General features: G+C 72.2%; 51 protein-coding genes and 1 pseudogene (1 of these 52 running past the window's edge). 24 read left to right on the forward strand and 28 right to left on the reverse strand.

The window, feature by feature from the left end; all coding sequences use genetic code 11:
* Window positions 1-553 carry the 5' portion of an excinuclease ABC subunit UvrC gene (gene uvrC, locus AB0J12_RS26985; protein ID WP_363267010.1) on the reverse strand. The gene continues 1,538 nt to the left of window position 1, outside the view, so only the first 553 of its 2,091 coding nucleotides appear in the window; it begins with the start codon at window positions 551-553; its stop codon lies off the left edge, out of view.
* A 111-nt stretch (window positions 554-664) separates the two neighbouring features.
* Window positions 665-1,072: a Rieske (2Fe-2S) protein gene (locus tag AB0J12_RS26990; protein WP_363267011.1), complete on the reverse strand. Its 408-nt coding sequence runs from the start codon at window positions 1,070-1,072 to the stop codon at window positions 665-667.
* Between the two features lie 208 nt (window positions 1,073-1,280).
* On the opposite strand from AB0J12_RS26990, the gene AB0J12_RS26995 reads away from it, so the two are divergent.
* On the forward strand, window positions 1,281-2,309 hold the full coding sequence (locus tag AB0J12_RS26995; RefSeq protein WP_363267012.1) for a LacI family DNA-binding transcriptional regulator: 1,029 nt from the start codon (window positions 1,281-1,283) through the stop codon (window positions 2,307-2,309).
* 38 nt (window positions 2,310-2,347) lie between these two features.
* Complete coding sequence (locus AB0J12_RS27000) at window positions 2,348-3,256, forward strand: carbohydrate kinase (RefSeq protein ID WP_363267013.1); 909 nt, start codon at window positions 2,348-2,350, stop codon at window positions 3,254-3,256.
* 145 nt (window positions 3,257-3,401) lie between these two features.
* Here AB0J12_RS27000 and uvrA read toward each other — a convergent pair whose 3' ends face one another.
* Complete coding sequence (gene uvrA, locus AB0J12_RS27005) at window positions 3,402-6,422, reverse strand: excinuclease ABC subunit UvrA (RefSeq protein ID WP_363267014.1); 3,021 nt, start codon at window positions 6,420-6,422, stop codon at window positions 3,402-3,404.
* A gap of 222 nt (window positions 6,423-6,644) precedes the next feature.
* Here uvrA and AB0J12_RS27010 point away from each other — a divergent pair, with 222 nt between their 5' ends.
* The 5 genes from AB0J12_RS27010 (at window position 6,645) to AB0J12_RS27030 (ending at window position 10,785) form a co-directional block, all read left to right on the forward strand.
* Window positions 6,645-7,370 (forward strand): maleylpyruvate isomerase family mycothiol-dependent enzyme, encoded by a 726-nt coding sequence (locus AB0J12_RS27010; RefSeq protein WP_363267015.1) that lies wholly within the window; start codon window positions 6,645-6,647, stop codon window positions 7,368-7,370.
* A gap of 50 nt (window positions 7,371-7,420) precedes the next feature.
* Complete coding sequence (locus AB0J12_RS27015) at window positions 7,421-8,077, forward strand: MBL fold metallo-hydrolase (RefSeq protein ID WP_363267016.1); 657 nt, start codon at window positions 7,421-7,423, stop codon at window positions 8,075-8,077.
* A gap of 149 nt (window positions 8,078-8,226) precedes the next feature.
* Window positions 8,227-9,114: an ABC transporter substrate-binding protein gene (locus AB0J12_RS27020; RefSeq protein ID WP_363267017.1), complete on the forward strand. Its 888-nt coding sequence runs from the start codon at window positions 8,227-8,229 to the stop codon at window positions 9,112-9,114.
* 10 nt (window positions 9,115-9,124) lie between these two features.
* On the forward strand, window positions 9,125-10,036 hold the full coding sequence (locus AB0J12_RS27025) for an amino acid ABC transporter permease (RefSeq protein WP_363267019.1): 912 nt from the start codon (window positions 9,125-9,127) through the stop codon (window positions 10,034-10,036).
* Between the two features lie 20 nt (window positions 10,037-10,056).
* Entirely contained in the window at window positions 10,057-10,785 is a 729-nt protein-coding gene (locus AB0J12_RS27030; RefSeq protein ID WP_363267095.1) for an amino acid ABC transporter ATP-binding protein, read from the forward strand.
* A gap of 66 nt (window positions 10,786-10,851) precedes the next feature.
* Here the strand turns inward: AB0J12_RS27030 and aroQ are convergent, their stop codons facing one another.
* Entirely contained in the window at window positions 10,852-11,325 is a 474-nt protein-coding gene (gene aroQ / locus AB0J12_RS27035) for a type II 3-dehydroquinate dehydratase (RefSeq protein ID WP_363267020.1), read from the reverse strand.
* Window positions 11,326-11,553: 228 nt separating this feature from the next.
* On the opposite strand from aroQ, the gene AB0J12_RS27040 reads away from it, so the two are divergent.
* Window positions 11,554-12,837, forward strand: coding sequence for an MFS transporter (locus AB0J12_RS27040; protein WP_363267021.1), 1,284 nt, complete (start codon window positions 11,554-11,556; stop codon window positions 12,835-12,837).
* On the opposite strand, the gene AB0J12_RS27045 is transcribed toward AB0J12_RS27040, so the two are convergent.
* From AB0J12_RS27045 to AB0J12_RS27070, 6 genes are all read right to left on the reverse strand, one after another.
* A complete protein-coding gene (locus AB0J12_RS27045) occupies window positions 12,827-13,927 on the reverse strand; it encodes an ionic transporter y4hA (protein WP_363267022.1) in 1,101 nt (366 codons plus the stop codon). The genes AB0J12_RS27040 and AB0J12_RS27045 overlap by 11 nt on opposite strands.
* Before the next feature lie 275 nt (window positions 13,928-14,202).
* Window positions 14,203-15,192 carry a TerC family protein gene (locus tag AB0J12_RS27050; RefSeq protein WP_363267023.1) on the reverse strand — a complete coding sequence of 330 codons (990 nt, stop codon included), beginning with the start codon at window positions 15,190-15,192 and terminating at the stop codon, window positions 14,203-14,205.
* 235 nt (window positions 15,193-15,427) lie between these two features.
* Window positions 15,428-17,473, reverse strand: coding sequence for a TerD family protein (locus tag AB0J12_RS27055; protein ID WP_363267024.1), 2,046 nt, complete (start codon window positions 17,471-17,473; stop codon window positions 15,428-15,430).
* A gap of 66 nt (window positions 17,474-17,539) precedes the next feature.
* Window positions 17,540-18,118: a TerD family protein gene (locus tag AB0J12_RS27060; RefSeq protein WP_363267026.1), complete on the reverse strand. Its 579-nt coding sequence runs from the start codon at window positions 18,116-18,118 to the stop codon at window positions 17,540-17,542.
* Window positions 18,119-18,284: 166 nt separating this feature from the next.
* Window positions 18,285-20,432 carry an excinuclease ABC subunit UvrB gene (gene uvrB / locus AB0J12_RS27065; protein WP_363267027.1) on the reverse strand — a complete coding sequence of 716 codons (2,148 nt, stop codon included), beginning with the start codon at window positions 20,430-20,432 and terminating at the stop codon, window positions 18,285-18,287.
* A gap of 40 nt (window positions 20,433-20,472) precedes the next feature.
* The gene (locus AB0J12_RS27070) at window positions 20,473-21,339 is read right to left on the reverse strand and encodes an MHYT domain-containing protein (protein ID WP_363267028.1); all 867 of its coding nucleotides are present in this window, start codon (window positions 21,337-21,339) and stop codon (window positions 20,473-20,475) included.
* A gap of 291 nt (window positions 21,340-21,630) precedes the next feature.
* Between AB0J12_RS27070 and AB0J12_RS27075 the strand changes: the two genes are divergently transcribed.
* Both AB0J12_RS27075 and AB0J12_RS27080 read left to right on the forward strand, forming a co-directional pair.
* Complete coding sequence (locus tag AB0J12_RS27075) at window positions 21,631-22,500, forward strand: glycerophosphodiester phosphodiesterase family protein (RefSeq protein ID WP_363267029.1); 870 nt, start codon at window positions 21,631-21,633, stop codon at window positions 22,498-22,500.
* Between the two features lie 64 nt (window positions 22,501-22,564).
* Window positions 22,565-23,119, forward strand: a complete 555-nt coding sequence (locus AB0J12_RS27080) for a methylated-DNA--[protein]-cysteine S-methyltransferase (RefSeq protein ID WP_363267030.1) — start codon at window positions 22,565-22,567, stop codon at window positions 23,117-23,119.
* 46 nt (window positions 23,120-23,165) lie between these two features.
* Here the strand turns inward: AB0J12_RS27080 and AB0J12_RS27085 are convergent, their stop codons facing one another.
* Window positions 23,166-23,594, reverse strand: coding sequence for a VOC family protein (locus AB0J12_RS27085; protein ID WP_363267031.1), 429 nt, complete (start codon window positions 23,592-23,594; stop codon window positions 23,166-23,168).
* A gap of 99 nt (window positions 23,595-23,693) precedes the next feature.
* Between AB0J12_RS27085 and AB0J12_RS27090 the strand changes: the two genes are divergently transcribed.
* Window positions 23,694-24,602 carry a pseudouridine-5'-phosphate glycosidase gene (locus AB0J12_RS27090; protein WP_363267032.1) on the forward strand — a complete coding sequence of 303 codons (909 nt, stop codon included), beginning with the start codon at window positions 23,694-23,696 and terminating at the stop codon, window positions 24,600-24,602.
* Window positions 24,599-25,561: a sugar kinase gene (locus AB0J12_RS27095; protein ID WP_363267033.1), complete on the forward strand. Its 963-nt coding sequence runs from the start codon at window positions 24,599-24,601 to the stop codon at window positions 25,559-25,561. The genes AB0J12_RS27090 and AB0J12_RS27095 overlap by 4 nt, the downstream gene beginning before the upstream one ends.
* Window positions 25,562-25,597: 36 nt before the next feature.
* On the opposite strand, the gene AB0J12_RS27100 is transcribed toward AB0J12_RS27095, so the two are convergent.
* Window positions 25,598-26,398, reverse strand: coding sequence for a methyltransferase domain-containing protein (locus tag AB0J12_RS27100; RefSeq protein WP_363267034.1), 801 nt, complete (start codon window positions 26,396-26,398; stop codon window positions 25,598-25,600).
* Between the two features lie 230 nt (window positions 26,399-26,628).
* On the opposite strand from AB0J12_RS27100, the gene AB0J12_RS27105 reads away from it, so the two are divergent.
* Entirely contained in the window at window positions 26,629-27,756 is a 1,128-nt protein-coding gene (locus tag AB0J12_RS27105; RefSeq protein WP_363267035.1) for a magnesium and cobalt transport protein CorA, read from the forward strand.
* A gap of 67 nt (window positions 27,757-27,823) precedes the next feature.
* Here the strand turns inward: AB0J12_RS27105 and AB0J12_RS27110 are convergent, their stop codons facing one another.
* Together AB0J12_RS27110 and AB0J12_RS27115 are read right to left on the reverse strand one after the other, a co-directional pair.
* On the reverse strand, window positions 27,824-28,243 hold the full coding sequence (locus AB0J12_RS27110) for a CBS domain-containing protein (protein WP_363267037.1): 420 nt from the start codon (window positions 28,241-28,243) through the stop codon (window positions 27,824-27,826).
* A 145-nt stretch (window positions 28,244-28,388) separates the two neighbouring features.
* Entirely contained in the window at window positions 28,389-29,021 is a 633-nt protein-coding gene (locus tag AB0J12_RS27115; protein ID WP_363267038.1) for a uridine kinase, read from the reverse strand.
* A 174-nt stretch (window positions 29,022-29,195) separates the two neighbouring features.
* Here AB0J12_RS27115 and AB0J12_RS27120 point away from each other — a divergent pair, with 174 nt between their 5' ends.
* The 3 genes from AB0J12_RS27120 (at window position 29,196) to AB0J12_RS27130 (ending at window position 32,209) form a co-directional block, all read left to right on the forward strand.
* Window positions 29,196-29,891 carry a DUF2293 domain-containing protein gene (locus tag AB0J12_RS27120; protein WP_363267039.1) on the forward strand — a complete coding sequence of 232 codons (696 nt, stop codon included), beginning with the start codon at window positions 29,196-29,198 and terminating at the stop codon, window positions 29,889-29,891.
* 206 nt (window positions 29,892-30,097) lie between these two features.
* On the forward strand, window positions 30,098-30,577 hold the full coding sequence (locus tag AB0J12_RS27125) for an anthrone oxygenase family protein (protein ID WP_363267041.1): 480 nt from the start codon (window positions 30,098-30,100) through the stop codon (window positions 30,575-30,577).
* 144 nt (window positions 30,578-30,721) lie between these two features.
* Window positions 30,722-32,209, forward strand: a complete 1,488-nt coding sequence (locus AB0J12_RS27130; RefSeq protein ID WP_363267042.1) for a glutamate synthase subunit beta — start codon at window positions 30,722-30,724, stop codon at window positions 32,207-32,209.
* A 26-nt stretch (window positions 32,210-32,235) separates the two neighbouring features.
* Here the strand turns inward: AB0J12_RS27130 and AB0J12_RS27135 are convergent.
* The 3 genes and pseudogenes from AB0J12_RS27135 to AB0J12_RS27145 form a co-directional block, all read right to left on the reverse strand.
* Window positions 32,236-33,043 (reverse strand): annotated as a pseudogene (locus AB0J12_RS27135) (SAM-dependent methyltransferase).
* Between the two features lie 109 nt (window positions 33,044-33,152).
* The gene (locus AB0J12_RS27140; RefSeq protein WP_363267043.1) at window positions 33,153-33,419 is read right to left on the reverse strand and encodes a DUF397 domain-containing protein; all 267 of its coding nucleotides are present in this window, start codon (window positions 33,417-33,419) and stop codon (window positions 33,153-33,155) included.
* Window positions 33,420-34,280: a helix-turn-helix transcriptional regulator gene (locus AB0J12_RS27145; RefSeq protein ID WP_363267044.1), complete on the reverse strand. Its 861-nt coding sequence runs from the start codon at window positions 34,278-34,280 to the stop codon at window positions 33,420-33,422.
* Window positions 34,281-34,496: 216 nt separating this feature from the next.
* Between AB0J12_RS27145 and AB0J12_RS27150 the strand changes: the two genes are divergently transcribed.
* The 3 genes from AB0J12_RS27150 (at window position 34,497) to AB0J12_RS27160 (ending at window position 37,990) form a co-directional block, all read left to right on the forward strand.
* On the forward strand, window positions 34,497-35,183 hold the full coding sequence (locus AB0J12_RS27150; RefSeq protein ID WP_363267045.1) for an ATP-binding protein: 687 nt from the start codon (window positions 34,497-34,499) through the stop codon (window positions 35,181-35,183).
* 32 nt (window positions 35,184-35,215) lie between these two features.
* Window positions 35,216-35,623, forward strand: coding sequence for a hypothetical protein (locus tag AB0J12_RS27155; RefSeq protein WP_363267096.1), 408 nt, complete (start codon window positions 35,216-35,218; stop codon window positions 35,621-35,623).
* Between the two features lie 366 nt (window positions 35,624-35,989).
* The gene (locus AB0J12_RS27160; protein WP_363267046.1) at window positions 35,990-37,990 is read left to right on the forward strand and encodes an ABC transporter ATP-binding protein; all 2,001 of its coding nucleotides are present in this window, start codon (window positions 35,990-35,992) and stop codon (window positions 37,988-37,990) included.
* A gap of 402 nt (window positions 37,991-38,392) precedes the next feature.
* Here the strand turns inward: AB0J12_RS27160 and AB0J12_RS27165 are convergent, their stop codons facing one another.
* From AB0J12_RS27165 to AB0J12_RS27180, 4 genes are all read right to left on the reverse strand, one after another.
* Window positions 38,393-39,037: a DUF899 domain-containing protein gene (locus tag AB0J12_RS27165; protein ID WP_363267047.1), complete on the reverse strand. Its 645-nt coding sequence runs from the start codon at window positions 39,035-39,037 to the stop codon at window positions 38,393-38,395.
* A gap of 56 nt (window positions 39,038-39,093) precedes the next feature.
* On the reverse strand, window positions 39,094-41,010 hold the full coding sequence (locus AB0J12_RS27170) for an FUSC family protein (RefSeq protein ID WP_363267048.1): 1,917 nt from the start codon (window positions 41,008-41,010) through the stop codon (window positions 39,094-39,096).
* 222 nt (window positions 41,011-41,232) lie between these two features.
* Window positions 41,233-41,997, reverse strand: coding sequence for a nucleotidyltransferase domain-containing protein (locus AB0J12_RS27175; RefSeq protein ID WP_363267049.1), 765 nt, complete (start codon window positions 41,995-41,997; stop codon window positions 41,233-41,235).
* 403 nt (window positions 41,998-42,400) lie between these two features.
* Entirely contained in the window at window positions 42,401-43,183 is a 783-nt protein-coding gene (locus AB0J12_RS27180) for a uracil-DNA glycosylase (RefSeq protein ID WP_363267052.1), read from the reverse strand.
* Window positions 43,184-43,252: 69 nt separating this feature from the next.
* On the opposite strand from AB0J12_RS27180, the gene AB0J12_RS27185 reads away from it, so the two are divergent.
* Complete coding sequence (locus AB0J12_RS27185) at window positions 43,253-43,882, forward strand: RNA-binding S4 domain-containing protein (RefSeq protein ID WP_363267054.1); 630 nt, start codon at window positions 43,253-43,255, stop codon at window positions 43,880-43,882.
* Between the two features lie 43 nt (window positions 43,883-43,925).
* Here AB0J12_RS27185 and AB0J12_RS27190 read toward each other — a convergent pair whose 3' ends face one another.
* On the reverse strand, window positions 43,926-44,399 hold the full coding sequence (locus tag AB0J12_RS27190) for a DoxX family protein (RefSeq protein WP_363267055.1): 474 nt from the start codon (window positions 44,397-44,399) through the stop codon (window positions 43,926-43,928).
* A gap of 290 nt (window positions 44,400-44,689) precedes the next feature.
* On the opposite strand from AB0J12_RS27190, the gene AB0J12_RS27195 reads away from it, so the two are divergent.
* On the forward strand, window positions 44,690-44,956 hold the full coding sequence (locus tag AB0J12_RS27195) for a DUF6343 family protein (RefSeq protein WP_363267056.1): 267 nt from the start codon (window positions 44,690-44,692) through the stop codon (window positions 44,954-44,956).
* A gap of 12 nt (window positions 44,957-44,968) precedes the next feature.
* Here the strand turns inward: AB0J12_RS27195 and AB0J12_RS27200 are convergent, their stop codons facing one another.
* The 4 genes from AB0J12_RS27200 to rpsA form a co-directional block, all read right to left on the reverse strand.
* Window positions 44,969-45,349: a tetratricopeptide repeat protein gene (locus AB0J12_RS27200; protein ID WP_363267057.1), complete on the reverse strand. Its 381-nt coding sequence runs from the start codon at window positions 45,347-45,349 to the stop codon at window positions 44,969-44,971.
* 193 nt (window positions 45,350-45,542) lie between these two features.
* On the reverse strand, window positions 45,543-46,148 hold the full coding sequence (gene coaE, locus AB0J12_RS27205; RefSeq protein ID WP_363267058.1) for a dephospho-CoA kinase: 606 nt from the start codon (window positions 46,146-46,148) through the stop codon (window positions 45,543-45,545).
* A 45-nt stretch (window positions 46,149-46,193) separates the two neighbouring features.
* A complete protein-coding gene (locus AB0J12_RS27210; protein WP_363267059.1) occupies window positions 46,194-47,132 on the reverse strand; it encodes a PAC2 family protein in 939 nt (312 codons plus the stop codon).
* A gap of 240 nt (window positions 47,133-47,372) precedes the next feature.
* Window positions 47,373-48,866 (reverse strand): 30S ribosomal protein S1, encoded by a 1,494-nt coding sequence (rpsA, locus tag AB0J12_RS27215; RefSeq protein WP_363267060.1) that lies wholly within the window; start codon window positions 48,864-48,866, stop codon window positions 47,373-47,375.
* Window positions 48,867-49,191: 325 nt separating this feature from the next.
* On the opposite strand from rpsA, the gene AB0J12_RS27220 reads away from it, so the two are divergent.
* Together AB0J12_RS27220 and hrpB are read left to right on the forward strand one after the other, a co-directional pair.
* A complete protein-coding gene (locus AB0J12_RS27220) occupies window positions 49,192-50,079 on the forward strand; it encodes a class I SAM-dependent methyltransferase (RefSeq protein ID WP_363267061.1) in 888 nt (295 codons plus the stop codon).
* Window positions 50,080-50,164: 85 nt separating this feature from the next.
* The gene (hrpB, locus tag AB0J12_RS27225) at window positions 50,165-52,675 is read left to right on the forward strand and encodes an ATP-dependent helicase HrpB (RefSeq protein ID WP_363267062.1); all 2,511 of its coding nucleotides are present in this window, start codon (window positions 50,165-50,167) and stop codon (window positions 52,673-52,675) included.
* Window positions 52,676-52,723: 48 nt separating this feature from the next.
* Here hrpB and AB0J12_RS27230 read toward each other — a convergent pair whose 3' ends face one another.
* On the reverse strand, window positions 52,724-54,511 hold the full coding sequence (locus AB0J12_RS27230; protein ID WP_363267063.1) for a lytic murein transglycosylase: 1,788 nt from the start codon (window positions 54,509-54,511) through the stop codon (window positions 52,724-52,726).
* A 315-nt stretch (window positions 54,512-54,826) separates the two neighbouring features.
* Here AB0J12_RS27230 and AB0J12_RS27235 point away from each other — a divergent pair, with 315 nt between their 5' ends.
* Window positions 54,827-55,672 carry a DUF4184 family protein gene (locus tag AB0J12_RS27235; protein WP_363267064.1) on the forward strand — a complete coding sequence of 282 codons (846 nt, stop codon included), beginning with the start codon at window positions 54,827-54,829 and terminating at the stop codon, window positions 55,670-55,672.
* On the opposite strand, the gene AB0J12_RS27240 is transcribed toward AB0J12_RS27235, so the two are convergent.
* Complete coding sequence (locus tag AB0J12_RS27240; RefSeq protein WP_363267065.1) at window positions 55,635-56,066, reverse strand: hypothetical protein; 432 nt, start codon at window positions 56,064-56,066, stop codon at window positions 55,635-55,637. The genes AB0J12_RS27235 and AB0J12_RS27240 overlap by 38 nt on opposite strands.
* Window positions 56,067-56,235: the final 169 nt, after the last annotated feature.

Genomic DNA, 56,235 nt, shown 5'->3' on the forward strand with positions numbered 1-56,235 from the left:
CGACGCAGGGGGCGGAGCACTTGCCGATGTAGCCGAGCAGGCAGGGACGGCCGGTGCGGGAGGCGTTCTTGAAGACGCCGGCCGAGCAGGTGCGCACCGGGAAGACGCGCAGCAGCAGGTCGACGGTGTCGCGGATGGCCCACGCGTGTGCGTACGGGCCGAAGTAGCGCACGCCCTTCTTCTTGTGACCGCGCATCACCTGCACCCGCGGGAACTGCTCGTTCATCGTCACCGCGAGGTAGGGGTAGCTCTTGTCGTCGCGGTACTTCACGTTGAAGCGCGGGTCGTACTCCTTGATCCAGGAGTACTCCAGCTGCAGCGCCTCGACCTCCGTGGACACCACCGTCCACTCCACGGACGCGGCCGTGGTCACCATCGAGCGGGTGCGGGGGTGCAGGTTCGCCAGGTCCTGGAAGTAGTTCGCCAGGCGCTGGCGCAGGCTTTTCGCCTTCCCGACGTAGATCACCCGGCGGTGCTCGTCACGGAACCGGTACACCCCCGGGGAGTCCGGGATCTCACCCGGCCTGGGGCGGTAGCTGGAGGGGTCGGCCATGTCTCACACCCTACTGGCGTGCAGTGACAGCGCGGCGCGGCTGTGGACAACGCCGGCCGGGTGCCCGGGGGCGTCGGACGCGGCGGCGTTCCGACGCGGCCGTCCGGGGTCTCAGGCCGACGGGTTCGCCACGATCCGGCCGTTCTTGACCTGGACCGGCAGCTCCTTGAGCGGCTCGGTGGCCGGGGAGTGCAGCACCTTGCCGGTGGTGGCGTCGAACTGGCTGCCGTGGCAGGTGCAGGTCAGCGTCGTGCCGTCCAGCTTGGCGATGGGGCACTGCGCGTGTGTGCAGATCGTGCTGAACGCCTTGAGCGTGCCGGCGGAGTCGCGTCCGACCACCACGTTGTGCTTGCGGTCCAGCTTCGCGCCGCCCTTGGGGACCTCGGTCTCGGGGCCGACGTCCACGGGTCCCTCGGACTCGGACGGTCCGGAGCAGGCCGCGAGGCCCAGGCCGGCGGCGGGGACGGCGGCGGCACCCTTCAGCAGGGTGCGGCGGCTGGGGACCGGGCTGCCGGACATGAGGCTCTCCACAGGGTCGGACGGTGCTGCGTGCTGCACGATACCGCCCTTGATCGGGGCCCAGGTCCGTGGGCTCCCTGGCCGTGGGACGTCGGAACGCGGCCCGGAAGGGTGACGTAAACGCTTGCGTAAACGTTTACGTCTGGGGCTGGGATCGGATAGCTTCCCTCCCAGGTCCGTACCGAGAGCCGGGAAGGGAACCCCTCGCATGCCCACCATGGCCGATGTCGCGCGCTCGGCCGGCGTCTCCGTCGCGACCGTCTCGCACGTCCTGAACGGCACCCGGCCGGTGCTTCCGCAGACCCGCCAGGCGGTGCTGGACGCCATCGACGAGCTCGGGTACACCCCGAACACCCTGGCCCGCTCGCTGGTGACCTCCCGTACCCGCTCCATCGGCCTCGCGGTCTCCGCGATCAGCAACCCGTACTTCACCGAGATCCTCCAGGGCGTCGAGGCGGCCGCGCTGGAGGAGGGCTACAGCCTGCTGATCGCCGATCCGCACGACGACCCCGGGCACGAGCGCCGCGTGGTGCAACTGCTGCACGAGCGCCGCGTCGACGGTGTGATCGTCGCGCCGTCGGCCCGCCCCGACGGCCTGGTCGGCTACCTCGCCCGCCACGCCGTTCCCGCCGTCTTCCTCGACCGGGCCGTCGACGCCCCGACGGACCCGGCCTTCCGCTTCGACCAGGTGTACGCCGAGAACACGGCGCCGACCGCCCGGCTCGTCGCCCATCTCGCCGAGCTCGGGCACCGCCGTATCGGCCTGGTCGCCGGGCTGCCCGGGCTCAGCACCACCCGGGAGCGGATGAGCGGCTACCGGCACGGTCTCGCGGCCGCCGCTCTGCCCTACGACGAGCGGCTCGTCGTCCACGGCGACTCCGCGGCCGGCGGTGCCGAGCGGGCCACCGCCGAGCTGCTGGCGCTCGCCGTGCCGCCCACCGCTCTGGTCAGCGCCAACAACGCGATGACCATCGGCGCCCTGCGTGCCCTGCGCGCCCGGGGCCTGACCGTGCCCGACGACATCGCACTGGGCTGCTTCGACGACTTCGCCTGGGCGGACGTGTTCTCCCCCCGCCTGACCGCGATCGCCCAGCCCAGCAGGGAGCTGGGCGCCACCGCCGTCCGCGTGCTGCTGGAGCGGCTCGCGCAGCCGGAGCGGCCCGCGCGGACCGTGCGGCTGCCCTGTTCCTTCGTCCACCGCACCTCGTGCGGCTGCCCTGAACAGCCGTGCGCATGAAAGTCCTGCACCGAAGAGCCCAGAGAGGAACCCGTCGCATGATCGTCGTCGCCGGTGAGGCCCTGATCGACCTGGTACCGCAGGGCACGGGTGCCCTCGCCGCCCTCCGGCCGGCGCTGGGCGGCGGGCCGTACAACACGGCGGTCGCCCTGGGGCGGCTGGGCTCCCCCACCGCCTTCTGCTCGCGGGTGTCGCGGGACGCCTTCGGCGAGGCCCTGCTCGACGGGCTGCGCGCGGCCGGGGTCGACGTCTCCGCCGTACAGCGCGGCTCCGAGCCGACGACCCTGGCCGTCGCCACGATCGACCCGGGCGGTTCGGCCGCCTACTCCTTCTACGTCGAGGGCACCGCCGACCGGCTCTTCTCGACGCCGCCCGCGCTGCCGGCCGGGACCCGGGCGGTGTCCTTCGGGACGTGCTCGCTGGTGCTGGAGCCGGGGGCGAGCGCGTACGAGGAGCTGATGCGGACCGCGGCAGCGCAGGGCGTGTTCACCGCCCTCGACCCGAACATCCGGCCGGGGCTGATCCCCGACGCGGACGCCTACCGGGCCCGGTTCAAGAGCTGGCTGCCTTCCGTGACACTGCTCAAGCTCTCCGAGGAGGACGCCCTGTGGCTGGGCGGCACCCCCCGGGAGTGGTTGGCGGCCGGTCCGTCGGCCGTGGTGATCACACAGGGCGGCGACGGTCTGACCGCGTTCACCGCGGACGGCGCGGTGCACACCGTGCCCGGTGAGACGGTGGACGTGGTGGACACGATCGGCGCGGGCGACACGGTGAACGCGGCCCTGCTGCACGGTCTGGCCGCCCGCGACGCCCTCTCCCCCAGCGCCCTGGCGACCCTGGGCCCCGACGGCTGGCAGCAGCTGCTCCGGTACGCGGCCCGCGCGGCGGCGGTCACCTGCTCCCGGGCGGGCGCGGAGCCGCCGTACGCCCGGGAGCTGGAGGACTGACCGGCCCCACGCCTGAGAACCGGCGCCCGCCGCCCCGGTGTGTGGCCCCGCGAGAGCCCGGCAGCGTTCAAGGCGGCCGGAACGGCAACGGGCGGCGCCCCTGCGGAGGAGCTCCGCTGAGGCACCGCCCGTCGGTGGGCGAGCGTCAGGCCTTGCGCGAGCGCGTCGTCTTCGCCGCGGCCGTCTTCCTGGCCGTGGCCGCCGTCTTCTTGGCGGCCGCGCTGCCGACCGCCTTGGTGGCGGTCTTGCGGGTCCCCGCTGCCGCCGCCAGCGTCTTCGCCGGGGTCTTCCGGCGTGCCGCGGGCACGGTGGCGTCGCTGATCCGGTCCGCGTCGAGGATCTCCCGCAGGAACTTGCCGGTGTGGCTGGCCGGGACCGCGGCGACCTCCTCGGGCGTGCCCTCGGCGACCACCAGACCGCCGCCGGCGCCGCCCTCGGGGCCCATGTCGACGAGCCAGTCGGCGGTCTTGATCACGTCGAGGTTGTGCTCGATGACGATGACCGTGTTGCCCTTCTCCACCAGGCCGGAGAGCACCTTCAGCAGCTTGCTGATGTCCTCGAAGTGCAGACCGGTGGTCGGCTCGTCCAGGACGTAGACCGTACGGCCGGTGGAGCGCTTCTGCAGCTCGCTGGCGAGCTTGACGCGCTGCGCCTCACCGCCGGACAGGGTGGTCGCGGACTGGCCGAGGCGGACGTAGCCGAGGCCGACGTCGTTCAGCGTCTTGAGGTGGCGGTTGATCGCCGGGACGGCCTCGAAGAAGTTCATGGCTTCCTCGATCGGCATGTTCAGGACCTCGGCGATGGACTTGCCCTTGTAGTGGACCTCCAGGGTCTCCCGGTTGTACCGGGCGCCGTGGCAGACCTCGCACGGGACGTAGACGTCCGGGAGGAAGTTCATCTCGATCTTGATCGTGCCGTCGCCCGCGCAGTTCTCGCAGCGGCCGCCCTTGACGTTGAAGGAGAAGCGGCCCGGCATGTAGCCGCGGACCTTCGCCTCGGTGGTCTCGGCGAACAGCTTGCGGATGTGGTCGAAGACGCCGGTGTAGGTCGCGGGGTTCGAGCGCGGGGTGCGGCCGATCGGCGACTGGTCGACGTGCACGACCTTGTCGACGAGGTCGTCGCCCTCCACGCGTGTGTGCCGCCCGGGAACGCCTCGCGCGCCGTTCAGCTCGCGCGCCAGGTGGGTGTAGAGGATGTCGTTGACCAGGGTGGACTTGCCGGACCCGGACACGCCGGTGACCGCCGTGAACAGGCCCAGCGGGAAGGACACGTCGATGTCCTTGAGGTTGTTCTCGCGGGCGCCGTGCACGGTGAGCTGCCGGGACGGGTCGCGCGGGCGGCGCACGTCGGGCAGCGGGATGGCCTTGCGGCCGGAGAGGTACTGGCCGGTCTGCGACTCCTTGTTGGCGAGGAGTTCCTTCAGGGAGCCGCTGTGCACGACCTTGCCGCCGTGCTCACCGGCGCCGGGGCCGATGTCGACGATCCAGTCGGCGACCTTGATGGTGTCCTCGTCGTGCTCGACGACGATGAGCGTGTTGCCCATGTCGCGCAGCCGGACCAGGGTCTCGATCAGCCGGTGGTTGTCGCGCTGGTGCAGGCCGATGGACGGCTCGTCGAGGACGTACAGGACGCCGACGAGGCCGGAGCCGATCTGGGTGGCCAGCCGGATGCGCTGGGCCTCGCCGCCGGAGAGGGTGCCGGCCGCGCGGTTGAGCGAGAGGTAGTCCAGGCCGACGTCGACGAGGAACCGCAGCCGCTCGTTGACCTCCTTCAGGACCCGCTCGGCGATCTTCTTGTCGCGGGCGGTCAGCTTGAGCCGTCCGAGAAAGTCCGCGCAGTCGCTGATCGACATCGCGGAGACCTCGGCGATCGACTTCTCCATGATCGTGACCGCGAGGACGACCGGCTTCAGGCGCGTGCCCTCACAGGAGGGACAGGGCACCTCGCGCATGTAGCCCTCGAAGCGCTCACGGCTCGCGTCGGACTCGGCCTCGCTGTGCCGGCGCTTGACGAAGGGCACCGCGCCCTCGAAGGGCGTGGTGTACACGCGCTCGCGCCCGTAGCGGTTGCGGTAGCGGACCTCGATCTGCGTCTTGTGGCCGTGGAGCAGGGCCTTCTTCGCGCGCTGCGGCAGGCCCGCGAAGGGGATGTCGGTGCGGAAGCCGAGGGCGTCGGCGAGCGCGCCGACCAGACGGTCGAAGTAGTCCCTGGTGTGACCGTGCGACCAGGGGTGGATGGCGCCCTCGTCGAGGCTCTTGTCGGGGTCCGGGACGATCAGCTCCGGGTCGACCTCCATGCGCGTGCCGATGCCGGTGCACTCGGGGCAGGCGCCGAAGGGCGAGTTGAAGGAGAAGGAGCGCGGCTCCAGCTCCTCGAAGGACAGGTCGTCGTACGGGCAGTACAGGTGCTCGGAGTACATCCGCTCGCGCTCGGGGTCGTCCTCGGGGAGGTCGACGAAGTCGAGCACGATCATGCCGCCGGACAGCCCGAGGGCGGTCTCCACGGAGTCGGTGAGGCGGCGCTTGGCGGAGTCCTTCACCGTGAGGCGGTCGACGACCACCTCGATGGTGTGCTTCTCCTGCTTCTTCAGCGTGGGCGGGCTGGAGAGCTGGATCGTCTCGCCGTCGACGCGCGCGCGGGAGTAGCCCTTGGCCTGGAGGTCGGAGAAGAGGTCGACGAACTCGCCCTTGCGCTCGCGCACCAGCGGCGAGAGCACCTGGAAGCGGCTCCCCTCCGGCAGCTCCAGCACCCTGTCGACGATGGCCTGCGGCGACTGGCGCGTGATGGGACGGCCGCACTCGGGGCAGTGCGGCTTGCCGATGCGCGCGAACAGCAGACGCAGGTAGTCGTAGACCTCGGTGATGGTGCCGACCGTGGAGCGCGGGTTGCGCGAGGTCGACTTCTGGTCGATGGAGACGGCCGGGGACAGTCCCTCGATGAAGTCGACGTCCGGCTTGTCCATCTGGCCGAGGAACTGGCGCGCGTACGAGGAGAGCGACTCCACGTAGCGCCGCTGGCCCTCCGCGAAGATCGTGTCGAAGGCCAGGGAGGACTTGCCCGACCCGGACAGGCCCGTGAAGACGATGAGCGAGTCACGGGGCAGGTCGAGCGAGACGTTCTTCAGGTTGTGCTCGCGCGCGCCACGGACGATGAGACGGTCGGCCACGCCGGTCCGCACCTTTCTTGAGAGAAGTGACAGGGGCGGGGCCCCCGTCTTTCCCAGACTAGGGGGAGCCACTGACAACGCCGGTCGGATTCATGTGTTGCCAACAAACCCCGGCTCTCCAGCATGCCCGACGCCACGACCGACCATATAGCACGTGCATTCGAATTACAGCACTGCTTCGCCGACTTCACCCGAAGGTGTGGCGCGGCTAATGTCAGCACCATGATTGATCACGCGCATGACCTGGCGTCTGTACGTGGCGCCACCGACCGACTGCTCAGCGCAGTCGCCGAACTGGACAACGCATCGGTGGCCGAGCCGTCACGGCTGCCCGGCTGGAGTCGCGGACATGTCCTGGCTCACATCGCCCGCAACGCCGACGCCCTCGTGAACGTCCTCGAGGGCCGGCCCATGTACGTCTCCGCCGAGGCCCGGGACGCCGACATCCAGCGGGACGCGCCGCGTGCCCTGGACGCCCAGCTCGCCGATCTGCGCGAGAGCGGCGCGCGCTTCCAGGCGGCCGGTGCGGCGCCCCAGGACTGGTCGCGGACGGTCGAACTGCGCAACGGCGTGACCGACGCCGCCGCCCGGGTGCCGTTCCGGCGCTGGGCCGAGGTGGAGCTGCACCACGTGGACCTGGGGATCGGCTACGAGCTGGAGGACCTGCCGGCCGACTTCACCGAGCGGGAGATCGACTTCCTCGCGGCCCGGTTCAGCGGCCACCCCGAGGTGCCGGCGACCCGGATCACGGACGGCACGCGCGTGTGGCGCACCGGACGGGGTGATCGGGAAGGCGCCGGCACCCAGGCCACGGGCACCGAGGGCGCGGACGCCGAGGTCACCGTCTCCGGCGAGCCGGCCGACCTGCTGGGCTGGCTGGCCGGGCGTCGCGACGGGGCCGCGCTCAGCGTGGACGGCGGCGCGCTGCCGGGCCTGCCGCCCCTGTAGGGAGCGGCTCCGGCGTTCTCCTGCGGCGTCCCGGCGATAGGCTGACGGTCATGACGTACAGCGGACAGGTGACGGTCGGCGGCCCGGCGGACGTGCACGAGCTGAAGGACCTGATGATCACCAAGATCGCGGTCGGCCCCATGGACAACAACGCCTATCTGCTGCGCTGCCGGGCCACGGACGAACAGCTCCTGATCGACGCGGCCGCCGACGCCCACACGCTGCTCGGCACGATCGGTGACGACGGCATCGCGTCCGTCGTCACCACCCATCGCCACCCCGACCACTGGCAGGCGCTCGCCCAGGTCGTGGCGGCCACCGGCGCCCGGACCTACGCGGGCCGCGACGACGCGGAGGGCATCCCCGTGGCCACCGACGTCCTGATGGACGACGGCGACACCGTCCGGGTCGGGCAGGTGGAGCTGACCGCCCGCCACCTCGTGGGCCACACGCCCGGCTCGATCGCGCTCGTCTACGACGACCCCCATGGGCATCCGCACGTCTTCACCGGCGACTGCCTCTTCCCCGGCGGCGTGGGCAACACCCGCAAGGACCCGAAGGCGTTCGCCAGCCTGATCCACGACGTCGAGACCAAGATCTTCGATGTCCTGCCCGACGAGACCTGGGTCTACCCGGGCCACGGCGACGACACCACGCTGGGCTCGGAACGGCCGCATCTGCCGGAGTGGCACGCGCGCGGCTGGTGACGGGCGGAGGGTTGCGCCGAAGGTCCGCGCGCCCCGCGTGAACGCCGTGCACGCGGGGCCGTTCACGAGACTGCAACACCCGTTCCCACCATGCGGACAGGTGTGGGCGTGACCTCGACAAACGCGGTGATCGCTGCCACTCTCCCGCCATGCACCCTGCCCTCCGCGCCGTGCGCGGCGCCGTCGCCGCCGCCTCCGTAGCCCTCCTCGCCACCGCCGTCGGCTGCGCGCCGCAGCCGGAAGGGGACGCCACGGCCAAGCCGTCGGGGTCGGCCGGCGGATCGTCCTGCGCCCCCGGGAAGTTGGCCACGAAGACGCCGGGCAAGGTCACCGTCGCCACCGACGACCCCGCCTACGAGCCGTGGTTCAAGGACGGCAAGCCCGCGAACGGCAAGGGCTTCGAGTCGGCGGTCGCCTACGCCGTGGCGCAGCGGCTCGGCTACGGCACGCACGCCGTGGTGTGGCAGAGCGTGCCGTTCAACAAGGCGTTCGCGCCCGGCGAGAAGACCTTCGACTTCGACATCAACCAGGTCTCCATCAGCGACGAGCGCAAGAGGGCCGTGGACTTCTCGTCCGGCTACTACGACGTTCGCCAGGCGGTCATCGCGCTCAAGGAAGGCAAGGCCGCGAAGGCGAAGAGCATCGCCGACCTGAAGGGCCTCAAGCTGGGCGCCCAGGTCGGCACCACGAGCCTGAACTACATCGACGACGTGGTGCGGCCCACCCGGCCGGCGGCCGCGTACGCCAAGAACGACCAGGCCAAGTCCGCGCTGAAGAACGGTCAGGTGGACGCCATCGTCGTCGACCTGCCCACCGCCTTCTACATCACCTCCGCCGAGGTGACGGACGCGGAGATCGTCGGCCAGTTCGAGAACCAGGGCGCCGCGCCGGAGCAGTTCGGCCTCGTGCTCGACAAGGGCAGCGCGCTCACCCCGTGCGTGACCACCGCGGTGGACGCCCTGCGCAAGGACGGCACGCTGGCGAAGCTCGAGCAGCAGTGGCTTTCCGACGCGGTCGACGCGCCGGTGCTGAAGTGACGGAGCCGCGATGACCGTCATGAAGGAGGAGTCGGGAGAGGACTCCGGCAGCGGTTCCGGCGACGGCCTGCCCGACGGGTACACCCCGTCGCGGCGCCGGCTGGAGCGGGAGCGTTTCCGGCGCATCCGCGCCCGGCGCGCCACCGCCGTCGCGGCGCTCTCCACGCTCGTCACGGGCGTCCTGCTCTACATGGTCGTCGATAGCGCGCCCGGCTGGCCGCGCACCAAGGAGACGTTCTTCAGCGCGCGGTACGCGCGTGAGGCGCTGCCCAAGGTGCTCGACGGGCTGTGGCTGAACGTGCGCCTGCTGCTGGTCTGCGGGGCCGCGGTGCTCGTCCTCGGCATGCTGATCGCCATCGCCCGCACACTGCGTGGCCCGGTGTTCTTCCCGCTGCGGGTGCTCGCGGCGGCGTACACGGACTTCTTCCGCGGGCTGCCGCTCATCATCAACCTGATGATCGTGGTCCTGGGTGTGCCGGCCCTGCGGCTGCAGGGCGTCAGTGTCGATCCGGTCCTCCTCGGCGGTACGGCGCTGACGCTGACGTACTCCGCGTACGTCGCCGAGGTGTTCCGCGCCGGCATCGAGTCCGTCCATCCCTCCCAGCGCGCCGCCGCCCGCTCCCTGGGCCTGAGCAACCGTCAGGCGCTGCGGTACGTGGTGCTGCCACAGGCCGTGCGCCGCCAGGTGCCGCCCCTGCTGAACGACCTGGTGTCCCTGCAGAAGGACACCGGCCTGGTGTCGATCGGCGGCGCCGTGGACGCCGTACGCGCCGCGGACATCATCGTCGGCCGCAGCCTCAACTACACGCCGTACATCGTCGCGGGGCTGGTCTTCGTGGCCCTGACCATCCCGATGACCCGCCTCACGGACTGGGTGACGGCCCGGATGGACCGTCAGCGGGCACAAGGAGGTTCCCTGTGAGCGACGCGCCCGTGCTGCGCATGGAGGCCGTCCGCAAGACCTTCGGCGGCTCGGTGGTCCTGCGGGACGTCGACCTCGAGGTCGCACCGCATACGGTGACCGCGCTGATCGGCGCCTCCGGCTCCGGGAAGTCGACCCTGCTGCGGTGCGTGAACCTGCTGGAGGAGATCGACGACGGCGCGATCTGGCTGGACGGCGAGGAGATCACCGACCCTCGGGTGGACCAGGACGCGGTGCGGCGCCGGATCGGCGTCGTCTTCCAGGCGTACAACCTCTTCCCGCACATGACCGTGCTGGACAACATCACCCTCGCCCCGCGCCGCGTCCACGGCGTCTCCCGCGCCGGCGCCGAGGCACACGCGCGTGAGCTGCTTGAGCGACTCGGGCTCGGCGACAAGGCACGCGCCTACCCGGACCGGCTGAGCGGCGGCCAGCAGCAGCGCGTGGCGATCGCGCGCGCCCTGGCCGTACGGCCCCGGCTGCTCCTGCTCGACGAGATCACCGCAGCCCTCGACCCGGAACTGGTCGGCGAGGTGCTCGACGTGGTGCGCGGACTGAAGGACGAGGGCATGACCATGGTCCTCGCCACCCACGAGATGGGGTTCGCCCGCGACGTCGCCGACCAGGTGTGCTTCCTGGACGGCGGGGTCGTCCTGGAACGCGGCACAGCGCAGGAGGTCTTCGGCGACCCGCAGCAGGAGCGCACCCGGCGTTTCCTGCGGCGGATCGTGGAGGCGGGGCGGCTGTAGGAACCGCCGGACGCCGATGGCCGGCCGGGCATCCGGTAAGGGGCGCCCCGCCATGGCCGGCGGGGCTTACGCGTCGGCCTGTGCCGCGCCCACCAGAGCGGCGACCCGTTCCACGCCGAAGACGTACCCCTGCACGCCGCACCCGGCGATGACGCCGTCGGCGCGCACCGAGATGTAGGAGTGGTGCCGGAAGGACTCCCGCTGGTGGATGTTGGAGATGTGCACCTCGATCACCGGCAGGCCGTCGCAGGTGTTGAGGGCGTCGAGGATCGCGACCGAGGTGTGCGAGTAGGCGGCCGGGTTGATGACGATCCCGCAGTGGTTCAGCCGTGCCTCCTGGATCCAGTCGACCAGCTCGCCCTCGTGGTTGGACTGCCGGAAGTCGATCGTGCCGCCGTGCGCGGCAGCCGCCTTGGCGCACAGCGCCTCGACGTCGGCGAGCGTGTCGGAGCCGTAGATCTCCGGCTGGCGCTGCCCGAGCAGGTTCAGGTTGGGGCCGTTCAGGATCATGATCGGGGCGTTGGCCAGGGTGCGGGGCACGGTTCCTCCGGTCCGTTCGGGGTCGGCGGCCCGGCGGGGCCGCTGCTCGCTCCTCGGTCTATCACGGTGCCCCGGCCCGCCGACGGGCCCTCCCCCGCACTCACTCCCTCTCCCGGCGCATCACCGTCGCCCGCCGAGAGCCCCGTGCCCCCACGCGCCCCGTAACCGTGGGTGAGCGCGGGTGGTTGACGCGGCATGCACGACGTACGCAGCGCGAGGACACCGTCCATGCCACGGCTCGCGGTCGCCTCGCTCGCGGGCATGGCCATCGAGTTCTACGACTTCTTCGTCTACGGGACCGCGGCCGCTCTGGTCCTCGGCCCGCTGTTCTTCCCGGCCTTCTCACCGCTGGCGGGGACCATGGCCGCCTTCGCGACGTTCGGCGTGGGATTCGTCGCCCGCCCGCTGGGCTCGGTGCTCTTCGGGCACATCGGGGACCGACACGGACGGCGTCCGGTGCTGATGGCCTCCCTGCTGCTGACGGGCGTGGCGACGGTGGGGGTCGGCTGTGTGCCGACATACGGCACGATCGGCGCCGTCGCCCCGCTGCTGCTGGTCGCCCTGCGGTTCCTGCAGGGGCTCGGGCTCGGCGGCGAGTGGGGCGGTGCGGTGCTGCTCACCGCGGAGCACGCCCCGCCGGCGCGCCGCGCACTGTGGTCGAGCTTCCCGCAGGTGGGGCCGGCGGTGGGGTTCCTGCTCGCCAACGCGATGGTACTGGCGCTCTCCGCGGTGCTCACGGACGCCGAGTTCGCCACCTGGGGATGGCGGGTGCCGTTCTGGGCGGCGGGTGTGCCGGCGCTAGCAGGGCTGTGGCTGCGGTCGTCGCTCGCCGAGAGCCCCCGGTTCCTGGAGATCGACGACCACGCGCGCGTGCCGCTCGCCGAGCTGGTGCGCCATCACGGGCGGCTGGTGCTGCTCACGGCCGGTGCGCTCGCCGCCGGATACGCGATCTTCTACGCCGTGACGACCTGGTCGCTGGCCTACGCGACGGAGCGGCTCGGGGTGGGCCGCCCCGTGATGCTGGGCTGCATCATGGCGGCCGTGGTGCTCAAGGGCGCGCTGACGCCGCTGGCGGCGATGCTCGGCGATCGTTTCGGGCGGCGGCCACTGTGTCTGACGGGGTGCGCGGCCTCCGCCCTGTGGATGTTCCCGATGGTCGCGCTGCTCGCCACGGGCGAGCCGCTGGCGATGTTCCTCGGCATCGCGGGCGCTCTGATCGCGTTCGTGACCATGTTCGCCGTCATCGCCGCCTACCTGCCCGAGCTGTACGAGCCGCGGGTTCGCTGCACCGGCGCGGCGGTCGGCTACAACCTCGGCGGGGTCCTCGGGGGCGCGCTGACCCCGATCGTGGCGACCGCTCTGGCCGGGCAGGACGGCCGGGTGCCGTGGGGCGTCGGCGCGTATCTGACCGGGATCGCCCTGCTCAGCCTCGGCTGTTTCGCCCTGCTGCCGGAGACCCGCCCCGTACCGGTGCCGCCGGTCGTCAGCCCGGCCGCCGGCACTATGGATTGATCGCCAACTCCAGATATGCCGCGAAGAGCACCAGGTGCACGCCTCCCTGGAGCGGTGTGGCCCGGCCCGGCACGACGGTCAGCGAGGCGACCACCACGGTCAGGGCCAGCAACACCATGTGGAGGGAGTTGAGGCCGAGGACCAGCGGCCCGGACAGCCAGACGGACGCCAGGGCGACCGCGGGAATGGTCAGGCCGATGCTGGCCATGGAGGAACCGAGGGCCAGGTTCAGGCTGGTCTGCACCCGGTCGCGGCGCGCGGAGCGCAGCGCGGCGATGGTCTCGGGCAGCAGTACCAGCAGCGCGATGATCACGCCGACGACAGCGTGATGGAGCCCGGCGGCGGCCACGCCCTTCTCGATCGTCGGCGACACCCCCTTGGCGAGACCCACCACTCCGATCAGGGCGAGGCCCAGCAGGCTCAGGCTGATCTTCGCGGTCCGGGCGGTGGGAACCTGCGCATGGTCGTCCTCGGTGATGACCTGGCCGTCCCGGGTGAGCGGGAGGAAGTAGTCGCGATGTCGCATGGTCTGCGTCGCCACGAACAGCCCGTACAGGATCAGGGAGGACAGCGCGGCGAAGGTGAGCTGTGCCGTGGAGAACTCCGGTCCCGGCTTGCTCGTGGTGAACGTCGGGAGCACCAGGCTGAGCGTGGCCAGGGTCGCCACCGTGGCGAGGGCGGCGCCGGTGCCTTCCGGGTTGAAGATCGCGGTGCCGTGGCGCAGCGAGCCGACGAGCAGGCTGAGTCCGACGACGCCGTTGCAGGTGATCATCACGGCGGCGAACACCGTGTCCCGGGCGAGGGTGGCGGACTTGTCGCCACCGTCGACCATCAACGTGACGATCAGCGCGACCTCGATGATCGTGACGGCGACGGCGAGGACGAGCGATCCGAAGGGTTCGCCGACCCGGTGGGCGACCACCTCCGCGTGGTGTACGGCGGCCAGAACGGATCCGGCGAGGACGACCGTCATCAGAGCGACGACCGCGCCGGGCATGTCGCGTCCCCAGGTGAAGACCAGCAGCACGACCGCGAGGACGGGCACGAGGGACGTCCACTGGGCGGTGAGCGACCTGAGCCGAGCGATCATGGGCCGATCGTCACAGAGGGGGCCGGGCTTCGCATTCCGGTGATCCGGTGCGTGCACCGGTCCGGCGCCTTCCGGGGTCGGAGTCGGGATGGTGGGGTTCTTGCTACGCCGGATAGGGCGTCTCCTCTCGGTCGCCGTCGGTGAGGTACGGAGGGGCGCACCCGACGGGCGGGGCGGGCCGCGGTCGTCATGCGGGACCGGCCGCGGTGGTCCGACGCGGCCGGCCGGCGTTGTCAGGCGTGGCCGGCCGTGTCGGAAGCGACCGGCCGCCGCTGTCAGGCCTGGACGTTGTCCTTCGGGGCCTCGGCGCTGTGCTGCTCCGCCGCCTCGACGGCCGCCTGCTTGCGGGAGGCCCGCAGGCTGGTGAGCGTCGTGACGAACAGGACGGCGACGATGACCCCGAGGGAGACCGGGATGCTGATCTCCGGCACATGGACGCCCGACTCGTGCAGCGCGTGCAGCACCAGCTTGACGCCGATGAAGCCCAGGATGATCGACAGGCCGTAGCTCAGGTGCACCAGCTTCCTCAGCAGGCCGCCGATGAGGAAGTACAGCTGCCGGAGGCCCATCAGCGCGAAGGCGTTGGCCGTGAAGACGATGTACGGGTCCTGGGTCAGACCGAAGATCGCGGGGATGGAGTCCAGGGCGAACAGCACGTCGGTGGTGCCGATCGCGAGCATGACCACGAGCATCGGGGTCATGACCCGCTTGCCGTTCTGCCGGAGCCACAGCTTGGTGCCGTGATAGCGGTCCGCGACACCGAACCTGCGCTCGACGGCCTTCAGGAGCTTGTTCTCCTCGTACTCCTCGTCCTCCTCGTCGGCTCGGGCCTCCTGGATGAGCTTCCAGGCGGTCCAGATCAGGAAGGCCCCGAAGAGGTAGAAGACCCACGAGAAGCTGGCGAGGATCGCGGCACCCGCGGCGATGAAGACGGCCCGCAGGACCAGGGCTATGAGCACACCGACGAGGAGCACCCGCTGCTGGTACTGCGACGGGACCGCGAACTTCCCCATGATCAGGACGAACACGAAGAGGTTGTCGACGCTCAGCGACTTCTCGGTGATGAAACCGGCGAAGAACTCGCCGGCGGGCTGTCCGCCGCCGAAGACGAACAGGCCGAGTCCGAAGAGCGCCGCGAGGGCGATCCAGACGACCGTCCAGATCCCGGCTTCCTTGACGGACACGTCGTGCGGCTTGCGGCCGATGAAGAAATCGACCGTGATCAGGGCGGCGAGGCCCACGATGGTCAGGACCCACAGGGTCATCGAAACGTCCACTGCACCTCCGGCAGTCATCACGGCACGTAGCCGGCGTCTTCGCTACCGGAGGTCTCTTCCACCCGCGAACGGGCCGGCGCCCCGGGATCAGTGGTGATCCGTATTGACGGGAACGCCGCAGCGACAGGGAGTACTCCCCTCCGTGCCGTCAACAGTACCGAATCACCAAGGAAAGGTAAAGCGATAGGCAAAGGAAAGGCCAAAATCACTGGTGGGAGGCGCTTTACGCGTACTTGGTGCGTTCGGCGGACACGTGGGTCAGGACCTGACGGAGCACCTGACTGCCGGGCGGCACGAGCGCGGGCTCGTACGTCCAGGCGTGCCCGACCCACGGGTCGGCCAGGTGGTCGTCGGGCACCGGAGTCAGCCGCAGCAGGGCCCGCCACAGCGGATCCAGCAACGGACCGTAACCGGCGGCGTCCTCACGGTCGGCGACCATCATCAGATGCACCCCGACGGAGGGCCCCTCGTCGGCGAGGTAGCGCAGCTGGGTCACGGCGCGGTCGTCGAAGCCGTGCGGGAAGTCGTTGACCACCAGCAGCTGCTGGGCGGTGTCGAAGCCGGGCGGCAGGGAGTCGGCCGCGCCTCCGCGCACCGCCATCTGCACCAGGTCCACGCGCTGCGTCAGCCGGCCCAGCACGTCCGCCACACCGGCGGCGCCCACGGCCGGCGGCCCGGCGAGCACGCCGGTGTCCGTCAGCGGCGCCAGGGCGGATGCCGCCGCACCGGCCGGGTCGATCACGTGCACGGTGAACTCCCCCGCAGGATGCGCGGCGAGCAGCCGCGCGGCATGCGCGACCGCCGCCTCCATGGCCAGCCGTCGCCTGTCGTGGTCGTCGGTGAAGACCCCCGCCGGCGACGCCACGCGCCCGCTGTCGATCCACAGGCCGCGCTCCAGCGGCAGCCGCACGAGCATCGGGATGCGCAGCCGGTCGCTCTCGGGCAGGGTCAGATCGCCCAGACGCAACGCCATCGGCATCTCCATCGGCATCCGGTAGCCGTGCCAGACCGGGCTGTCCCAGCGGGCGTACGCGGGCGGCAGGGCGGGCTCCACGACCTCGGCCTCGGCCATCAGCTGGGCCACGTCCCGGTCGAACGCCTGCCGGGCCTGCTCGACGAGCGCGCCGTAGCGGACACGCGCCTCCTCACGGGCCGCGTCCCCCTGGCCGCCGATCCGGCTGCGGGGGTCGGACAGGATCCGGTCGAGCTCCTGCTCCTGCCGGGTCTCCGCGAAATCGACGGCGCTGCGACAGGCGGCGGCCGTGCGGGCGAAGTCCTCGAACATGCCCCACACCTGGTTGTAGAGCCGCTCGTCCATCGTCCAGCCGGTCGCGTCACCGGCGACGGGCTGGGCGGGCTGCCCGGGCGGCGGGGCCGGTGCGCTCGGCGGGGGCGGGGGCGGGGCGGTGTGCCGCCGCCCGGGGTGGGTGTAGTCGATCGGGCCACCCGTGGCGGCCGACGGCCGCTCCGATACGGCGGGCGCCGGCCGGTCCGTCACGGCGGCCGGTTCCCCCGCGACTCCGGGCGTCTGCGGGGGAACGCCGGCAGGCTGCGGAGGTACGGCCCCCGGCGTGCCCTGCGGGGCGGGGCCGCCCTGCGGAGCCGAGCCGCCGGCGGTGGCCGGGTCCGCCTGAGCGGCGAGGCCGCCCTGTATCGGGGCCGCCGTCTGACGGGTGGGCGCGCCGTCCGGGAGGCGCGGCGCCTGGACGGAGCGGGTGAGCCCTTGTGCCACCGCCTCGTTGATGCCGTTCGCCAGCTGCCGGGCCTCGGCCAGGCCCTGGTCGGCGAGGAGTTCCGCGAGCCCTCCGGCGTATCCCTGGCCGACCGCGCGGACCTTCCAGGCGCCCTGTCTGCGGTACAGCTCCAGGGCGATGACCGCGGACTCGGCGTCCAGGCCGGTGAGGGTGAAGGTGGCGACCTCCCCGCCGTCGAGGCCGGTGACCGCGACGAACGGGGCGGCGACCGCGCCGAAGCGGTCCGGGCCGCCGGTGCCCGTGGGCAGGGCGATCACTACGTTGACGCGGTGCACGGCGTCCGGGACGGCGTCCAGGTCCACCGCGAGACGGTGGGCGGCGGCGGCCTGCCGCGGGACTTCGAGGCCGGGCAGGGCGGGGGCGCCGGGGTGGACCACGCACTGCGGTCCGCGCACTGTGCCGGACTCGTCGACGAGCGTCGCGGCGGCCACGACCGGGGCCGCGGCCGAGACCCGGATCTCCAGGCGCACCTGATCCAGCGGATGGTTCTGCCCCCGCACCAGCTCCGCGGTCATCGCTCAAGTCCCCCTCGGTGTCACCGTGTCGTGTGGCGCGCCGCCCGCGCCCGCCCCGTTATGCGCCTACAGCAGCGGCCAGATGGTCGGCATCAGGTCCTGGAAGGTGCGGCCGTTGGCCGGGGATCCCAGGGCCGTCATCGTCCAGCCGCTGCCCGCCCGGTGCACCTTCGCCATGATCTGGGCCGTGTAGGCGCCGCCGCCCGCGAGCGTGTAGCGGGCCAGCTCCTGGCCGTTGGTCTCGTCGACCAGGCGGCAGAACGCGTTCTGCACCTCCTGGAAGGTCTGCCCGGTGAAGGAGTTCACCGTGAAGACGATCTGGTCGATGTGGACCGGGACGCGCTGCAGGTCGACGAGGATGGCCTCGTCGTCACCGCCCTGGCCGACGCCGCCGACGAGGTTGTCTCCGGTGTGGCGCACGGAGCCGTCGTCGCTCACCAGATGACGGAAGAAGACGACGTCGACCGGCTGCTTGTCCGCGAAGAGGACGGCGGAGGCGTCGAGGTCGATCTCGCGGGTGCGGGAGCCGAACAGGCCGCGGCGGGGGGCCGCCTGCCAGCCGAGGCCCATGCGCACCGCGGTCAGGCTGCCACCGTCGTCCTTCTGCAGACTGATGGCCTGACCCTTGGTCAAGTTGACGGTCACGCGCTGATTCCCCTCTCGAGCAGTCCCCTGTTGCCGCAAAGTCCGCGGTTGATCAGAACCCTACGCAGCCGCACTGACAGTGCCGAACCCCGGCGCGTGCTTTGTGTCGGTCTTGCAACACAGTGCGTGCGCACCGGGGTCCGGGTGGGAGGGGTGACTCCGGCCGTCAGGCCAGGCCCGCCTCCTTCATCTGGCGCAGCTCCTTCTTCATCTCGGAGACCTCGTCGCGCAGCCGGGCGGCGATCTCGAACTGCAGGTCCGCGGCGGCGGCCCGCATCCGCTCGGTGAGCTCCTCGATCTGCCCGGCGAGCTCGGTGGCCGGCTGGTCGGTCGGCACGGTCTCCTTGGCCTTGCCCTTGGCCGCCTTGGTGCTCTTGGCTACCTTGGTGGTGTGCGCGCCGAGGGAGGGCACGGGTGCCTTGGTGCCGCGGCCGTCCTTCTTCGCCCGGTAGCCGGTGCCGAGCAGCTGCTCGGTGTCGACGTCCTCGCGGGCGATCTGGGCGACGATGTCGTTGATCTTCTTGCGCAGCGGCTGCGGGTCGATGCCCTTGGCCTTGTTGTAGGCGACCTGCTTCTCCCGGCGGCGGTTGGTCTCCTCGATGGCCTTCTCCATCGCCGGGGTGATCTTGTCGGCGTACATGTGGACCTCGCCGGAGACATTGCGCGCGGCGCGGCCGATCGTCTGGATCAGCGAGGTGCCCGAGCGCAGGAAGCCCTCCTTGTCGGCGTCGAGGATCGCCACCAGCGAGACCTCGGGCAGGTCCAGTCCCTCACGCAGCAGGTTGATGCCGACCAGGACGTCGAACTCGCCGGAGCGCAGCTCGCGCAGCAGCTCGACGCGGCGCAGGGTGTCGACGTCGCTGTGCAGATAGCGCACCTGGATGCCGAGCTCCAGGAAGTAGTCCGTGAGGTCCTCGGCCATCTTCTTCGTGAGCGTGGTGACCAGGACGCGCTCGTCCTTGTCGACCCGCTTGCGGATCTCGTGCACCAGGTCGTCGATCTGCCCCTCGGTGGGCTTGACGACGACCTCGGGGTCGACCAGGCCGGTGGGGCGGATGATCTGCTCGACCACGCCCTTGGAGCGCGACAGCTCGTAGGTGCCGGGGGTGGCCGACAGGTAGACCGTCTGCCCGATGCGCTGCTGGAACTCCTCCCACTTCAGCGGCCGGTTGTCCAGGGCGGAGGGCAGCCGGAACCCGTGCTCGACGAGGGTGCGCTTGCGGGAGGCGTCGCCCTCGTACATGGCGCCGATCTGCGGGACCGTGACATGTGACTCGTCGATGACCAGGAGGAAGTCCTCGGGGAAGTAGTCGAGCAGCGTGTTCGGCGGGGTGCCCGGGGCGCGGCCGTCGAAGTGCATCGAGTAGTTCTCCACGCCGGAGCAGGTGCCGATCTGGCGGAGCATCTCCAGGTCGTAGGTGGTGCGCATCCGCAGCCGCTGCTCCTCCAGGAGCTTGCCCTGCTTGCGCAGCTCGGCCAGGCGCTCCTCGAGCTCGCTCTCGATCCCCTTGATGGCGCGCTCCATGCGCTCGGGGCCGGCGACGTAGTGGGAGGCGGGGAAGACGTACAGCTGCTGCTCGTCGCTGATGATCTCGCCGGTGATCGGGTGCAGCGTGGTGAGCGCCTCGATCTCGTCGCCGAACATCTCGATGCGGACGGCCAGCTCCTCGTAGACCGGGAAGATCTCGATGGTGTCGCCGCGGACCCGGAAGGTGCCGCGGCTGAAGGCCATGTCGTTGCGCGCGTACTGGATGTCGACGAAGCGGCGCAGCAGCTCGTCGCGGTCGATCTCCGCGCCGACCTTCAGCGGGACCATGCGGTCCACGTACTCCTGGGGGGTGCCGAGGCCGTAGATGCAGGACACGGAGGCGACCACGACGACGTCGCGGCGGGTGAGCAGCGAGTTGGTCGCGGAGTGGCGCAGCCGCTCGACCTCCTCGTTGATCGAGGAGTCCTTCTCGATGTAGGTGTCCGACTGCGGGACGTACGCCTCGGGCTGGTAATAGTCGTAGTACGAGACGAAGTACTCGACCGCGTTGTTCGGCAGGAGCTCGCGGAACTCGTTCGCCAGCTGGGCGGCCAGCGTCTTGTTCGGCGCCATCACCAGGGTGGGGCGCTGGAGCTTCTCGATCATCCACGCGGTGGTGGCGGACTTGCCGGTGCCGGTCGCGCCCAGCAGGACGACGTCCTTCTCACCGGCCTGGATGCGCCGGGCCAGGTCGGCGATGGCCGCCGGCTGGTCGCCGTTGGGCTGGTAGGGGCTGACGACCTCGATGGGCGCCACCGTGCGTTCGATGTGGGAAACGGGCCGCATGACATCAACCGTACGACCCGCCACTGACAACGGGGTCCGCTCAGCGGTTCTGCGGGGCCCGCGAGCGGTCTCGGACCAGGTCGCGGCCGGGGCTCAGGCTCGCGCGGCGGGCGGGCCGGTGGGCCGTCGTGTGGGCGGGGACTCCGGGCCGGGGCTCGGCGGCGGGCCGGGAGAGCCGGCCCGCGGCCATCTTCGGATCGAAGATCACCACGGCCGCGGCCAGGCAGAGGAGGGCGAGCGGCCCGATCAGCATCGGGGCGAGCAGGGACGCCGGCGAGTCGCCCTCGCCGGGGGCGCCGGTGCCGTGGAGGTGAACGCTGAGGGCGGCCATGCCGGTGTAGTGCATACCGCTGACGGCGAGGCCCATGACGAGGCTGGCGCCCACGCTCCACAGGAAGCCGCGTACCTGCCCGGCGGCCCACAGCGCTGCGGTGGCGGCGGCCATGCCTATGACGACGGAGGCGGCGACGGTGACGGTGTTGTACTCCAGCCGCCCGTCGAAGCGCAGACCGGCCATGCCGAGGTAGTGCATGGAGGCGATGCCCAGGCCGGTGATGGTGCCGCCGGTGAACAGCGCCGTTCCGGTGGCGCCCCGGTAGCCGACGATGAAGATCCCGATGCCGACCATGACGACGGCGACGCCGAGGCTCGCGTAGGTCATGGGTTTGTCGTAGTGGATCGGGGCCTGGTCGATGGTGAAGCCCATCATCGCCACGAAGTGCATCGTCCAGATGCCGGAGCCGATGGCCGTCGAGCCGAGGGCCAGCCAGCCCGGGCGCCACGAGTGGGCGAAGAGGAGCGCGCGAGTGGTGCAGCGCAGGCCGAGGGCGCCGCCGAGGCAGGCCATGAGGTAGGCCACCACCGGTGTGACGAGTCCGTAGCTGAATCCGTCGACCGTGCCCTGCATGCGCGGCTGCCCTTCCGCCCTGTTCCGCCCGGAATCTCCTGAAATGCACCCCCTCCCGGGCGCGCACCAGCGGCCAGGGTTGAGGCAGAGAGTATGGCCCCCACCGGAATGGTCGAACGATTTTCCGGCAAAGAAACACGCCCTTACCTCAGATGTGCGCCCACAGTGAGCGGACTTGAGCAACTCCATTCAATCTGTGGCCATTCTGCGTTCCTCCGTCGCTGACGCTCTGCTGTCAGAGTTGAGCTGTCTGTGATCGTTATCTGTGATCGTCCGACGCGAGGAGTCCGCATGCACGCGCGCGCACTTGCCGCCACGACCACCGCGCTCCTGGCCAGCGCCATCCTCCTGTTCACCGCGTCCGGCACCCATGCCGCCGCCGACGAGCCCCCCGTGGTCATCGCGCACCGCGGCGCCTCGGCCTACGCCCCCGAGAACACCCTGCCCGCCATCGACAAGGCGGCCGCGCTCGGTTTGCGCTGGGTGGAGAACGACGTCCAGCGCACCAAGGACGGCAAGCTCGTCGTGATCCACGACGACAGCCTCAAGCGCACCACCAATGCCGAGGAGCTCTACCCCGACCGCGCGCCCTGGAAGGTGAAGGACTTCACCGCCGCCGAGATCGCCCGTCTGGACGCGGGCAGCTGGTTCGGCCCCGAGTTCGCGGGCACGCGCGTGCCGACGCTGGCTCAGTACATGCGCCGGGTCGAGCACAACCATGAGCGTCTGCTGCTGGAACTGAAGAATCCGGAGCTCTATCCGGGCATCGAACGGCAGACCCTCAAGATCCTGGCCAACGAGGGCTGGCTCGACGCGCCGCATCTGACGGACCGCCTGATCATCCAGAGCTTCAGCACGGACAGTGTGCGCACGGTGCATGAGCTGAAGCCGGCGGTGAAGACCGGGTTCCTCGGCACCCCGAACGTGGCGGACCTGCCGGGTTACGCGGGCTTCGTCGACGAGATCAACCCGACGTTCAGCTCCCTCTCCACGTCCTACGTCGACGCCGTCCACGCTCTCGTCGGCGCGCACGGCAAGCCGCTGGAGGTATCCACCTGGACCGTCGACGACGCCGACAGCGCCCGCAAGGCCGCCGGGTACGGCGTGGACGGCGTCATCTCCAACAAGCCCGACGTGGTGCGCGCGGCGCTCGACGGGTAGGCGGGACGGGCCGCCAAGGTCCGCTCCGCGCGGCGTTGTCAGTGGCGGGTCGTACGGTGGTCGCATGAACAGCCATGGGGGTGACGAGCGGCGGGTCGTGTGGGCCGTCACGGACACCGGCATCGGCCCGCTGCTGCTGGCGGCGACCGGTGAGGGCCTGGTCAGCGTCGTGTTCCACGCGAGGGAGGCGGTCCGCGACCGGGCGCTGGAGCGCCTCGCGGACCGGCTGGGCGCCGAGCCCGTCGAGGCGCCCGGTTCGCCGCTGCTGGCCGAGGCGATACGCCAGGTCGGGGAGTACTTCTCCGGTACCCGACGGGCCTTCGCACTGCCCCTGGACTGGTCGCTGATCTCAGGTTTCAACCGGCAGGTGCTGCGCGAGCTGGCCGAGGGCGTGCCCTATGGAACGGTCGTCGGGTACGGCGACCTGGCCCGCCGGGTCGGCCAGCCGGGCGCGGCCCAGGCGGTCGGTATGGCGATGGGGGCCAATCCACTGCCGGTCGTGGTGCCCTGCCACCGAGTGGTGGAGAGCGACGGCGGGATCGGCGGTTTCGGGGGTGGGCTGGAGACCAAGCGCCGACTGCTCGCATGGGAAGGAGTGCTGCCCGAGCCGCTGTTCTGAGGCGCAGACGGCTGGGGCGCCGGTGTTTCAGACTGCGGGTCCCGGCTCAGTCGTAGTGCCGGGCCTCGAAGACGTTGCCGTCCAGGTCGCGGAAGTAGAAGCTGCGACGGGCCGCGCCGCGGGCGCCGAAGGAGTCGTGAGCGAGGTCGGAAACCGGGACGGCGCCTTCATGAAGACGTGCGCGCAGGGCGTCGAAGGCGTCCCGGGTCAGGGACAGGCAGATGTGGTTCACCGGGTGGCCCGCGCTGTCCGCGGCGCCGGGCAGCATCGTCATCCGCTGGGCCGTGCTCAGCGGCATCAGGTCGATGATCGTCTCCTCGTTGACCCGTACGGAGGGAAAGGGCGCCCGACCGTCGCAGAACTCGGCGAGCCGGACCGGTGCCAGGCCGACCGCATTCTCGTAGAAGTCGGCCGCGGCGACCGGGTCGCGCACCCAGACGACGACATGGTCGAGACGTGGCGAGTTGTCCGTCATGCGTCCAGGTTGATCGTCGTCCTCGACCGCCGCAAGGGTTTGGCCGGGGCCGCCGCCCGCCAGAGATGAGACAGGAGCGACAGACAGGAGGCTGAAGCCGTGGTGCTGGTGGTGTCCGAAGAGGTGCGGGAGTCGCTCGCCGCGCGACGACCGGTGGTGGCGCTGGAGTCCACGATCATCGCGCACGGGCTGCCACGGCCGCGCAACCTGCAGGTGGCGCTGGAGCTGGAGGCCGCCGTGCGGCAGGAAGGCGCGGTGCCGGCGACGATCGCCGTCCTGGACGGCACCCCGCTCGTCGGCCTGGACAAGGAGCAGCTGGAGCGGGTCGCGAACGAGGACGGCATCCGCAAGCTGGGCCACCGTGACCTGCCGCTCGCCGTGGCGTCGGGGGCGAGCGGGGCGACCACGGTGTCGGCGACGGCCCAGCTCGCGGCGCTGGCCGGCCTGCGGGTGTTCGCCACGGGCGGGCTCGGCGGCGTGCACCGGCAGTGGACCCTCACCCAGGACGAGTCCGCCGACCTGGGGCTGCTGGCCCGGACGCGGATCACGGTGGTGTGCGCGGGCGTGAAGTCGATCCTGGACGTCCCGGCGACGCTGCAGCGGCTGGAGACGCTGGGCGTGGCGGTGGCCGGGTACGGCACGGACCGCTTCCCCGGCTTCTATCTGTCCGACTCCGGCCATCCCGTGGACTGGCGGCTGGACACGCCCGAGCAGGTGGCCGCCGTGATGCGGGCGCAGGACGCCCTCGCCGCGCAGGAGTCCGCGCTGATCGTCGCCAACCCGGTGCCCGAGGCGGAGCAGCTCAATCCTCAGCTGCACGCGCGTGTGCTGGCCGAGGCGCTGCACGCGTGCGAGGCGGAGGGCGTCACCGGGCAGGCGGTCACGCCGTTCCTGCTCGACTACTTGGTGCGGCACACCGACGGCGCTTCGCTGAGCGCCAACCTCGCGGCGGTGCGCGGCAACGTACGACTGGCGGCGCGCATCGCGGCGGCGTGGACGCGGGCGTGAGCGGGACGGACCGCGCGGGCGCGGGCGGATCGGGGCACGGCAGCCGCGGTCCGGCAGGGCCGGGTGGGCTGCTGGTCGTGGGCGACGTGGTGACGGACGTCGTCGCCCGGCACCGCGGGGCGCCGGCCCGTGGCACCGACACGGCCGCCGCGATCCGGATCGTGCCCGGCGGCGCCGGCGCCAACGTGGCCTGCTGGGCGTCCCGTTGGGGATGGCACGACGTGCGGCTGCTCGGCCGCGTCGGGGCGGACACGGCGGAGTGGCACGCGCGGGAACTCCAGGCGTGCGGGGTACGACCGCGGCTGGTCGTCGATCCCGAGGCACCGACCGGGACGGTGATCTGCCTCGTGGACACCGTGGCCGCGGCGGAGCGGACCTTTCTCACCGACAGTGGCGCCTCCCTGCGCCTGGATCGCGGTGACTGGTCGGACGCCCTGCTGGACGGTGTGGCGTGGCTGCATTTGTCGGGCTACCTGCTGTTCTCCGAGCCGAGCCGCGGACTGGTGGCCGCCGCTCTGGACGCGGCACGCGCGCGGGGCGTGCCGGTCAGCGTGGATCCCGCGTCGTCCGGGTTCCTCACGGAGTTGGGCGTGGACCGGTTCCTGACGCTGGTGGAGGGGATCGATGTCCTGTTGCCCAGCCGCGACGAGGCGTGCCTGCTCACCGGGTTGTCCGACGCGGCCGACGCGGCGGCCGAGCTCAGCCGCCGGGTCCCGCTCGTAGTGGCCACGTCGGGTGTCGAGGGGGCGTTGGTGGCCCGGTCAGGGGTCGTGTGCGCCCGGGTTCCGGCGTTCCCGGCCACGGCCGTGGACACCACCGGCGCCGGGGACGCCTTCACGGGCGGTTTCCTCGCCGCTCTGCTGTCCGGTGCCGACCCGCGGGAGGCGGCGGCGGAGGGCTGCCGGGCGGGCGCGCTCGCGGTGACCCAGGTGGGCGGCCGCCCCGGACGGCCCGTCTGACGGCGCGCCAGGCCAGGCTCCTGCCCGACGAAGGCGTTACACCGTGCGCCCCCATGCGGAAATCATCGGAGCCGTCGCCAGGTCCATGGTGCCCGAGGCGACGTTGCCCAGATGGCGGTCGATGTCCTCGTCCGTGGCGAGTCCGGCCTCGACGAGCCGGGAGCGGATCTGGCGGACGGTGGCGGCCTCCAGGGCGGTGCAGGCGGGCGAGCTGAGCGGAAAGTAGGCGTCCGCCTCGACCTGCCGCAGACCCGCCTCGCGCAGCAGACGCGGAAGTTTGCGGCCGTAGGTCAGGTCGGCGCCGCGGTCGGCCAGCAGGGAGCGGAAGCCCTGGCGCAGCCGGTTGGCCAGTTGCTGCTCGGGGCCGTGCTCGTCGGGGCAGACCAGCGGTTGCAGGGCGGGGTCGGCGTCCTCGATCAGCAGCCGTCCGCCGGGGCGCAGGGCCCGCACCATCGCCGCCAAGGCCCGTTCCCGGTCCGGGACATGCACCAGGACGAGACGGGCGTGGACGAGGTCGAAGCCGGCCCCCGGCGGTTCCTCGGCGCCCACGTCGTGGACGCGGACCTCCACCGGGGGCCGGGCCGCGGCGGCGAGCCGGGTGGTGTCGATGTCGGTCGCGACGACCCTGCCGGTCGGGCCGACCTTCTTGGCCAGCCAGGAGACGACGGAGGTGCCACCGGCGCCGACCTCCCAGCAGCGCCAGCCGGGCCCGACGCCGAGCCGCTCCAGGTGCCGGAACGTGACGGGGTCGAAGAGATCGGTGAAGGCGTCGAAGCGTTCCGCCGCCTCGCTCTGCCGGTTGTCCAGGAGGTAGCCGTCGTCGTCGGTTCGCGTCATGCCGCGATCATCCCAGTCGTCCGGCTCGCAGGGAGCGGTCGACGCTCGGGTACCGGGCGCTCGGCCGTGCAGCTCGTTGTCCACAGGCGGGAACCAAGCGGAATTTCGTCCTCCCACAGGCCCGCCCGCCTGTCTAGGCGGACTGGCAGACTGGCGGCTCCGGCGCGGCTCCTCGTGCCGGCAGGGGGCGCGGCGATGCGGCGCGGGGAGATCCACACGAGGAGATCCGTATGTCGATGGCAGGGAATCTGCGGAAGGTCACGGGGCTGGGCAGGGTCGGCGGACTGCGCGGAGTGGCGCGGCTGGCGCGGCGGCGACCGAAGGTGGACCTGAGTCATCCGGCGCGCTCCCCGCTCGGTTCCTCGGTGGTCAACTGCGTGACGTACCTCGGCGGAGTGCGCGCGCCGGCCGCCGGGGATCTGGTGGAGGCCGTGCGGCAGGTACGCAAGAGCGGGGACGGCTTCGTCTGGCTCGGTCTGCACGCGCCGACGGACCAGGAGTTCGCGGGCATCGCCGAGCTGTTCGACCTGCACCCGCTGGCAGTGGAGGACGCGGTCGAGGCGCATCAGCGCCCCAAGGTCGAGCGGTACGGCGACGTGCTCTTCGCGGTGTTCAAGACGGTCTGCTACGTCGAGCACGAGCAGCTCACAGCGACCAGCGAGGTGGTCGACACCGGGGAGATCATGGCCTTCGTCGGACCGGACTTCGTCATCACGGTGCGGCACGGCCGGCACGGCTCGCTGGGCCCGGTGCGCGAGGGACTGGAGGCCGATCGGCAGCAGCTCGCCAAGGGGCCGTCCGCGGTGCTGCACGCGATCGCGGACCATGTCGTCGACGACTATCTCGGCGTCATCGACTCCGTGCAGGCGGACATCGACCAGGTGGAGACGGACGTGTTCGCGGAGACCGGTGCACGGGTCGATCCGGGACGCATCTACCAGCTCAAGCGCGAGCTGCTGGAGCTGAAGCGGGCCGTGGTGCCGCTCGGCCGGCCGCTGCTGGAACTCGCGGACCAGCCGATGCGGGTGATCGAGCCGGAGATACAGGCCTACTTCCGGGACGTCTCCGACCATCTGCTGCGTGCCACGGAGCAGATCGCCGCCTTCGACGAGCTACTGAACTCGATCCTCCAGGCGCACCTCGCGCAGGTCACCGTCGCGCAGAACGAGGACATGCGGAAGATCACGGCATGGGCCGCGGTGATCGCCGTACCGACGATGGTGTGCGGCGTGTACGGCATGAACTTCGACCACATGCCGGAGCTGCACTGGAGGTTCGGCTACGGGCTGGTCATCGCGGTGATATCCGTCGCCTGCATGGCGCTGTACCGGGGTTTCCGGCGCAACGGCTGGCTGTGACGACGGCCGCCGCGGCGCGCTGCGGACGGGGAGGTGCGGTCTGCCGGCCGGTGACGAGCGGGACCGCTCACCCCTGGGCGTAGACGCGCTCGGCCCAGGATGCGATCTGCCCATCGGACAGGTGCCGGACGAGGTCGGCCTCACTGATCATGCCGACCAGCCGCTTGTTGTCGATGACGGGGAGCCGGCGGATGCGGTGCTGCTGCATCTCGCTCAGGACCTCGCTGATGTCGGCGTTCGCGTCGATCCAGCGCGGGGTGCCCTTGGCCAGGTCGCCGGCCGTGACACGGGCGGGGTCGTGGCCCATGGCCACGCAGCCGACGACGATGTCGCGGTCGGTGAGGATGCCGCACAGCCGCTCGTTCTCGTCGCTGATGGGCAGGGCACCGACGTTGAGTTCGCGCATCAGCTGGGCGGCGCGGTCGAGGGTTTCATGGGCGGGGATCCACTGGGCACCTCGGTGCATGATGTCTCCGGCAGTGGTCATGGAGTACCTCCCTGAGCCGGACGGCCGGCGCGGCGCGGGTCGCACCGCGGTCTCGGCGTCGTCCATTCTCTCCGCGCCCGCCGTGCGCCGCACCTTCGACCACCCGGCCCGCCCCCGCGCGACCCGTCCGGTTCCCGTGCGGCGCTCACCCGCTCCACGCCGGGTGTCGTGGGTCGTCGGCGCGTACCAGGACGTCGGCGGTCCCGGCCGGGTCGGTCTCCTCGGCGTAGCGCTCGTAGGCGGGGAGCGTCCAGTGCTCGGCCTCCGGGGTACGGCGGCGCAGCGCTCCCGGGGAGAGGAGGACGTGGACGGTGAGATCGAAGGGGAACCAGTGCCGAAGGAGGAGAGGACCGTGCAGCAACAACGCCGCACCCGGCGGAAGCCGGACGTAGGGGCTGCGGGTGGCGCGGTCGGTGACCGGGTCCCACAGGTCCGGCAGCACGCGTCCGTTGCCGCCGGGTTCGAGCGGTCCGAACACCTCACGCCACAGGGCTTTGGTGTCGAACCAGCCGTCGTAGTACGCCTCCAGGTCATGCCGGCCGTACTCCAGACGCAGCGACGCGGGGCGCAGGAAGCCCTCGGTGCCGACGACGAGGGAGGGGCGGCCGCGGACCCGCAGAGCCTGGCTCACGCGCTCGGCGAGGTCGCCCGGGCGGGCGGCCGGGGCGCCGTCGAAGGCGATCCGCGGCCAAGGACCGCCGTCGGCCGGGGTCAGGCCGAGCAGCCGCTCCGCGAGCCGGTCGGCGAGCAGGTCCCAGGTGATCGCTTCGAGTCGCACAGGGCCCATGATGCGACACTCACCAGCACCGCTGCGCGGGGGTCCGGGCGGACGACGGCGCCGAAGGCAGCGCGCTCGCGCATGCCGTGCGGCACGCGCGCGAGGCCCGCGCAGCGCTCGCATCCGGGCGGTGGGGCGGGTGGCGTCGGGCCCGGTGGTGGGCATGAACCGGGTATGTCTTCCGCGACTCCCCCGACCGGTCCGGGCCTCGTCGTCGTCCAGCCGTTGCGGCACAAGCGGTGCGCGGCGTGCGGGCGCGGTCCGTTGCCGATGCTCGTCCTGGAGAGCGGCGTACCGCGCTGCCTGGACTGCGCGGACCTGGGGCATCTGGTGTTCCTGCCGCGCGGGGACACGGCGCTGACCCGTCGGTCGCGGGAGGAGAGCAGCCTGTCGGCGGTCGTCGTGCGGTTCAACCGGCGCAAGGCGCGCTACGAACGGCAGGGCGTCCTGGTGGAGGAGGTGGCGCTGGCCCGGGCCGAGGAGCGCTGCCTCGCGGACGCGGAGGCGCGGCGGCGGCGCCGGGCGCGGGACGCTCGCCGGCGGGCGGCCGAGGACACGCGGTTCACGGCGGCGTTCGCGGCCGAGATCCAGCGGTTGTTCCCCGGTTGCCCGGACGAGCGGGCGCAGGCCATCGCCGCCCACGCCTCGGTGCGCGGCAGCGGACGGGTGGGGCGCAGCGCGGCGGGACGGGCGCTGTCGCAGGACGCGGTGGCCGCGGCGGTGCGCGCGGCCGTGCGGCATCTGGACACGCCGTACGACCGGCTGCTGATGAGCGGGATACCGCGCCATGAGGCACGGCGGCGGATCGCGCCCCGCCTGGAGGCGGTGCTCGCGCGGTGGCGGTACGGGGAACTGCCGTCCGCCGGGTAAGGCTCGGCCCAGGCAAGAGGGGTGAGGCCCTCGAAGGATCACCCTCCGCGGGATCGGCACCCCGGCCCCTGGACGCTCGCGTATGCGTGCGCGCGGCTCGGCGATGGCCGTGCCCGGGCCGTGGCGCTTGGCTGGGGGTGACGGCGGGCGTTCGCCCGGGCAGGATCTACGGCATTTGCCACGGCGTGACGTGAGGTGGGGGAGCCATGATCGACGGACCGTACCTGGTGCTGGTGGTGGTGGGCGTGCTGGCGACGGCATTGATGGCCGGCGTCTTCTGCGCCTTCTCGGTGCTCGTGATGCGCGGACTCGCCGCGCTGCCGCCCGCGCAGGGCGTCGCCGCGATGAACGCGATCAACCGGGCGGCGATGACACCGGCGTTCATGGTGGTGTTCCTCGGGGCGTCGGTGGTGTGCGCGGTGCTCGCGGTCGTCACCTTCGTGCTGTGGCCGCGGGAGGGCACCGTGGAGCTGCTGCTGGGCAGCGCGTTGTATCTGTTCGGGGCGTTCGGTGTGACGGCGGCGGCGAACGTGCCGCGCAACGACGCGCTGATGGGGCACACGACGGGCTCCCCGGAGGCGGCCGCGTACTGGCCGTCGTATCTGCGGGAGTGGACGCGGTGGAACCACATCCGGACGATCGCCTCGACGGCATCCGCCCTGGCGTACCTGCTGGCGCTTGTCTGAGTCCGACCCCGCCCGCCGTACGGCTCGCCGCCGGCCCTGCGCGTCTGCCCGCCCTGCGCGTCAGTCCGCCCGGACGTATCGTGGCCGGAGGATGTGCCGCCCCGTGGCGCACGGCCTGTCGTACGCGACGCGAGGAAGACGGCCATGGCCGATCCCAAGGGATTCATGACGACCCCCCGCCAGGACTGGCCACGCCGGCCCGTCGAGGAGCGGGTGCGGGACTGGGACGAGGTGTGCGTCCCCGGGGCGCTGTTGCCGATCGTCAGCAAGCAGGCGGACCGGTGCATGGACTGCGGCATTCCGTTCTGCCACCACGCCTGCCCGCTCGGCAATCTCATCCCCGAGTGGAACGACCTGGTCTCCCGCGAGGACTGGCGGGCGGCGAGCGACCGGCTGCACGCGACGAACAACTTTCCCGAGTTCACCGGGCGGTTGTGCCCGGCGCCGTGCGAGTCGGGCTGTGTGCTGGCCATCGACCAGCCCGCCGTGACGATCAAGAACGTCGAGTGTGCGATCGCGGACCGGGCCTGGGAGGAGGGGTTCGCGCCGCCCCGGCCGCCCGAGCGGCTGTCCGGCAGGACGGTGGCCGTGATCGGCTCCGGACCCACCGGGCTCGCCGCGGCCCAGCAGCTCACCCGGGCCGGGCACACCGTCGCCGTGTACGAGCGGGACGACCGGCTCGGCGGGCTGATGCGGTACGGCATCCCCGCGTTCAAGATGGAGAAGCGCCATCTGGAGCGGCGGCTGGAGCAGATGCGGGCGGAGGGCACGAAGTTCCGCACGTCGACGGCCGTCGGGCGGGACATCGGGGCCGTCGACCTGCGGTCGCGCTACGACGCGGTCGTGATCGCCACCGGGGCCACGGCGTGGCGGGAACTGGACGTGCTCGGCCGGGAGTTGACCGGGATCCAGCAGGCGATGGAGTACCTCCCCCTGGCCAACCGCGTCTGCGAGGGTGACCTGGAGAGTTCACCGCTGTCGGCCGCCGGGCGGCACGTCGTGATCGTCGGCGGCGGGGACACGGGTGCGGACTGCCTGGGCACGGCGGTGCGGGAGGGCGCCGCCTCCGTCACCCAGCTGGACATCTACGGCCGGCCCGGCGCCGAGCGCGACGAGGACGCCGAGCCGTGGCCGACGTACCCGAAGACCTACCGCCTGTCCCCCGCGCACGAAGAGGCCCGTGACCTGCGGACGGCACCCGAGGCGGACGCCGACGCGCGGCTGTTCGCGGCGTCGACGCTGCGCTTCACCGGGGACGCGGAGGGGCACGTGCGGTGGCTGCACCTGGTCGATGTGGACGCGCACCGCCGTCCGCTGCCCGGCACCGAACGACCCGTGCCCGCAGATCTCGTCCTGCTCGCCCTCGGCTTCACGGGCCCCGACCGGCACGACGGCCTGATCGACCAGCTCGGCCTGGCTGTGGACGCGCGCGGCACGATCGCCCGGGACGCGGACTTCGCGACGAACGTCCCCGGCGTGTTCGCCGCCGGAGACGCGGCGCGCGGGCAGTCGCTGATCGTGTGGGCGATCGCGGAGGGCCGGGCGGTGGCGGCCGCGGTCGACCGCCACCTGACGGGCAGCACCCGCCTCACGTCACCGATCGGCCCGTACGACCGCCCCCTGACCGCGTAACCGTGAAAGGCGCCACCACCGGCCGGTCAGGGCTTGCGCGCCACCGCCCCGTAGCCCGGAATCACACCGTCGTCCTGGCCCGGCACCGGACCCCCGAGTTCTGGGTGCCACCGGTGGACGACCTCGACGCCGGGGTCGACGAGTTCGAGCCCGTCGAAGAACCGGGCGAACTCCTCCCGGGAGCGCAGCGCCAGCGGGACACCGGCGGCCTTGAGCTTGGCCGTGGCCGCCGCCGACTCCTCCGGCGTGAAGTCGGCGGTGGCGTGGGTCATCATCAGGTAGCTGCCGGAGGGCAGTTCGGCCAGCAGCCGGCCCACCAGCTCGGGCGCACCGTCCTCTTCGGGTACGAAGTGCAGCAGCGCGACCAGGGACAACGCCACGGGGCGGGAGAGGTCGAGGACCTTGGCCGCCCCCTCCATGAGGGTGGCCGGATCGCGTACATCGGCCTGGAGGTACCCGTGACCCCCTCGGGCGTGGTGCGCAGCAGGGCGGCGGCGTGGGCGAGCACGATGGGGTCGTTGTCGCAGCAGACGACGCGGGCCTCGGGGGCGATGCGCTGGACGACCTGGTGCAGGTTGGGCTCGGTCGGTATGCCGGTGCCGACGTCGAGGAACTGGCGGATCCCCGCTCCGGCCAGCCACCGGGTGGCGCGGTGCATGAAGGCGCGGTTGACCCGGGCCATCACCGGCACCCGGGGTTCGAGGGCCGGCATCTGCCGGCCCATCTCCTCGTCGGGTAGTTGTCCTTGCCGCCGAGGTACCAGTCGTACATCCGCGCGGGGTGCGGCTTGCTGGTGTCGATCTCGACGGTGCCCTTGCGGTCCCGCCCGGTCATACGACGCTCCGTAAGCGTCTGGCGTGGTGAGGGAAGCAGTGAGTGATCAAGCGCGTGCCAAGATCTCGTACCAGGATCAGGAAGTGGGGAAAAAAAGCAACAGACGGGTTCAGGACAGCAGGAAGTCCGCCGCCCCCGCCTTCGCGCCCTCGATGAACGCGGTCATCTCGTCGGAGGTGTAGATCAGGGCCGGCCCGTCGGGGTCGGTGGACTGGCGGACGGCGATCCGTCCGTCGGCGAGCTTCATCGCCTCCAGGCAGTTGCCGCCGTTGCCGCCGCTCCACGGCTTGTGCCAGCCCTCGCTGCCCAGTTCCCGCGCGGGCATGCCGTTGTATATCCCCTCGGCGCGGACCCGCGGGGACGTCGTGTGATCCATTCACAGCTCCTTGCGGAGATCCTGCAGGATCTCCTTCGTGCGATGTGCCGTCGCGGCATGTGCCGCCATGCGGTCCATGACCTCGAGGTGGGCGGCCACCTCGGGGCGCGCGTCGAGATAGACCGCGCCGGTCAGGTACTCGCTGTAGACCATGTCCGGGAGTTCCGGCATGGCGAATCGGAAGAGCACGAACGGCCCGTACGTGCCGGGGTGCGGACCGGCGGAGAACTCGGCGACCTGCAGCGTCACCTGGGGCAGCTTCGTGGCCTCGAGCAACTTGTCGATCTGGGCGCGCATCACCGCCGGGCCGCCGACCGGGCGGCGCAGGACGGTTTCGTCCATGACGACCCACAGCCGGGGGGCGTCCTCACGGGTGAGCAGTTGCTGGCGTTGCATGCGCAGGGCGACGTGCCGCTCGATGCCCTCCGGCCGGGTCTGGCCGATGGCGCCCGAGCGCAGCACACCGCGCGCGTAGTCCTCGGTCTGCAGCAGTCCGGGCACGAAGTGCGGCTCGTACTGGCGGATCAGCGACGCCGCGCCCTCCAGGCTGACGTGCAGGGAGAACCAGCCCGGCAGGATGTCGTGGAAGCGCTGCCACCAGCCGGGCCGGTTGGCGTCCTCGGCGAGCTGCACGAAGGCCTCGGCCTCGTGGTCACCGACGCCGTACGCCTTCAGCAGCAGCTGGAGGTACGGGATCTTGAGCGCGACCTCGGCCGTCTCCATACGGCGGATGGTGGCGGGGGCGACGCGGAGGATGCGGGCGGCTTCCTCACGCTTGAGCCCGGCGCGTTCCCGCAGGTCCAGCAGGCGCCGGCCGAGGACGACCTGTCCCACGGTCGGCGCGGACCGCGGTTCGCTCACGCTCCACCTCCAGCAAGCGGCTCACCCGACGAAAGCATGCTGACAGCCCTGCGGCGCCATTCGAAGATCCATTCGAAGGCGGGCAGACCTCCGGCGATCCGAACTGGCGCCGCTCGACGTGCTGACGCGAGCAGTGTGCCATGACCTGTGCAGCCAGCACATCACACTCTGCACTTTCCAGAGTGACTCTTGCCAAGTGTTCCCGGCGGGGCGATAGTGGCAGGCGTGATTCCGTCCGCGCCCTTAGGAACAGACGCCGCCGCAGACCCGATCGGTCTCGGTGCCGCCGCGGGAGCGAACCCCCTGGGGAGCGCTGCCGAGCGCCGGTTCCGGTTCGAGCTGGCCGCACACCCGGGTTCCCCGGCGCGGGCCAGACGCCTGACGCGGGCGCGGCTCACCGGCTGGTCGGTGGGCGAGGACGCCTGTGACACCGCGGCGCTGGTCATATCCGAGCTGGTCACCAACGCCATCGTGCACACGGCGAGCAGCCGCGTGGTGTGCGAGCTGCACGACCACGACGACACCGTGCGCATAGCCGTGCGCGACGAGGGCTGTGCGCCCGGCGACCCGCATCCGGCCCCGCCGCGCGGCGAGGCGGAACACGGGCGAGGACTGCTGTTGGTCGACGCCGTGTGCCGGGCCTGGGGCGCCCAGGAGCACGGACCCGGACTGCTGGTGTGGGCCGAGGTGCCACGCCAGGCCGGCACGCCGGGCACCCCCGGAGAGCCGCGCAACGACCTGGGCTGGGGCAGTCGCCCCAAGCCGGGCCCGGCCAGCTCCGGAGACAACGGCGACGGCGACGGCGACGGCGATGAGGGGAAGACCGGCGCCGGGCAGATGCACCACGCACCGGACGGTCCGCGCGCGGCCGGGCCGGGCGGCCACTCGAGGGGGAGGCCGTGAGCGCTGGACCCGGCCGCGGCCAGGCACTGACCATGAACACGCTCGTCCAGCTCAACCGCCGTCTGCACACGCCTGCGGCACCTCGCCGGCTCACCCTGCCGGAGGGCATGACCGCCCCGCTCGGCTGCGACGCCGTGGCCGTCCCGGCACGCTTCGGCCCCCTGCTCCTGCCCCGCCTGCCGCGCGTCGGCTGTGTGTACGCCGATGAGGCGCACTGGTGGTGGATCGTCCCGTCCGACTCCGACTACGCGGTGGAATGGCCCGCCCCCGCGCAGTACGCCACCGGCGCGGTCCTGCCCGACTCCGGCGCCCCGCACGCCCCCGGCCTCATCCACCGACCGGACGACACCGTTCCGTACACCCCGCCGATCCCGCTCTACCTTGCGATGTGCCGCCTGACGGACACGGTCCCGAGCTGGTCGCGCCCGGTCAGCGCGTAACGCCGACGGCGGCCCTGCGACTCCGCGCAACTCCGGCTGCCCCGGCACCGACGGCCGGCTCCTCCCGATCCACGCGCCCCCCGTGCGCCGCACACCGCACACCGCACCAGGCGGCCGAGGCCGACATCGACGAAGCCCGCGCCCGCCTGAAGTGGGACGAGGCCCGCCGCATCGGCGCGCCCGGCGTGCGCTGCAACGCGCCCTGTGCGCGCTGCGCCCCGCGCCCCTCGGCCGCCCCGGCGTGCGCCCGCGCGCTGCGCCGGGCGGAAGCCCCTGCGCCCGCACCCCCCGTCCCCCGCTCTGCGCCCTCCCCGGCTCCCCCCGCCCCAGGGATAGTGACCGTCTGACCGGAGCCGGGGAGGCCATGTGGGTCACAAGCGCGACGCCGCCGAGCGTGAGGTGTCGGAGTCGGAACGGCTGCTGTTCGGCGGGCCGCTGCGTTACGACATGGGCTGGAACCAGCACGTGGACGCGTTCTTGGAACTGAACCTGCGCGCGATGGTCACCCGGCTGCCCGCCCTGCTCGGCTCCAGCCTCCGCCTCGCCCGCCAGGCCGACCGCAGGGCCACCCGCACGGTGCTGCTCGCCGAGTCCGGCCGCGGCCTCGGCCAAGCGGTCAGTCTGCTGGCGGTCAACAGCCTGCTGAGCCGGCTGCTCGGCGACGGCACGCTGGAGGCACGCCTGCGCGGCGCCGCCCCGGCACTGGTCGCGCTGTCCGCCGTACTTCTGCTCTCGGCGCTGCTGCGCGCGGCGTCGACGTACGCCACCGGAAGCCTGGAGCCCAAGGTGGAGCGGGTGGCCACGGAGCTGTACCTGGAGCGGGCGGCGAACGTGGAGCTGTCCGCGATCGAGGACCACGCCTTCCACAAGCTGCTGGACACCGCCCAGTACGGCGCCTCCTCCGCCCGCCGGATGATCATGTACGGCACGCGCGTGGTGAACGCCGTCATCTCGCTGGTCGCGGCGGCCGGCGTGCTGACCGTGCTGCATCCGGCGCTGTTGCCGCTGCTGGTCACGATGACCCTGCCGAGCGCCTGGAGTTCGCTGACCAACGCGCGGCGCCGCTACGAGTCCTTCCACACCTGGGTGCAGCACGCCCGGGCCGGGCACCTGATCAGCGGTCTGCTGACCGAGCCGCAGGCCGCGCCGGAGATCCGCGTGCACGGCGTGGGCCCGTTCCTGCTGCGCCATTTCCGCGCGATGTCGGAGACCGCGGAGGCCGAGCAGGCCCGCCTCGCCCGGCTCGCCGCCCGCACCGGGCTGATCGCGGCGACCTGGACGGGTCTGGCGACCGTGGCGACATACGGCACGCTCGGCGGGCTGCTGCTGAGCGGAGCGATGGCGCTGTCGGTGGCGGGCACGGCGGTGGTCGCGATCCGCAGCGGCTCGACGAGCCTGAACACCCTGGTGCTGGAGATCAACGAACTGCACGAGGAGGCCCTGTTCGTCGGCGACCTGGAGCGGCTGTACGCCGAGGCGGCCGAGCGGGCCATTCCGGTCGGCGGCGTGCCCCTGCCCGAGGACCCGCGGGAGGTCCGCTTCGAGAACGTCACGTTCCGCTACCCGGGCGACGCGACCCGTCCCGCGCTGGACGACGTCACGCTCGACCTCCCCCTCGGCCGGATCGTCGCGCTCGTCGGGGAGAACGGCTCGGGCAAGACGACGCTGGTCAAGCTGCTCGCGGGACTGTACCGGCCGGACGCCGGACGGATCCTGTGGGACGACGTGGACGCCGCCCGCGCCGACCGGCGGCTGCTGGCCGAGCGGGTGGCGATGGTCGCGCAGGACTTCAAACGGTGGCCGTTCACGGCCCGGGTCAACGTGGCCATCGGGCGTTCCGCCGCCCCGCTGACCGAGGAGCGGCTGGCCGCCTCGATCGCCCAGGCCGGCGCCGAGGACGTGGTCGCGGACCTGCCGCGCGGCCTGGACACGCTGCTGGCCAGGCACTTCTCCGGCGGCCACGAGCTGTCCGGTGGCCAGTGGCAGCGCCTCGGCATCGCCCGGGCCGCCTACCGGCGCGGGCGCATCCTGATCGTGGACGAGCCGACGGCGGCCCTGGACGCCCGAGCCGAGGTGGAGGTCTTCGACAAGATCCGCGCCCTGGCCGCCGCGGGGCAGACGGTCGTCCTGATCACGCACCGGCTGGCGTCGGTGCGCCACGCGGACCTGGTGCACGTCCTGGACCAGGGCCGCCTGGTGGAGAGCGGCACCCCGCAGGAGCTGCTGGCCAAGGGCGGGGTGTACGCGGAGCTGTACGCGCTCCAGGCGGAGCAGTTCACGGTGAAGGTGCCGGGGGCGGCGGCGCCGGAGCCCCCGAGGACCACGGAGACGACGGTGCCCGCCCCGAGGAGTACGGGGGCGGGCTGACCGGTGGCATGTGGCGCCGTCGCCATGCGGAGGGGTCGTCCTGCGGAGCGGTCGCCATGCGCAGCGGTCGTCACTCCATGGCGTCCGCGCCCCGGACGATCACGAGGAACGTGTCTGTCGTGAGGTCCATGACAACCTCGGCCGCCAGACCCTCCTGTCGCCGCGCTTGCGCGAACTCCTCCGCAGGCCACGATCCGCGCGGCCCACCTGCGGGAAAGCGTTCGAGCACGGTTCGCCCGTTCACCATCTCGCACCTCCACAAAGTGTTTGTCCGTGTAGGAGTTAACGCCCTGTGGAGGCCTGACGGCTCGCTCAGTGACCCGACTGAGACGTAGGTGACACAAGTTCACCCCGGACCGTGAGATTCCGTGCACGGACCGCACGCGTCCGGTACGAAGCGTGTCAGTCCTCGTACTCGTCGTGATACCGCACCGGCACCCTCGCCTCCTGTCCCCCGATCGCCGTGAGGTCCAGCAGACTGCCCGTGGAGCCGATGTCGTCGACTTCACCCTCGGGCGTCGAGTAGGTGTGGAAGATCCGGTCCCGCCCCCGCAGGAAACAGCTCAGCCCCGGCCGCTCGGCGAGCGAGCCGTCGCCCTGCTCCACGGTCACCTCGAAGTCCTGGTTGAAGTCCGTCTCGTGCGACGAGTACCAGGGCACGGTCCACCCCATCCGCGCCTTGAAGGGCAGGATCCGGGTGAACGGCGCCCGCGACACCACCGCGAACGACGTCCCCCTCGCATGGAGATGGGCAAGTTGCCCCACTTGGTCCAGTAATGCGGAGCAGCGTCGGCAGCCGCCCTCCCACTCCGGTGCGAACATGAAGTGGTGGACGAGGAGTTGGTCACGCCCCTCGAAGAGGTCGAGCAGGGTGGCCTTGCCGTCGCCGCCCTCGAAGACGTACTCCTTGTCGATCTCCACCATCGGCAGCCGGCGCCGCTCCGCGCTCAGCGCGTCACGCGCGCGGGTGACCGCCTTCTCCTTGACCAGCAGTTCCTCGCGCGCCGCGCGCCACTGCTCGCGCGAGACGACCTCCGGAAGCGACATGAGCCCTCCTGTGCAACGGTCCGTTCCCAGGAGGTGACCGAGGGTCGGTGCGGAACTCATCGGTGCGGGAGGAAAAATTCTGGAACCGAGGAGGCGACCGCGCGCCGGTCGAAGGTGTCATGCTCGCTCAGTTCGTCGAGTTCGCCGAGGAGTTCGGCGAGTCGGCGCTCGTGCCGCGGGCTGAGCCGTCCGGTGTCGTCGAGGTGGACCGCGCAGGCGGTGGTGGTGTCGACGAGGCGTTCGAGGACGGTGGCGACCTCGCCGGTGCCCGCGGTGTGCCGGGCCAGCGGGGGCAGTTCGGCGGCGGCGAGTGCGCTGGCGGTGCGGGCCTCGGCCAGGGCGCGGTAGGCCTCTCGGCGCAGGGCCCAGCGCATGGTGCGCGAGCCGGGGTCGGTGAGGACGTGCATCAGGTAGGCGTCCGCGGCGTCTGCCGCCACGGCGAGCCGGTCGCGCACCGTGCCGCCCCGCTTCCCGGGCATCGGCAGATGGCCGACGATCAGCACGATCGCGCAGGCCAGCAGCGTCTCCCCGATCCGGCTCAGGGACGCCTGCGGCTCGCCGCCCACCATGACCAGCCCGAGCACCAGGACGGTGACGACCGCGGTCTGCGCGGCGAAGTGCCGTGCCGCGACGGGGACGAGCGCACCGCACAGGGCGACGAGGACAACGAGCCCGGCCGGCCGGGGCAGTACGGCGGCGAACGCTGCGAAGACGAGGGCCCCGAGCACCGTCCCGGCGGCCCGGCACAGCACCCGCGACGCCAACGGCCCGAGGTCCGGCTTGACCAGGAAGACAGCGGTGGCGGGCAGCCAGTACCAGTGGCTGTGCTGTCCGTACCAGTGCGTGCGGTGCAACGCCTGCGCCACGGCGGCCGCGGCGCCGAACGAGACCGCCACCCGCAGCCCGTACTCGCGCCCGCCGGAGCCGACGGCGGCCCGCAGCAGTTGCCGTGCCGTCCGCCGCCGCGCGGGCAGCGCGGTGCCGTGCCCCCGGTCGAAGACCTCGGCGGCCTGCAGCAACGCGTGGTCGAGCGCACGCAGTGCGGGCTCCGCCCGGCTCGGTGCGGGCAGCGGCCCGGTGGGGGTGTTGTCCCGCACCGCGGCCGCGAGCCGACGCGGCCCCGCACCGGCCCGCGTCCCGACCGGCTCCCCGGCCCAGGCCAGCGCCGTCGCGGCCTCGGCGAGCGGCAGGGCGGCGGTGTACTGCGCGTGCAGCCGCCGCTCGGCGGCGCAGGAGGCGTACCGCCGCAGCCGGGGGCCGGACAGGCAGTCCTGCGCGTGGTCCAGAGCGGCGGTGAGGGCGGCCCGCCGGGAGAGGGCGAGCGGTCCGCCGACCGCGTCGAGCAGTTCGGCGATCGCGTCATAGACCCGGGCGACGGCGGCCCGCTCCCCGTCGAACCGGAAGTCCTTTCGGAGATACGGCCGGACAGCCGGCCGGGTATCCCCGGCGAGCGATCCCGGTGTGGGCAGCGCGAGCCGCAGCGTCAGCAGCCATCCGGCGCCGGCGAGGAAGCAGAGTGCACGCAGCCAGCCGCTCTCCGGCAGCGGCATCCCGGCCCCCACCGCCGCCGCGGCAAGCACCTGCATCGCCGCCGCCGAGGCGACCGGCCCGACGGCACTGGTCCCACCGGCGACCAGCCCGAGCCCGGTGAGCACGGCGGTGAGCAGGACGGGGCCGGCGTACTGCCCGGCGTACGTCCCGACGAGCAGCCCGGCGGCCCCCGCGAGCGCGGGCACCCCGATCCGCTCGACCGAGGCCCGGCGGCTGCCGGGGCGGTCGTTGATCCCGGCGAACATGGCGGCGAGGGCGGCGACGACACCGAGCGACGTACGGCCGGCGGCGAGCGCCCCGAGCAGCAGCGGGCCCGCCGCCAGGGCTCCCCGCGTGACCGCGCTCCAGGGCACCGGTCCTCGCTGGACTCGCAGGGCGTGGGCGAGCCAGGGCGGAAGGGTGAAGGTGGCGGGGCGGGACACGGGGCTCCTGTTCGGACGAGGGCGGGGTGTGCCTTCGGGCGACGGTGGCCGAGTGGGTGTGCTCCCACCGTAGATCGGGTTCTTGGAGGGGAGAGGACAGTCGTGTTTCAGCCAGGTGACAGTTCCGGCCGGCCGGGTCCCGCTCGGTCCTCTCGGACGCCGGGCGATGCGTCGGGATCGTCGCCGGTTGAGCGCGGGGCGCCGCGACGGGGACCCGCCGGTTCAGCGCAGTGCGCTCAGGAAGAGTTCCTCGGCGCCTGCGACAGCCGCGGCCAGCCGGCCCGGTTCCGGTTCGAGGCCGGCCAGCAGGCCGTCGATCCCGCGCAGGCCCGCCCGTTCCAGCAGCCGCTTGTCGTTGGTGACCCACTCGCCGCGCGCCGCCATCACCGCGTGCCCGGCCTGTACGGCGGCGGTGGCGACGGCCCCGGCCACCTCCGTCAGGCGTGCGGCCGGGGCGTGGTTGTCGCGGGCGTAGGCGAGGGTGAGGCGGGCGCAGCCTAGCCAGTGCTCGCGCGCGGTGTGCCGCAGCGGTTCCGGGTAGGCGGCCGGCTTCGGCAACTCACCGCGCAGCACCTGGTTGACGGCCAGCTCCGCGACGACCAGGTAGGTGGGGATGCCGGCGAGGTGGAAGAGGAGCGGCTCCACACGGAAGCGGCCCTGCTCCGCCTCGGCCAGTTCGTGCTCGACGACATCCAGGTCGCGGTAGTGGACGTCGACGCGGCGGCCCTCGACGGTCAGCCACGCGCCGCCGTTGAAGACACCGCCGCCCCAGCCGCCGACCTCCGACACCTCGCCCTCCCAGCCGACCGCGCGCAGGTCGGCGGGGTCGAAGGGGCCGCGGTAGTAGACGGCCAGGTCCCAGTCGCTGTCGAGCCGGTGCGTGCCCTGCGCCCGCGAGCCACCGAGGGCGACGGCACGGACGGTGGGAAGGGCGGCCAGACGGTCGGCGGTGCGGTCGAGGAAGACGTGGTCGGAGACGGACGGCACGGGTGCGGCTCCAGCGGGCGAAGGGCCGGGGGGAGGGTGCGCTCGGGGGGTGGGGTCGGGGTCGGGCGCAGCGTACGCGGGGTGTGGCGGGTGCGCGAGGCAATTCATCAGGCGCGGGTGGCCACTTCCGCCGCTAGGCCCTGTCGTTTGGATCAGGCCGGCTGTGAGGTGCGGCGCCTTTCGGCCGCCCCGAGCGGGGTCTGGTGCGTGCAGCTGCAAGGCGGAAGAGGGCGCCAACGCGGTGGGGGTTCCCCCTGCTCGAAGAGCTCGGGGGAGTGCGTGCCAGACCCCGCGACGCCGGGATGATCCAAACGACAGGGCCTAGATCACGCTCCACGGTGCAGCACCAGTTCGGGGACGAAATCCGCCCGGCTGAACGACGTCACCCACGGCACCAGGTACGTCACCCGGCATACGGCAACCCGGCTGCCCGCGCCGCCGTGCGCAGAACGTCCCGCAGCATCTCGGGAGTGAGCCGCCCGGTGAAGGTGTTGCGCTGGCTGACGTGGAAGCAGCCGAAGAGCTGGAGCGGTGCCCGGCCTTCTCCACCCTCCCCGCCCCCTCCGCCTTCCACTCCGGTCCCGCCGTTCCCGCCGTTCCCGGCGTCAAGCGTCACCCTGGCGCCGTGTGCGAAGGCCGGCCGGGGACGGGGCACCGGCCAGCCCGCCTCGGCGAACGCCGGCAGCGCGGCCTGCCAGCCGAACGCGCCGAGCACCACCACCGCCCGCAGCGTCGGACGCATCAGCGTCAGCTCCTGCACCAGCCAGGGCCGGCAGGTGTCCCGCTCCTGCGGCGTCGGCTTGTTCGCCGGCGGCGCGCAGTGGACCGGCGCGGTGACCCGCACCCCGTACAGCTCCAGTCCGTCGTCCGCACTGACCGCCGTCGGCTGCGAGGCCAGCCCCACGTCGTACAGCGCCTGATACAGCACGTCGCCGGAACGGTCCCCGGTGAACATCCGCCCGGTCCGGTTGCCGCCGTGCGCGGCAGGCGCGAGCCCGACGATCAGCAGCCGCGCATCGGCCGGTCCGAACCCGGGAACGGGCCGCCCCCAGTACGTCCAGTCGGCGAACGAGGCCCGCTTCGTCCGCGCCACCTCCTCCCGCCAGGCGACAAGCCGCGGGCAGGCCCGGCAGCCCGCGATCCGCCGGTCGAGTTCGGGGAGGCCGGAGGGAGTGCTGGGGGTCATGGCACCACGGTATGCCGGGGGCCGGAAACCCGTGGGGCACACCCCGTGCGGCGAGCTAAGGTCGAGGACATGGTTGCTGAAGGTGCGGACCACGAGACGACGGATGCGACGGGCCCTGACGCGGAATCGTCGGCTGCCGCGGCCACGGCGGAGGCCACCGCCGTCACGCAGGGGGCTGCCGTTCCCGAGATCGCCGCTGGGCAGGAGACCGCCGATCCGAAGATCGCCGCTGCCATCGCCGCCGCCGAGGCTGCCGGTCCCGCTCCCGGGGAGTCCGTCCGCATCGACAGCTGGATCTGGGCCGTACGTCTGATCAAGACCCGTTCGCTCGGAGCCACCGCCTGCCGGGGCGGCCATGTGCGGGTGAACGGGGAGCGAGTGAAGCCGGCGTACCACGTGCGCGTGGGCGACGAGGTGCGACTGCGGAGCGAAAACCGGGAACGTGTCGTGGTCGTCAAGCGCCTGATCCGTAAGCGGGTCGGAGCGCCCGTGGCCGTCCAGTGCTACATCGACAACAGCCCGCCGCCCCCGCCCCGCGAGGCCGTCGCCCCCGCCGGCATCCGCGACCGGGGCGCTGGCCGCCCCACCAAGCGCGACCGCCGCGAGCTCGAACGCCTTCGGGCTCTGCGCGGCCTGCCGAGCCTGGGCGGCCCGGGACCGAAGCCGGGTGGCGGTGGCGGAGGATCCGGGCACCGGTGACAGGGGCCCCCCGCCTTGAGCCGGGGCCACTCCCCTCGTCGCCTCACGCCCCGCGTCGCAGCATGGCCACCAGGTCGGCGTTGCGCTGTCGGCGGGCCCAGGCTATGAGGGCGAGCGGCACCAGCAGGATCAGTGGGGTGGCCGCGTTCTGACCGTCGAAGACGGTCACCTGGACGATGAACGCGCCCACCATCAAGGCGCTCAAGGACACCGCCGCGACCGACTGCAGGACCGGGACCAGCAGTGCTATGGCCCCCGCCAGCTCCAGCAGACCGATGGCGTACATCCCCGCGCTGCCCCAGCCGATCCGGTCGAACGATTCCACCGCCGTGGGGTGCGCGATCAGCTTCGGGAGCGCACTGGCAAAGGCGTAGAACAGCGCGAGCAGCACCTGCACGGTACGCAGGGCGATCCGGGCATACCGACGGCGCTTGGCCGTGGGGGTCGTCGGGATCGACGCCGTGCCGGCGGGCGCCGCGGTGGCGAGGGAGCCGGCGGGAGCGGTGGTCTCGGACATGAGGTCTCCTGGTTTCGCGTTCCTTGTGATGCACCCGTACAGACCCCGTGGAGCCCCGAAACTCATCGGCCCGGTGTGCACCTGCTTCAGCTCCATGCCCGTCCAACGGCCCGCTCCCGCACGGCCGTTCCCCCACGCCCCCTGTTCACCCGTTCGAGCGAAGGCCCTTCGTTCGTGGGCGGAGAAGCACCTCGCTCGAGGTGCCGGCGGCCCTCCGTTCGCGACCGAGCGGAGGCCGCTTGGTGAACGTCCCGGGCCGGAGTACGTTGCTGGGAGGAGTGGTGATCGGGATGCGTACAGGCAGTGAGCCGACGACAGCACGCAGTGCGCTGCGGATGCGCTTCTGGCTGAGCGTGTGGGGGCTGATCTGGGCGATCGCGGGCACGGTCGGGTTCGCGCTCGCCGGGCGACCCGGCTGGGCAGCGGCGTGCGGTGTGCTGTGGCTGGTGGTCACCGTCGACATGGCGGTGATCCTGCGGCACATACGGCAGGGCCCGCACTTCCAGCCGGGCCCCGACATCCCGCCCTACCGGCCGCCGGAACACCGCCGGCCGTGAGCCGAGGCCGCCTCACGCGTCGAAGCGCGCCGCCTTGAGGTACCGCGGGTTCGGGTCCAGCGCGGCCGCCAGCCGGAAGTGCCGTCGGGCCTGGTCGTCGCGGCCCTGTCGTTCGTAGGTGCGGGCGAGCGCGAAGTGGGCGTAGGCGTTGTCCGGCTCCCGCTCCAGAACGATCGTGAACTCAAGTTCTGCGGGACGCAGTTGCGCGGCGGCGAAGAAGGCACGGGCGCGCAGCAACCGTGCGGCGGTGTTCTCCGGGTGCGCGGCGATCACCGAGTCGAGCAGCTTCACCGCGCCCCGCGGATCGCGGGCGGCGAGCAGTTGCTCGGCGGCACGGAAGTCGATGACGTGTGTCTCCGGAGTACCTCCGGTCGAACCGCTGGTCTGGGGCACGGAAAATTCCTTCCCTCACTCGAGGGCTTCAACGCCCCGACCGAGTACCCCTATTCCAGCGGCGACAGCGGTGACCACAACGGCTGCGGTGATCGCGGTGATTACGATGAGCGCAACTCCTGCGACTGCTGTGACCGAACTGCGCCCGCCAGGCCCACCGCGTCCGCCGCCGCTACTGCGGCCGTCCCGGTCGCTACCGAGCCTCCCGCGCCCTGCGTGCCAGCTCCGCCCAGACCTCCCGCACGCGCGCCTGCAGCTGCTCCAGTGGCACGTCGTTGTCGATCACGATGTCGGCGATCTCCCGGCGCTTCTCCCGTGAGGCCTGTGCGGCCATGCGTGCGCGGGCGTCCTCCTCCGTCATGCCGCGCAACCGCACAAGCCGGTCGAGTTGCGTGGCGGGGCTCGCGTCGACGACGACCACGACGTCGTACAGCGGGGCCAGGCCGTTCTCAGTGAGCAGGGGGACGTCGTGGACCACGACGGCGTCCTTCGCCGCGGCCTGTTCCAGCTCGCGGGAGCGGGCGCCGACCAGTGGGTGCACGATCGCATTCAGCACGGCCAGCTTCTCGGGGTCGGAGAAGACGATCGAGCCCAGCTTGGGACGGTCTAGGCTGCCGTCGGGCGTGAGCACCTCGGGCCCGAAGGCCTCGACGACCGAGGCGAGGCCGGGCGTGCCCGGCTCCACGACCTCGCGGGCGATGCGGTCGGCGTCGATCAGCACGGCCCCGCACTCGACGAGCAGCCGCGACACCTCGCTCTTGCCGGCACCGATGCCGCCGGTCAGGCCCACTGTCAGCATGAGCGGAAGCTTAGGGCCTGCCGCCGACGGCGGATGCGGCGGAGGTCAGTTGTCGCCCTCCCGTTCGGCGAGGAAGCGCTCGAACTCGCGGCCGATCTCGTCCGCGGAGGGGATGTCGACGGGCTCGGCCAGCATGTTGCCTCGGCTCTCCGCGCCGGCGGCGGCGTCGTATTGGTGCTCGAGCCCCTGGACCAGGGTGGTGAGCTCCTCGTCGCCCTCTCTGATCTGGCGGTCGATCTCGGTCTGCGTGCGGTGGGCGTCGTTGCGCAGGGAGTGCGCGATGCTCGGCAGCACCAGGCCGGTGGCGGCCGTGATGGACTCCAGCACCGTGAGCGCCGCATCCGGATAGGGCGAGCGGGCGATGTAGTGCGGGACGTGCGCGGCGACACCGAGAACGTCGTGGCCGGCTTCCATCATCCGGTACTCGACGAGGGCCTCGGCGCTGCCGGGCACCTCGGCCTCGTCGAACGGGCTGCTGTGGCCCGGGACGAGGTCGGTGCGGTTGCCGTGCGGGGTGAGGCCGACCGGGCGGGTATGCGGGACGCCCATGGGGATGCCGTGGAAGTTCACCGACAGGCGGACTCCGAGCCGCTCGACGATCTGCCGCACGGCGGCGGCGAAGCGTTCCCACTCGACGTCCGGCTCGGGCCCGGACAGCAGCAGGAAGGGCGCGCCGGTTGCGTCCTGGACGATCCGGACGATGATGTCCGGCTCCTCGTAGTCGGTCCAGCGGTCGCGGCGGAAGGTCAGCAGCGGGCGCCGGGCGCGGTAGTCGACCAGCCGGTCGTGGTCGAAGCGGGCGACGACCTGGTGGGGCAGCGAGTCGAGGAGCCGTTCGACGATCTGGTCGCCGGTCTCCCCCGCGTCGATGTATCCGTCGAAGTGGTAGAGCATGACAAGTCCGGCCGACTCCTGGGCGAGCGCCATGTCGACGACGGCCAGCCCCTTCGGCTCCCACGTGTACAAACCCTGCGGATCAAGCACAGTGACCGCTCCTCCTCGTGTCCGTAGACAACAACGAGGAACGGAGCGTGAGCATTCCCGCGATCACGCCCACGCACAACCGGCGATCATGAAAGCCCGGAGTGCGGACGACGCCATCCCGGTGCGCGCAACACCGCACCGGGCACGAGGCACCAGGCGGACGCCAACGCGCACGACTGAGGGGCCGCACCTCGAAAGGTACGGCCCCTCAGCTACCGACTAACCCTCAGCGGCAAGCGTTCAGCTCTGGCCGCCGGCCAGCTTCTCGCGCAGTGCCGCCAGCGCCTCGTCCGACGCCAGGGCGCCGGAGGTGTCGCCACCCTCGGAGGAGTACGAGCCACCACCGGTCGCGGCGGGAGCGGCAGCCTCGCCACCCTCGGCTGCGGCCTTCTCGTCCGCCTCGCGGGACTTGATGACCTGCTGCTGGTGCTGCTCGAAGCGGGACTGCGCCTCGGCGTACTGGCGCTCCCACTCCTCGCGCTGCTTCTCGTAACCCTCGAGCCAGTCGTTGGTCTCGGGGTCGAAGCCCTCGGGGTAGATGTAGTTGCCCTGGTCGTCGTAGGACGCGGCCATGCCGTACAGGGTCGGGTCGAACTCGACCGCCGACGGGTCGGCACCGAAGGCCTCGTTGGCCTGCTTCAGCGAGAGGCTGATGCGGCGGCGCTCGAGGTCGATGTCGATGACCTTGACGAAGATCTCGTCGTTGACCTGGACGACCTGCTCCGGGATCTCCACGTGGCGCTCGGCCAGCTCGGAGATGTGGACCAGACCCTCGATGCCCTCGTCCACGCGGACGAACGCACCGAACGGAACCAGCTTCGTGACCTTGCCGGGCACGACCTGGCCGATCTGGTGGGTGCGGGCGAACTGCTGCCACGGGTCTTCCTGGGTCGCCTTCAGCGACAGGGAGACGCGCTCTCGGTCCATGTCGACGTCGAGGACCTCGACCGTGACCTCCTGGCCGACCTCGACGACCTCGGAGGGGTGGTCGATGTGCTTCCAGGACAGCTCGGACACGTGGACCAGACCGTCGACGCCACCCAGGTCCACGAAGGCACCGAAGTTGACGATCGAGGAGACGACGCCGGAACGGACCTGACCCTTCTGCAGGGTGGTGAGGAACGTCTGGCGGACCTCGGACTGGGTCTGCTCCAGCCAGGCACGGCGGGACAGGACCACGTTGTTGCGGTTCTTGTCCAGCTCGATGATCTTGGCCTCGAGCTCCTTGCCCACGTAGGGCTGGAGGTCGCGGACACGGCGCATCTCGACGAGGGAGGCCGGCAGGAAGCCACGGAGGCCGATGTCGAGGATGAGACCACCCTTGACGACCTCGATGACGGTACCGGTGACGATGCCGTCCTCTTCCTTGATCTTCTCGATGGTGCCCCAGGCGCGCTCGTACTGGGCGCGCTTCTTCGAGAGGATCAGGCGGCCTTCCTTGTCCTCCTTCTGGAGAACAAGGGCTTCGATCTCGTCGCCGACCTTGACGACCTCGTTGGGGTCGACGTCGTGCTTGATCGAGAGCTCGCGGCTCGGGATGACACCTTCGGTCTTGTAACCGATGTCGAGCAGGACCTCGTCCCGGTCGACCTTCACGATGACGCCGTCGACGATGTCGCCGTCGTTGAAGTACTTGATCGTCTCGTCGATCGCGGCGAGGAAGGCTTCCTCGTTACCGATGTCGTTGACCGCAACCTGCGGGGTGGTGGCGGTGGTCTCGGTGCTGCTCGTCATGTGGGAAAGGGCTCCGGTACGGACGGTGAGTCGTAGGTACTGCTTACGCCGGGAGCCCGTTTCGCTCTGCAGAAGGCCGGACAGCCAAGGAAGCGCCACACTTCGAGCACCAGGTGCTCCGTGGCGCCTCGAGAACCGAGGGGACATACATACAGATGCGAGCGCAGCCTGCTACGTCTGAGGTGCGCAGGCCCGCAGCGCAACTTGTAGCATACGGGGGCAGCCGGGCAGGGTCAATGCGCGAAGCCGCACACCAGGGGCGGATCACCGCATTTCCGGCACAAATCCTGTCTCGCGAGGCCACACGGGCCGTATGGGCCCCGTCATGACACCCCAGGACGGGCTGGTTTCGAAGAGTACGACGAGGGAGCCGATCATCCAAGAGTCCGTATCCGCCCAGTCCTCCCCCGCCGGGCCCGACGCCGATGCGGAGGCCACACGGCGCGCCGCCGGGGTCACCGAGAGCCTCCGCGCCAACCGGGGCTGGTGGGACCGCAACGCCGACGAGTACCAGACCGAGCACGGCACCTTCCTCGGCGACGACCGCTTCGTGTGGGGGCCCGAGGGCCTGGACGAGGTGGAGGCCGAGCTGCTCGGCCCGCCGGAGGAGCTGAAGGGCCGGCACGTGCTGGAGATCGGCGCCGGCGCGGCCCAGTGCGCGCGCTGGCTGGCCGCACAGGGCGCGCACCCGGTGGCCCTGGACATCTCCCACCGCCAGCTCCAGCACGCGCTGCGGATCGGTTCCTCTTTCCCCCTCGTGTGCGCGGACGCGGCCGTGCTGCCGTTCGCGGACGCCTCCTTCGACCTGGCGTGCTCGGCGTACGGGGCGCTGCCGTTCGTGGCCGACCCGCGGCTGGTGCTGCGGGAGGTGCGGCGCGTTCTGCGGCCGGGCGGGCGGTTCGTCTTCTCCCTCACCCATCCGATCCGCTGGGCCTTCCCCGACGAGCCGGGCCCGGAGGGGCTGACGGTCGCGGCGTCCTACTTCGACCGCACGCCCTACGTCGAGCAGGACGAGGACGGCAACGCGGTCTACGTCGAGCACCACCGCACGCTCGGCGACCGGGTGCGGGACGTCGTGACGTCCGGCTTCCGGCTGGTGGACCTGGTCGAGCCCGAGTGGCCGGACCGGAACACCTCGGAATGGGGCGGCTGGTCGCCGCTGCGCGGGCATCTGATCCCGGGCACGGCGATCTTCGTCTGCGAACGGGACTGACACCCACGCGTCTGCGCCGGTACTGAGGAAGCGGAGTTGTCCACAGGCCCGGCGGGCGCTCGCGCGCACGTAAGAAACTGGATGCGTGATCCGTTACGACGCCCTGGACGCGCTGCCCGTGCGCAGCGCCCTGCCCGCCCTGGAGGACGCCCTCGACGGCCACGGTGCCGCCGTGCTCGGCGCGCCGCCCGGCACGGGCAAGACGACGCTGGTGCCGCTGGCCCTGGCCGGACTGCTGGACGGTGCAGACGAGCGGCGGGTCGTCGTGGCCGAGCCGCGGCGGATGGCCGCGCGCGCCGCCGCGCGGCGGATGGCGTGGTTGCTGGGCGAGGAGCCGGGCCGGTCCGTCGGGTACACCGTGCGCGGCGAGCGGGTCGTGGGGCGGCACACGCGCGTGGAGGTCGTGACGACCGGTGTGCTGCTGCAGCGGCTGCAGCGTGACCAGGAGCTGCCGGGCGTGGACGTCGTACTGCTGGACGAGTGCCACGAGCGCCATCTGGACGCGGACACGGTGGCGGCGTTCCTGTGGGACGTGCGGGAGGCGCTGCGGCCGGAGCTGAAGCTGGTGGCGGCGTCGGCGACGACGGACTGGGACGAGTGGGCGCGGCTGCTCGGCGGGGCACCGGTGGTCGAGGCGCACGGGTCCGCCCATGCGGTCGCCATCGTGTACGCGCCACCGGCTCGTCCGGTGCGGCCGTCGCACGGCATGTGGGTGGATCCCGCGCTGCTGGCGCATGTGGCGTCGGTGGTCAGGCGGGCGCTCGCCGAGCGGGAGGGCGATGTGCTGTGTTTCCTGCCGGGCGTGGGCGAGATCGCGCGCGTGGCGGGGCTCCTCGGGGACCTCGGCGAGGTGGACGTGCTCCAGGTGCACGGGCGGGCGCCGGCCGCGGTACAGGACGCGGTGCTCTCGCCCGGGAAGCGGCGCCGGGTGGTGCTGGCGACCTCGGTCGCGGAGTCGTCGCTGACGGTGCCCGGGGTGCGGGTGGTCGTGGACTCGGGGCTGGCGCGGGAGCCGCGGGTCGATCACGCGCGTGGGCTGAGCGCGCTGGCAACGGTGCGGGCGTCACATGCGGCCGGGCGGCAGCGGGCGGGGCGTGCCGGGCGTGAGGCGCCGGGGACCGTCTACCGGTGCTGGCCGGAGGCGGACGAGGGGCGGCTGCCGCGGTTCCCGTCCCCGGAGATCAAGGTGGCCGACCTGACGGCGTTCGCCCTGCAGGTGGCCGGCTGGGGCGACCCCGACGCTTCCGGTCTCGCGTTGCTGGACCCGCCGCCGGCCGGTCCGATGGCGGCCGCTCGGGAGGCTCTGGAGGCGCTGGGAGCGGTCGACCCGGCCGGCCGGGCCACGGAGCGCGGGCGGGTGCTGGCGCGGCTGGGGGTGCATCCCCGGTTGGGGCGGGCTCTGCTGGACACCGCCGGTACGGGGGCGGAGGTGGTGGCGCTGCTGTCCGAGGAGCCTCCGCGGGAGTACGGAGACGACCTGGCCGGCGCCTTGCGGTCGGTCCGGCGTGGGGGTGACGCCTACGCCGCGCGGTGGCGGACGGAGGTGAAGCGGCTGCGGGCCGTCCTCGGGGACGCGGCCCGGCCGGCCGACGCGGCCGTCGACGCAGGCGCGCTCACCGGTGACGACCGGGCGGCCGGCGTCGTGGCCTCACTCGCCTTCCCCGAGCGTGTGGCCAGGCTCGACGGTGGTTCCTACCTCATGGCCTCCGGCACGCGTGCCGAGCTGCCCGCCGGCTCGCCTCTGCACGGTGCCCCCTGGATCGCTGTCGCGGTGGCCGACCGGCCCCTCGGCAAGGGGCACGCGCGGGTGCGGCTCGGCGCGGTGATCGACGAGGACGTGGCGCGGTCGGCCGCCGGGTCGCTGCTCGACGAGCGGCAGGAGGTGCACTGGGCGGGCGGGGACGTCGTCGCGCGGCGGGTCTGGCGGCTGGGCGCGATCGAGCTGGCCGCGCGGCCGCTCACCGGCGCCGACCCCGGTGCCGTACGGCAGGCGCTGCTGGAGGGGTTGCGGCAGGAGGGGTTCGGGCTGCTGCGCTGGTCGCCGGAGGCCGAGGTGCTGCGCCAGCGGCTGGCCTTCGTCCGGCTGCACCTCGGGGAGCCCTGGCCGGACGTGTCCGACGAGGCACTGCACGCGCGCGTGCAGGAGTGGCTGGAGCCGGAGCTGAGCCGGGCCCGGCGGCGGGCCGACCTGGCGCGGATCGACGCGGGGCAGGCGCTGGCCCGGCTGCTGCCCTGGGCCTCGGGAGAAGCGGTCCGGCTGGAGGAGCTGGCGCCGGAGCGGATCACCGTGCCCAGCGGGTCCAGGATCCGGGTCGACTACGCCGATCCGGAGCGGCCCGTGCTCGCGGTGAAGCTGCAGGAGATGTTCGGGCTGCAGGAGTCGCCCTGCCTTGCCGGGATACCGGTGCTCGTGCACTTGCTGTCCCCGGCCGGGCGTCCGGCGGCCGTGACCGCCGATCTCGCCTCGTTCTGGCGCGAGGGCTACAAGGGGGTGCGGGCGGAGCTGCGCGGCCGCTACCCGAAGCATCCGTGGCCGGAAGACCCGGCCGCCGCGGAGCCGACCCGGCATACGAACGCACGGCTCAGACGCGGATGACGACGCGGCGCCCCTCGCGAGGAGGGGCGCCGTGCGGAGCGGGGCGGGTCAGGCGCTCGGGCTCGCCGACGGCGAGGACGAGGGCGAAGGCGAGGAGGAGGAGCCGCCCGACGGGGACGGGGACGGGCTGCCGGTCGCGTCCGGTGCCGTCACGGTGAGTTCGACGGTCAGCGTGGCCCCGCCCGCGGTGGTGATGCGCAGCAGGAACGTGCCGGTGGTGTCGTCCGCGTACAGCTTCGGCAGCTTCAGCAGACCGTTGGCGTCGGTGTGCAGGTCCTTCAGGGTGCGGACGGCCTTGCCGTCGGCGTCCTTGAAGTAGGGGCCCTTGTCGTTCTCGGACGGGTCGTCGCCCGACTTGATCAGGGTGGCGGTGGCGGCGACCTGGTCGGCGGCCGCGCCCTTGTAGGTGGCCTTGACCTCGACCTGGTCGGCGAACGTGCCGCCCGCGACGCAGGTCTGCTTGGTGTCGCTGGTGCGGGCGAGGGCGTCGGCGGCGCGCTCGGTCACGGTGGCGGTGTAGGCGACGGCGGGGACCATCCGGCCGGCGACGGCCGCGTGGACCGTGACATCGCCGGTCTTCTCGCCCGCCTGGAGTGCGGGGGCGAGGGCGACGCCGGAGGTGTCGGTGAGGACGGCGGCGAACTTCTCGCCGCCGGCGAAGGTGGTGTCGGTGTCACCGTCAATGGTGAAGCGGACGCGCACCTTGGCGACGGCCTTGCCGCCCTTGGTCTCGGCCCGGGCGCCGATCCGCTGGGTGAAGGCGGCGCCGGCCATCGCGGTGGGCTTGTCCGCGTTCGTCCGCTCCAGGTGGTCCACCGTGTCGGTGGGCGTGGGCTTCGGGGCGGGGGTGCCGGGCGTGGTGGGCTTGCCGGGGGTGGTCGGCGTGCCCGGCTTGCTCGGCTTCGGGGGCGTGGTGCCGCCGGGCGTGGGCGTCCCGGGCGACGGGTGCGGCGCGGGGGGCGTCGTCGGACCCGGGTTCGGGCCGGAGGTGCCGGTGTCGCTGGAGTGCGAGGGCAGGGTGCCCGTGCCGTCCGGGATCTCGTGGGTGCCCTTGCGGTAGTACTCCAGCCACGTCAGGACCGTGCTCAGGTAGTCCTGCGAGTTGTTGTAGCTGAGGATCGCCCGGCTCATGTCCTGCTGGGTGGACAGGTCCCAGCCGTTGCGGCACAGGTAGTGGCCGGCGGCGAGGGCGGCGTCGTAGACGTTGTTGGGGTCCTTGAGACCGTCGCCGTTGCCGTCGCGGCCGGCCCACGCCCAGGTGGACGGGATGAACTGCATGGGGCCCACGGCCCGGTCGACGGTGGTGTCGCCGTCGTACGCGCCGTGGTCGGTGTCCTTGATGAGCGCGAAGCCGTTGCCGTTCAGCGCGGGGCCGAGGATCTTGCCGATCGTGGTGCCGCTCGCGTCGACGCGGCCGCCGCGGGCCTGGCCCGACTCCACCTTGCCGATGGCGGCCAGCAGCTCCCAGGGCAGGTTGCAGCCGGGCTTGGAGGCGCGCAGCTCGGCCGCCGCCTTCTGGTAGGCGTCGAGGACGGTCGCGGGGATGCCGGACTCGGTCGCGCCCGTGGCCGGCGGCGGGACGGTGCCGGTGGTCGGGGCCGGGTTGGGGCTGTTGAGGGGCGGCAGGTCGGTGTAGTACCGCGAGTTGCCGGTGGCGGTGTCGGTGTCGTCCGCCTGCACGTCGGGGGTGGGCGCGGTGCCGGCGGCGGACTGTCTGCCCTGGTCGTCGACCGTGACGCCGGGAGCCTGGGATGCGGAGAGCACCGCGACCGCCGCAGCCGCCACGGCGGTGGTGAACGCTCCCTTGCGCAGCCTGCTGCCGAATTGCGCCGCCATGTGGTGAACCCCTCCCGTGGACGCCTCAGCGTCCGTCCCTGTTGTGGTGCCGTGCCGTCGTGTTGTGTCCGGTGTGGCGTACTCGCCTTGGTGTGACGAACGAACCACCACTCCGGTTGCCCTGATGGGGCAATTGGTCTGTCCGGCGCTGCATCCCCGTGACCCTACGACAACTTCCTTTGCTCGGGCACCTGTTCGTGCCCGGTTTTTACCGGTTGGCCATGTGCCGTTCGAGGTCCTGTGCCACACCGCATACTGGACGCCGCCGATCACGTACCGGTCACATCCGGTCAACACGCGTCGCAGGGGGACCCGTTGCCGTTCACGCTGAGCCATGCGGCCGCCGTGCTGCCCGCCGTGCGCATCGACGGCTCCGGCCGGGGCCCGCTCGTGCCGGCCGTCATGGTGGCGGGTTCCTTCTCGCCCGACATGACCTACTACGCGGCGAGTGTCGTGCCCGGTGCGATGGAGTTCGGGGACGTCACGCACTCCTTCCCCGGGGTCTTCACCGTCGACGTGCTCATCGCCTGGCTGCTCGTGGCGATGTGGCTGCTGGTGCGCGAGCCGCTCGTGGCGCTGCTGCCGCGGACCCGGCAGGGCCCGTGGGCGGCGCTGCTGCGCTGCGGGGCGCCACGCACGCCTGTGCGGCCCGCCGTCGTGCTGTGGTGGTATGCCTCGGCGGCGCTCGGAGCGCTGTCGCACGTGGTGTGGGACGCGTTCACGCACCTGGACCGGTGGGGGATGCGTGTGTTCCCCGTCCTGGGGCGGCAGCTGGCGGGCGCACCGCTGTACTGGTACCTGCAGTACGGCGGCTCGGCGGTGGCCGCGCTGGTGATCACCGCGTTCCTGTGGCGCGCGGTGCGCCGGGCGCCCTCGGGCGGGCCGGCCGCCGTGCCCGCGCTGTCGGCGCGGGACCGGTGGTGCGCCGCGGCGCTGCTCGGCGGCTGCGCGCCGGCGGGCGCGGCACAGCGGGCCACGCGGTGGTGGGCCTACCGGGGGGCCACCGCCAAGCCGTGGGAGCTGATCCCGACGGTGTGTTTCGGCACCGGACTCGTCCTCGGGCTGCTTGTGTACGCCGTCGGAGTGCGGGTGCGCCGACCGGTCACCGTCGGTGCGGGCGCGGTCAGCGGCGTGCTCGAGGGGAGCCGTCCGGCCCGGTGACCGCGGCGGTCGGGGGCAGCGGAACCACGAACACCGTGAACGTGCGCGCCCGGCGGGAGGGGCGCGGCAGCCGGCTGAGCAGCAGCGCCAGGTAGCTCAGAGCCAGCTCGGTCCACAGCCGCCAGCGCGGCACCTCACCGGGAGCTTCCCCTACGCCGGTGTCGTCGGCCGCGGCCGACGCGTCCCGGCGGATGAGGCGACGGGCGAGGGCTGTGGTGCCGCGGCGCAGGGCCTCGGCGCGGGTGGTGGGGACGCGGCCGGTACTGGCGTCCGCCGCGAAGGGCGGAACGGACGGAAGCGGCGCGGAGAGATCCGCCGTGGCGTCGGCTCGGGCCGGTGCCTGGTGCTGGGCCTGAGCTCGTGCCGTGCGGCGGTGGAGCATGCGTATACCCATGCCCGCATCCTGGCGGCAGGGCGGCGGGCGGCGCGTTTCTGCGGGGGCCAGCCGAGTGACGGTCCCTGCGGGGGTTGGCCCCGGGTGCCCTGGGAGTCGGTTGGCGCCGAGAAGCGTCGCGGGTGGCTTGTGCCGTCGAGAGAATGCGGTGGTGGGGGGGCCGATCGCG

It is taken from the genome of Streptomyces sp. NPDC049915 (assembly GCF_040656475.1).
Lineage (GTDB): Bacteria > Actinomycetota > Actinomycetes > Streptomycetales > Streptomycetaceae > Streptomyces.

Bases quoted from the DNA above. Each gene is read 5' to 3' on its own strand.
- AB0J12_RS26990 (WP_363267011.1), bottom strand. From the start codon at position 1,072: ATGTCCGGCAGCCCGGTCCCCAGCCGCCGCACCCTGCTGAAGGGTGCC.
- AB0J12_RS26995 (WP_363267012.1), top strand. From the start codon at position 1,281: ATGCCCACCATGGCCGATGTCGCGCGCTCGGCCGGCGTCTCCGTCGCG.
- AB0J12_RS27000 (WP_363267013.1), top strand. From the start codon at position 2,348: ATGATCGTCGTCGCCGGTGAGGCCCTGATCGACCTGGTACCGCAGGGC.
- AB0J12_RS27010 (WP_363267015.1), top strand. From the start codon at position 6,645: ATGATTGATCACGCGCATGACCTGGCGTCTGTACGTGGCGCCACCGAC.
- AB0J12_RS27015 (WP_363267016.1), top strand. From the start codon at position 7,421: ATGACGTACAGCGGACAGGTGACGGTCGGCGGCCCGGCGGACGTGCAC.
- AB0J12_RS27020 (WP_363267017.1), top strand. From the start codon at position 8,227: ATGCACCCTGCCCTCCGCGCCGTGCGCGGCGCCGTCGCCGCCGCCTCC.
- AB0J12_RS27025 (WP_363267019.1), top strand. From the start codon at position 9,125: ATGACCGTCATGAAGGAGGAGTCGGGAGAGGACTCCGGCAGCGGTTCC.
- AB0J12_RS27030 (WP_363267095.1), top strand. From the start codon at position 10,057: ATGGAGGCCGTCCGCAAGACCTTCGGCGGCTCGGTGGTCCTGCGGGAC.
- AB0J12_RS27040 (WP_363267021.1), top strand. From the start codon at position 11,554: ATGCCACGGCTCGCGGTCGCCTCGCTCGCGGGCATGGCCATCGAGTTC.
- AB0J12_RS27045 (WP_363267022.1), bottom strand. From the start codon at position 13,927: ATGATCGCTCGGCTCAGGTCGCTCACCGCCCAGTGGACGTCCCTCGTG.
- AB0J12_RS27050 (WP_363267023.1), bottom strand. From the start codon at position 15,192: ATGACCCTGTGGGTCCTGACCATCGTGGGCCTCGCCGCCCTGATCACG.
- AB0J12_RS27055 (WP_363267024.1), bottom strand. From the start codon at position 17,473: ATGACCGCGGAGCTGGTGCGGGGGCAGAACCATCCGCTGGATCAGGTG.
- uvrB (WP_363267027.1), bottom strand. From the start codon at position 20,432: ATGCGGCCCGTTTCCCACATCGAACGCACGGTGGCGCCCATCGAGGTC.
- AB0J12_RS27070 (WP_363267028.1), bottom strand. From the start codon at position 21,339: ATGCAGGGCACGGTCGACGGATTCAGCTACGGACTCGTCACACCGGTG.
- AB0J12_RS27075 (WP_363267029.1), top strand. From the start codon at position 21,631: ATGCACGCGCGCGCACTTGCCGCCACGACCACCGCGCTCCTGGCCAGC.
- AB0J12_RS27080 (WP_363267030.1), top strand. From the start codon at position 22,565: ATGAACAGCCATGGGGGTGACGAGCGGCGGGTCGTGTGGGCCGTCACG.
- AB0J12_RS27085 (WP_363267031.1), bottom strand. From the start codon at position 23,594: ATGACGGACAACTCGCCACGTCTCGACCATGTCGTCGTCTGGGTGCGC.
- AB0J12_RS27100 (WP_363267034.1), bottom strand. From the start codon at position 26,398: ATGACGCGAACCGACGACGACGGCTACCTCCTGGACAACCGGCAGAGC.
- AB0J12_RS27105 (WP_363267035.1), top strand. From the start codon at position 26,629: ATGTCGATGGCAGGGAATCTGCGGAAGGTCACGGGGCTGGGCAGGGTC.
- AB0J12_RS27110 (WP_363267037.1), bottom strand. From the start codon at position 28,243: ATGACCACTGCCGGAGACATCATGCACCGAGGTGCCCAGTGGATCCCC.
- AB0J12_RS27120 (WP_363267039.1), top strand. From the start codon at position 29,196: ATGTCTTCCGCGACTCCCCCGACCGGTCCGGGCCTCGTCGTCGTCCAG.
- AB0J12_RS27125 (WP_363267041.1), top strand. From the start codon at position 30,098: ATGATCGACGGACCGTACCTGGTGCTGGTGGTGGTGGGCGTGCTGGCG.
- AB0J12_RS27130 (WP_363267042.1), top strand. From the start codon at position 30,722: ATGGCCGATCCCAAGGGATTCATGACGACCCCCCGCCAGGACTGGCCA.
- AB0J12_RS27140 (WP_363267043.1), bottom strand. From the start codon at position 33,419: ATGGATCACACGACGTCCCCGCGGGTCCGCGCCGAGGGGATATACAAC.
- AB0J12_RS27155 (WP_363267096.1), top strand. From the start codon at position 35,216: ATGAACACGCTCGTCCAGCTCAACCGCCGTCTGCACACGCCTGCGGCA.
- AB0J12_RS27165 (WP_363267047.1), bottom strand. From the start codon at position 39,037: ATGTCGCTTCCGGAGGTCGTCTCGCGCGAGCAGTGGCGCGCGGCGCGC.
- AB0J12_RS27180 (WP_363267052.1), bottom strand. From the start codon at position 43,183: ATGACCCCCAGCACTCCCTCCGGCCTCCCCGAACTCGACCGGCGGATC.
- AB0J12_RS27185 (WP_363267054.1), top strand. From the start codon at position 43,253: ATGGTTGCTGAAGGTGCGGACCACGAGACGACGGATGCGACGGGCCCT.
- AB0J12_RS27190 (WP_363267055.1), bottom strand. From the start codon at position 44,399: ATGTCCGAGACCACCGCTCCCGCCGGCTCCCTCGCCACCGCGGCGCCC.
- AB0J12_RS27195 (WP_363267056.1), top strand. From the start codon at position 44,690: ATGCGTACAGGCAGTGAGCCGACGACAGCACGCAGTGCGCTGCGGATG.
- coaE (WP_363267058.1), bottom strand. From the start codon at position 46,148: ATGCTGACAGTGGGCCTGACCGGCGGCATCGGTGCCGGCAAGAGCGAG.
- rpsA (WP_363267060.1), bottom strand. From the start codon at position 48,866: ATGACGAGCAGCACCGAGACCACCGCCACCACCCCGCAGGTTGCGGTC.
- AB0J12_RS27220 (WP_363267061.1), top strand. From the start codon at position 49,192: ATGACACCCCAGGACGGGCTGGTTTCGAAGAGTACGACGAGGGAGCCG.
- AB0J12_RS27230 (WP_363267063.1), bottom strand. From the start codon at position 54,511: ATGGCGGCGCAATTCGGCAGCAGGCTGCGCAAGGGAGCGTTCACCACC.
- AB0J12_RS27240 (WP_363267065.1), bottom strand. From the start codon at position 56,066: ATGGGTATACGCATGCTCCACCGCCGCACGGCACGAGCTCAGGCCCAG.